General features: G+C 43.1%; 35 protein-coding genes (1 of these 35 cut by a window edge). 24 read left to right on the forward strand and 11 right to left on the reverse strand.

The window, feature by feature from the left end:
* The 4 genes in view from BLU80_RS03545 to moaCB are tightly spaced (at most 56 nt apart) and all read left to right on the forward strand, a layout consistent with a single transcriptional unit that may run on beyond the window.
* Positions 1-546, forward strand: the 3' end of a protein-coding gene (locus BLU80_RS03545; protein WP_244518714.1) for a molybdopterin molybdotransferase MoeA. It extends 642 nt beyond the left edge of the window; 546 of the gene's 1,188 nt are visible here — the last part of the coding sequence; its start codon lies beyond the left edge, outside the window; it ends in the stop codon at positions 544-546.
* Positions 547-576: 30 nt separating this feature from the next.
* A complete protein-coding gene (locus BLU80_RS03550; RefSeq protein WP_091393489.1) occupies positions 577-816 on the forward strand; it encodes a MoaD/ThiS family protein in 240 nt (79 codons plus the stop codon).
* Positions 817-872: 56 nt separating this feature from the next.
* Positions 873-1,322 carry a molybdenum cofactor biosynthesis protein MoaE gene (locus tag BLU80_RS03555; protein ID WP_091393492.1) on the forward strand — a complete coding sequence of 150 codons (450 nt, stop codon included), beginning with the start codon at positions 873-875 and terminating at the stop codon, positions 1,320-1,322.
* The gene (gene moaCB, locus BLU80_RS03560) at positions 1,319-2,239 is read left to right on the forward strand and encodes a bifunctional molybdenum cofactor biosynthesis protein MoaC/MoaB (protein WP_091393495.1); all 921 of its coding nucleotides are present in this window, start codon (positions 1,319-1,321) and stop codon (positions 2,237-2,239) included. The genes BLU80_RS03555 and moaCB overlap by 4 nt, the downstream gene beginning before the upstream one ends.
* A 222-nt stretch (positions 2,240-2,461) precedes the next feature.
* Here moaCB and rpsA read toward each other — a convergent pair whose 3' ends face one another.
* From rpsA to rpmI, 5 genes are all read right to left on the reverse strand, one after another.
* Positions 2,462-4,363 (reverse strand): 30S ribosomal protein S1, encoded by a 1,902-nt coding sequence (gene rpsA / locus BLU80_RS03565; protein WP_091393497.1) that lies wholly within the window; start codon positions 4,361-4,363, stop codon positions 2,462-2,464.
* Positions 4,364-4,652: 289 nt separating this feature from the next.
* Positions 4,653-6,317: a glutamine--tRNA ligase/YqeY domain fusion protein gene (locus BLU80_RS03570; RefSeq protein WP_091393500.1), complete on the reverse strand. Its 1,665-nt coding sequence runs from the start codon at positions 6,315-6,317 to the stop codon at positions 4,653-4,655.
* Between the two features lie 125 nt (positions 6,318-6,442).
* Complete coding sequence (locus tag BLU80_RS03575; protein ID WP_091393502.1) at positions 6,443-7,876, reverse strand: type III PLP-dependent enzyme domain-containing protein; 1,434 nt, start codon at positions 7,874-7,876, stop codon at positions 6,443-6,445.
* 243 nt (positions 7,877-8,119) lie between these two features.
* Positions 8,120-8,464 (reverse strand): 50S ribosomal protein L20, encoded by a 345-nt coding sequence (gene rplT / locus BLU80_RS03580; RefSeq protein ID WP_091393504.1) that lies wholly within the window; start codon positions 8,462-8,464, stop codon positions 8,120-8,122.
* Between the two features lie 73 nt (positions 8,465-8,537).
* Positions 8,538-8,735: a 50S ribosomal protein L35 gene (gene rpmI, locus BLU80_RS03585; RefSeq protein ID WP_091393507.1), complete on the reverse strand. Its 198-nt coding sequence runs from the start codon at positions 8,733-8,735 to the stop codon at positions 8,538-8,540.
* Positions 8,736-8,951: 216 nt separating this feature from the next.
* On the opposite strand from rpmI, the gene BLU80_RS03590 reads away from it, so the two are divergent.
* Together BLU80_RS03590 and trhO are read left to right on the forward strand one after the other, a co-directional pair.
* Positions 8,952-10,778 (forward strand): chloride channel protein, encoded by a 1,827-nt coding sequence (locus BLU80_RS03590; protein WP_091393509.1) that lies wholly within the window; start codon positions 8,952-8,954, stop codon positions 10,776-10,778.
* A 163-nt stretch (positions 10,779-10,941) separates the two neighbouring features.
* Entirely contained in the window at positions 10,942-12,045 is a 1,104-nt protein-coding gene (gene trhO, locus BLU80_RS03595) for an oxygen-dependent tRNA uridine(34) hydroxylase TrhO (protein ID WP_091393512.1), read from the forward strand.
* 116 nt (positions 12,046-12,161) lie between these two features.
* Here trhO and BLU80_RS03600 read toward each other — a convergent pair whose 3' ends face one another.
* Positions 12,162-12,941 (reverse strand): AMP nucleosidase, encoded by a 780-nt coding sequence (locus BLU80_RS03600; RefSeq protein WP_091393515.1) that lies wholly within the window; start codon positions 12,939-12,941, stop codon positions 12,162-12,164.
* A 258-nt stretch (positions 12,942-13,199) separates the two neighbouring features.
* Here BLU80_RS03600 and BLU80_RS03605 point away from each other — a divergent pair, with 258 nt between their 5' ends.
* The 10 genes from BLU80_RS03605 to BLU80_RS03650 all read left to right on the forward strand — a co-directional run bounded on the left by BLU80_RS03605 (position 13,200) and on the right by BLU80_RS03650 (position 23,809).
* Positions 13,200-13,643, forward strand: coding sequence for a type I restriction enzyme HsdR N-terminal domain-containing protein (locus BLU80_RS03605; RefSeq protein WP_091393644.1), 444 nt, complete (start codon positions 13,200-13,202; stop codon positions 13,641-13,643).
* Positions 13,604-14,434: a cytochrome c biogenesis protein gene (locus tag BLU80_RS03610; RefSeq protein ID WP_262482915.1), complete on the forward strand. Its 831-nt coding sequence runs from the start codon at positions 13,604-13,606 to the stop codon at positions 14,432-14,434. Before BLU80_RS03605 ends, BLU80_RS03610 begins: the two co-directional genes overlap by 40 nt.
* A 91-nt stretch (positions 14,435-14,525) precedes the next feature.
* A complete protein-coding gene (locus BLU80_RS03615) occupies positions 14,526-14,759 on the forward strand; it encodes a CcmD family protein (RefSeq protein WP_211481734.1) in 234 nt (77 codons plus the stop codon).
* Positions 14,760-14,784: 25 nt separating this feature from the next.
* Positions 14,785-16,200, forward strand: a complete 1,416-nt coding sequence (locus BLU80_RS03620) for a Glu/Leu/Phe/Val family dehydrogenase (RefSeq protein ID WP_091393518.1) — start codon at positions 14,785-14,787, stop codon at positions 16,198-16,200.
* A gap of 169 nt (positions 16,201-16,369) precedes the next feature.
* Positions 16,370-17,465, forward strand: a protein-coding gene (prfB, locus tag BLU80_RS03625; RefSeq protein WP_139188075.1) for a peptide chain release factor 2 whose coding sequence is annotated in 2 segments (ribosomal slippage) — positions 16,370-16,429 and positions 16,431-17,465 — 1,095 coding nt in all. Because the reading frame shifts where the segments join, the coding sequence is not laid out codon by codon here.
* 167 nt (positions 17,466-17,632) lie between these two features.
* Positions 17,633-19,150: a tRNA lysidine(34) synthetase TilS gene (gene tilS, locus BLU80_RS03630; protein ID WP_091393521.1), complete on the forward strand. Its 1,518-nt coding sequence runs from the start codon at positions 17,633-17,635 to the stop codon at positions 19,148-19,150.
* Positions 19,151-19,265: 115 nt separating this feature from the next.
* Entirely contained in the window at positions 19,266-19,589 is a 324-nt protein-coding gene (locus BLU80_RS03635; RefSeq protein ID WP_091393524.1) for a DUF3467 domain-containing protein, read from the forward strand.
* A 64-nt stretch (positions 19,590-19,653) separates the two neighbouring features.
* On the forward strand, positions 19,654-21,285 hold the full coding sequence (gene pruA / locus BLU80_RS03640) for an L-glutamate gamma-semialdehyde dehydrogenase (RefSeq protein ID WP_091393526.1): 1,632 nt from the start codon (positions 19,654-19,656) through the stop codon (positions 21,283-21,285).
* Between the two features lie 272 nt (positions 21,286-21,557).
* Positions 21,558-22,544, forward strand: coding sequence for a pyruvate dehydrogenase complex E1 component subunit beta (locus BLU80_RS03645; protein WP_091393528.1), 987 nt, complete (start codon positions 21,558-21,560; stop codon positions 22,542-22,544).
* A 248-nt stretch (positions 22,545-22,792) separates the two neighbouring features.
* Entirely contained in the window at positions 22,793-23,809 is a 1,017-nt protein-coding gene (locus tag BLU80_RS03650; RefSeq protein WP_139188076.1) for a hypothetical protein, read from the forward strand.
* Positions 23,810-23,830: 21 nt separating this feature from the next.
* On the opposite strand, the gene BLU80_RS03655 is transcribed toward BLU80_RS03650, so the two are convergent.
* On the reverse strand, positions 23,831-25,282 hold the full coding sequence (locus BLU80_RS03655) for an FxLYD domain-containing protein (RefSeq protein ID WP_091393533.1): 1,452 nt from the start codon (positions 25,280-25,282) through the stop codon (positions 23,831-23,833).
* 271 nt (positions 25,283-25,553) lie between these two features.
* On the opposite strand from BLU80_RS03655, the gene gyrA reads away from it, so the two are divergent.
* The 3 genes from gyrA to BLU80_RS03670 all read left to right on the forward strand — a co-directional run bounded on the left by gyrA (position 25,554) and on the right by BLU80_RS03670 (position 30,860).
* Positions 25,554-28,283 (forward strand): DNA gyrase subunit A, encoded by a 2,730-nt coding sequence (gene gyrA / locus BLU80_RS03660; protein WP_091393536.1) that lies wholly within the window; start codon positions 25,554-25,556, stop codon positions 28,281-28,283.
* Between the two features lie 70 nt (positions 28,284-28,353).
* Entirely contained in the window at positions 28,354-29,715 is a 1,362-nt protein-coding gene (locus BLU80_RS03665; protein ID WP_091393537.1) for a hypothetical protein, read from the forward strand.
* 545 nt (positions 29,716-30,260) lie between these two features.
* Positions 30,261-30,860, forward strand: coding sequence for a hypothetical protein (locus BLU80_RS03670; protein ID WP_091393540.1), 600 nt, complete (start codon positions 30,261-30,263; stop codon positions 30,858-30,860).
* Positions 30,861-31,049: 189 nt separating this feature from the next.
* Here the strand turns inward: BLU80_RS03670 and rdgB are convergent, their stop codons facing one another.
* Complete coding sequence (gene rdgB / locus BLU80_RS03675; protein ID WP_091393543.1) at positions 31,050-31,643, reverse strand: RdgB/HAM1 family non-canonical purine NTP pyrophosphatase; 594 nt, start codon at positions 31,641-31,643, stop codon at positions 31,050-31,052.
* 16 nt (positions 31,644-31,659) lie between these two features.
* Positions 31,660-32,223 (reverse strand): hypothetical protein, encoded by a 564-nt coding sequence (locus BLU80_RS03680; protein ID WP_091393546.1) that lies wholly within the window; start codon positions 32,221-32,223, stop codon positions 31,660-31,662.
* A 52-nt stretch (positions 32,224-32,275) separates the two neighbouring features.
* Between BLU80_RS03680 and BLU80_RS03685 the strand changes: the two genes are divergently transcribed.
* The 4 genes from BLU80_RS03685 (at position 32,276) to BLU80_RS03705 (ending at position 37,325) form a co-directional block, all read left to right on the forward strand.
* Entirely contained in the window at positions 32,276-33,340 is a 1,065-nt protein-coding gene (locus BLU80_RS03685; protein WP_091393548.1) for a branched-chain amino acid aminotransferase, read from the forward strand.
* A 440-nt stretch (positions 33,341-33,780) separates the two neighbouring features.
* The gene (locus BLU80_RS03695; RefSeq protein ID WP_244518712.1) at positions 33,781-35,400 is read left to right on the forward strand and encodes a Na+/H+ antiporter; all 1,620 of its coding nucleotides are present in this window, start codon (positions 33,781-33,783) and stop codon (positions 35,398-35,400) included.
* Positions 35,401-35,531: 131 nt separating this feature from the next.
* Positions 35,532-36,464, forward strand: coding sequence for a helix-turn-helix domain-containing protein (locus BLU80_RS03700; protein WP_091393555.1), 933 nt, complete (start codon positions 35,532-35,534; stop codon positions 36,462-36,464).
* 297 nt (positions 36,465-36,761) lie between these two features.
* On the forward strand, positions 36,762-37,325 hold the full coding sequence (locus BLU80_RS03705) for a transporter (protein ID WP_091393658.1): 564 nt from the start codon (positions 36,762-36,764) through the stop codon (positions 37,323-37,325).
* A gap of 335 nt (positions 37,326-37,660) precedes the next feature.
* On the opposite strand, the gene BLU80_RS03715 is transcribed toward BLU80_RS03705, so the two are convergent.
* Positions 37,661-39,550, reverse strand: coding sequence for a DUF3472 domain-containing protein (locus tag BLU80_RS03715; protein WP_091393563.1), 1,890 nt, complete (start codon positions 39,548-39,550; stop codon positions 37,661-37,663).
* A gap of 469 nt (positions 39,551-40,019) precedes the next feature.
* Between BLU80_RS03715 and BLU80_RS03720 the strand changes: the two genes are divergently transcribed.
* On the forward strand, positions 40,020-40,418 hold the full coding sequence (locus tag BLU80_RS03720; protein ID WP_091393567.1) for a VOC family protein: 399 nt from the start codon (positions 40,020-40,022) through the stop codon (positions 40,416-40,418).
* Between the two features lie 12 nt (positions 40,419-40,430).
* Here BLU80_RS03720 and BLU80_RS03725 read toward each other — a convergent pair.
* Positions 40,431-40,756 (reverse strand): IS30 family transposase (locus BLU80_RS03725; RefSeq protein WP_139188077.1); only part of this gene is annotated, 326 nt, incomplete at its 5' end.

The raw sequence follows: 40,756 nt of genomic DNA on the forward strand, positions 1-40,756 counted from the left end.
AAAAGGGTTAAAGATGATCGGGAAGCTATATTAGAGGCGTTGAAGCAGGCGCTCATAGATGCTGATCTGATTATCCTGACAGGTGGGGTAAGTGTAGGGGAATATGATTATGTAGTACAGGTATTAGAACAGTTGGGGGTAGAGCGCTGCTTTTATAAAATCTGCCAAAAGCCCGGTAAACCGTTATTATTTGGCAAGACCGCCTCAAAATTCCTTTTCGGGTTACCCGGTAATCCGGCCGCTGCCTTTGGCTGTTATCAATTGTATGTCAGGCAGGCTATAAGAGGTCTTTGCGGTGCTTCAGATATTTTTGAACAACCGCCTTTAGCTCATTTGCAGGAAGCATTTGAAAAGCCTGCCGGTAACACTTATTTTCTGAAAGGATATTTCAACAATGATTGGGTAGAAATTTTAAAAGAACAACAGTCTTATAAACTGAGTTCACTGGCCAGGGCCAATTGTTTAATTGAACTGCCTTCAGAGGCTTCAGTGATTAAGAAAGGAGAGCTGGTAGGGATTCATTTTTTAAGTCAGGAATACGTATAAAATAGTTTAGTTGAATTAAAAAGTATTACTATGAATGCAGAAGCAGAGGTTTTATTTTTTGGAAATCTTACAGAGGTGACAGGAGAGAGCTCGATCAGGCTCTGGGATGTGGAGGATACGGATAGTGTGGAACAGATTGTCTTAAACAGATATCCGGAACTCAGAAAGCAAATGTATTTAATTGCCCTGGACCGGCAGTTGATTCATACCAACAGGTTACTTAAAAATAACCATACGATTGCTTTCATGCCTCCGTTTTCAGGCGGCTGATCAGTGAGGATATAACAAGCGGTCATTTAAAATTTATGGAAAGTAAAATATAAGATATGAGAAGAAGCTTATTTATTCAGGGGCCTATATCTGTAGCTTTTATTTCTGCACAAATAAGGAAGCATCAGTTTAAAACTAATATAGGAGCGCATCAGATATTTTTAGGCCAGGTCAGAGCGGACCAGACAGATCACGGTAAAATAAGTGGTATTGAATATACGGCCTATGAATCCATGGCACTGGAATGCATTAAAAAAATCAAAGAAGATTTATTTGAAAAATACCCAATCAGATGTATGCATGTCTATCATAGTCTGGGTATGGTTAAAACAGGAGGCTGCTCTTTGTTTATATTTGTTTCAGCTGCTCATAGCGAAGCGGCCTATCTGGCCTGTCAGGAACTGCTGGCGAGGGTTAAAAAAGAACTGCCCATTTGGGGAAAGGAAATTGTTGATAAAGTAGGGTATCAGTGGAAACTGAATCCCGCAAATGCAAATGTATTATGATGAATATAACCCATAAGATAAGCACTTTAAGAAAAGCCAGAGCCGAGGCGATCGTAAAATTATCGTTACCGGAAACCGCCACCGCTGTTAAGGAAGGGCGCGTACCCAAGGGAAATGTTTTTGAATTTGCCAGGGCGGCAGGATTGCTGGCCATTAAAAAGACCAGTGATTTAATTCCGGATTGTCATCCTTTGCCGGTTGAGTATGCTGCCATCAGATGCAGGCTGGAAGGGCTGAAGATTATTATTACGGTGGATGTACATACCATTTATAAAACGGGTGTTGAAGTGGAGGCCATGCATGGCGCCTCTGTTACAGCTTTGACCATCTATGATATGTTAAAGCCGCTGGATAAGGAAATAGAGATTGACGGCATTCGGTTGATAGATAAAAAAGGCGGAAAATCGGATTATATGCAGTATGCAGGATCTGATTTTAGCTGTGCGGTCGTCGTCTGTTCTGACAGTATCGTAAAAGGAGTTAAACAGGACCGTGCAGGCAGGGCCATTATGGATCAGTTGTCGCAGTATGATATCTATCCTTCCGTCTATGATATTATTCCGGATGATTTTAATCTGATTCAACAAAGAGTCGGATACTTTGCTGATCAGGGATATAAATTAGTGATTTTTACCGGCGGTACCGGCCTTTCCAAAAGAGATGTCACGCCGGAGGCCGTTAGTCCGCTTTTAACGCGTAGCATTCCCGGCATTATGGAAGCAGCCAGAGTGTATGGAGGTATGCGAACCGCCTATGCGATGCTGTCAAGAGGCGTGGCGGGCTTTGTTAAGGACTCCTTGGTATTAACCTTGCCAGGATCAACAAATGGAGCAATAGAAACCATGGAAGCGCTTTTTCCCCAGTTACTGCATGTGTTTCCGATCGCCAAAGGAGCCAGTCATGAATTGGTGGATTAAGTCCCGTTGAACCGGGATCTTTATGTCAGGATTCATTTTTTAAGAATAGGAAAAGGGGGAGCAGTGATACTGTTTTCCCTTTTTCGTTTTAAGACCATTGATTTTATGACCTGTAATTTATTTAGCCGGGTAGTGGAGGTCTTTAAATAAAAAATCCCTCCGCAAAAAAGGCGGAGGGATTTATGTATAAAACCTTTTGAAACTTAATAAAGTTCAGACGGATTAAGCCTGATCTTTCGCTTCGTTTTCTTCAGATTTCAATTTAGCCTTGATATCTGCTAAAGCGCCCAAGTCACCCAGGGTAGTTTTTTCAACTTTGCTCTGGATAGCTTTTACAGCTTTCTTAGTGCTTTCAGATTCTGCTCTTGCTTCTTTCTTAGCTGCTTCTTTTGTTTCTACTGCAGCTTGTTCCCAGATACGAGCGTGGCTTAAAACGATACGTTTTTCGTTTCTGTCAAATTCGATTACGACAAATTCTGCAGTATCGTCCTGTCCTACGCTGGTGCCATCTTCTTTGGCCAGATGACGGTTAGGAACAAAACCTTCAAGACCGTAAGGCAGCTGAACTAAAGCACCTTTATCATCTTTACGAGTGACAGTGGCTTCATGTCTTGTACCAACAGCGAAGGTATCTTCCAGGGCATTCCAGGGATCTTCTTCCAGTTGTTTGTGACCTAACTGTAATTTACGGTTTTCTTTATCGATAGACAGGATAACAGTTTCGATGTTGTCACCAACTTTTACATACTCGGATGGGTGATTGAAGCGTTTCAGCCAGCTCAGATCGCTGATGTGGATCATGCCGCCGATACCTGGTTCCAGTTCAACAAAAACACCATAAGGAGTGATGTTTTTCACCAGACCATTGTGTTTGCTGTTTTCAGGGAATTTATCTTCAATGGTATTCCAAGGATCTTCTGTCAGTTGTTTGATAGACAGGCTCATTTTACGAGAATCTTTGTCCAGGGTAACAACCTTAGCTTCGTATTCATCATTTAAGGTGAAGAATTCTTTAGCGTTGATGGGTGTGTTAGCCCAAGTGATTTCGCTGACGTGAACCAGACCTTCAACACCTGGCTGGATTTCAAGGAATGCACCATAGTCTTCAATATTCACTACTTTACCTTTTACGGTAGCACCTTCAGTAATGTTTTCTGGTAAAACATCCCAAGGATGCGGAGTCAGTTGTTTCAGACCCAGGCTGATACGACGTTTGTCATCATCGAAGTCCAGAACAACCACCTGGATTTTCTGATCCAGTTTCAGTACCTCAGATGGGTGAGAGATTCTGCCCCATGAGATATCTGTAATATAAAGTAAACCATCTAAGCCACCCAGGTCCATAAAGGCGCCAAAGTCTGTGATGTTTTTCACAGTACCTTCTAATACCTGACCTTTTTCCAGTTGGCTGATGATCTGAGCACGTTGTGCTTCGATATCGCTTTCAATCAGTGCTTTGTGGGATACTACGGCATTTTTGATGGTCTCGTTCACCTTAACCACTTTGAATTCCATAGTTTTACCTACAAACTGATCGTAATCAGTTACAGGTTTAACATCGATCTGAGAACCTGGCAGGAAGGTTTCCATACCAAATACATCAACGATCAGACCACCTTTAGTTTTGCTGGTAACGGTACCTGTAACAATTTCACCGGTTTTGTGAACTTCCACGATACGTTCCCAAGCACGGAAGGTGCGGGCAGATTTGCGGCTCAGGTGCAGATTACCCTGACGGTCTTCTTTTTCAAGCACCATCACTTCCACTTCATCACCGATCTTCAGATCTTGTAAATCACGGAATTCATTCAGGGAAATAAGTCCATCGCTTTTAAATCCGATGTTGACAACAGCGTCAGTTTTAGTAAGTCCTACGATCGTACCGCTTACCAATTCGCCGTCTTCGATCTGTACGAAAGTATCTTCATAGACTTTACCGTACTTTTCTTGATCTTCTTTTGAATAATGAGCCACATTACGTTTGTCGATTGACCAATCGAAATCATCATGTGCAGATTCAATTACTTCAGGAGCATTTGTTGTCGCTGTTGAAGCTTCAGGCTGCGTTGCAGCTGCTGCTTGTTCCTGTTCAGCGTTTGGATTAACAATATTGTTTTCGCTCATAAAAAAATCCCGAGGGTTTTGATTCGGGACGGCAAAATTAAACAATAATTACCAGAAATAACCCGAAAACCCTATATTTTATGCCATTTTCAGCAGATTTTCGCTTATTTTTTAAACCCAAAAACAGCCAGGCAAGGCTCCCTGAATTTTAATCGCCTGATTCGTTCTTGTATGCTATTGTTTATCAGTTCGTTGTATTTAAAAATAAAAGAACCCGCACAGGGCTCTTTGAGCGTTATGCGGATTCTTTTATTAAGACCTATAGGCCATCCGAAAGGCGGAAGTCCCGTTATTTTTTACTTTCCTTCGCCCAGCTGTCTTTTAAGCCGACCGTACGGTTAAATAGGGGTTGACCGTTTGCACCTGAGTGCTTATCCTGGATAAAATATCCTTTGCGTAAAAACTGATACGCCTGGCCAGGCTGATCCTGAAGAATCGCTGGTTCTGCCAGTGCGTGGCTATTGATAATCAGTGAATCCGGGTTTAAATGGTCCTTATACTCGCCTTCGGCACTATTCATATCCTCCACGGTAAAAAGCCGGTCGTAAAGTTGTAATGTGACTGGGACATGATGGGTCGCGCTTACCCAATGCAGGGTTCCCTTTGCCTTCAGGGTATTGTCGCCGCTACCGCTTTTGCTCTCGGGAAAATAAGTACAATTAATCTGGGTAATATTACCCAGGTCATCCTGCTCAAAACTATCGCATTGGATGATATACCCATATTTGAGCCGTACCATTTTCTCAGGAGCCAACCGGAAGAATTTTTTGGGTGGATCAACCATGAAGTCTTCCCTTTCAATGTAAAGCTCTCTGGTAAATGGAATCTTCCGGTAGGTTTTTTCAGTAGCCTCCGGATTGTCTTCCCCTTCCAGATACTCCACTTCACCTGCTTCAAAATTAGTGATGACTAATTTTACCGGGTCAAAAACGACCATTCTTCTGGTGGCCGTCTCATTGAGATCTTCCCGAACAAAGAATTCCAAAAGGCTTAGATCAATCAGATTTTCTCTTTTGGCCACCCCGATTTGTCTGGAAAATTCCCGGATAGCTTTTGGCGTATATCCTCTTCTGCGCATCCCGGAAATAGTAGGCATTCTGGGGTCATCCCAGCCTTCCACTATTTTGTCATTGACCAGTTGCAGTAATTTACGTTTACTCATGACCGTGTAGGTCATGTTTAAACGGGCAAATTCATACTGGTGGGAAGGGAAAATCTCCAGTTGTTCAATGAGCCAGTCATATAAAGGTCTGTGCGGCACAAATTCCAGCGTACAGATAGAATGGGTGATTTTTTCAATACTGTCACTTTGTCCGTGTGCAAAATCATACATGGGATAAATACACCACTGGTCACCTGTTCTATGATGTGTCGCATGTTTAATACGGTATATTAAAGGATCGCGTAGCAGCATATTGGGAGCAGCCATGTCTATTTTAGCTCTCAGCACTTTCTCACCGTCCTTGAATTTACCTGCCCGCATTTGCTCAAATAATTCTACATTCTCCTCAACGGTGCGGTTGCGGTATGGGCTGTTCACGCCAGGGGTGGTCGGTGTACCTTTTTCGTGCGCGATTTGTTCACTCGTACTGTCATCCACATAGGCCAGTCCTTTTTTAATCAAAACAACCGCAAACTGGTATAACTGTTCAAAGTAGTCGGAAGTATATAATTCCTTCGCCCAGTCAAAGCCCAGCCATTTTATATCAGCTTTAATGCTTTCTACGTATTCAGTTTCTTCTTTCTCCGGATTGGTATCGTCAAAACGCAGATTGGTTTTACCGTTATAGCGCGCCGCCAGCCCGAAATTTAAGCAAATGCTTTTCGCATGGCCGATATGAAGATAGCCATTAGGTTCAGGAGGAAAACGGGTCAGAATCTGATTATATTTTCCGCTCTTCAGGTCATTTTCTATAATCTCTTCGATAAAATTCAATGATTTCTCTTCTGACATATATTGTATAGTTCTTTTTGTTAATGTGTTTTTGGGTTTAAACCGTTCTTTGCGTTCAAAATTACAATAAAGGCAGCAATTTCTTGCTGCCTTATAAGTTATACCATGGGAAATAAATCCCGGTCTTATTGGTAGCCCAGTATTTTCAACATGCTTTGCGCACTTTGTTCTTTCGCGTATACCCAGGTATCCAGATTGCCATTCTTATCGTATTCCACGATAACATGTTTGGGAGAGGGAATCAGACAGTGTTTGATGCCGCCATAGCCGCTAATCTGATCCTGATACGCTCCGGTATGGAAAAAGCCTACATATAAAGGCTTTTTGTTTTCTTCATCCTCGGGTTCCTGACTCCTGGTCTTGGGCAGGAAAACCTCATTGATATGTTCCTCGGAATCATAATAATCATGACCGTCGCAGGTTATACCCCCTAATACCACACGCTGGTACTCATTGTCCCATTTATTGATGGGCAGCATCAGGAATTTCTCCCCGATACCCCAGGTGTCGGGAAGGGTGGTGATAAAGGATGAGTCAATCATATACCAGGTTTCTCTGTCATTTTGAATTTTTTCGCCGATGACAGAATAGATATGCGCCATGGATTCCCCTACGGTAAAGCTGCCAAATTCGGTGAAGATATTGGGCATAGGTACTTTGGCTTTTTTGCAGGCTGTCTTGATATTGCCTACGATCTCATTGATCATGAACTGGTAATCATATTCAAAGGCCAGGGAGTGCTTAATGGGGAAGCCGCCGCCAATATTGATACTGTCCAGTTCCGGACATATTTTTTTCAATTGACAATACAGGTTGATGCTCTTATTGAGTTCAGACCAATAATAAATGTCGTCCTTGATACCCTTATTTAAAAAGATATGCAGCATTTTCAGCTGAAACTTGTCCTCGTTTCCTTCGATCTCATCCACGTAAAATTCCAGAATATCTCTGGCTTTAATGCCGAGTCTGGAGGTATAGAACGGGAAGCTGGGTTCTTCTTCAGCGGCAATACGGATGCCTAACTTGAAAGGTTCACCGGTGCGGATGCGTCCCTTATACATCTGCAGTTCCTCTTTATTATCCAGAACAGGGATGACATTTTTGAATCCGGAGTTAATCAGCTTGGCAATCCGGCTGGTATAGGATTTCTGTTTAAATCCATTACAGATAATATGGACGTCTTTGGTGATCTTTCTTCTCTTATATAATGAATTGATAATCTCAATGTCATAGGCATAAGAAGTCTCCAGATGGATATTATGCTTTAAAGCTTCCTCCACCACAAATGAAAAGTGGGAGCTTTTGGTGCAATAGCAATAATAATAATCCCCCTCGTATTTGTGCTTTTTGAAGGCTTTTTCAAAGTAATCCTTGGCACGGTTGATATTAATGCCGATTTTGGGTAAATAGGTCAACTTTAATGGTGTACCGTATTTTTCAATAATCGGTTTGAGGTCAAGACCGTTGAATTCTAAGTAGCCGCTATTTTTATTGAGGTCGACACCTTCCTGTGGAAAATGGAAGGTTTGTTTCACCAGATCGGTGTACGTATTATTCATCTGCAAAATGGATAAAAATCTGAGTTTAAATTTTTAACGCCACAAAAGTAACTTAAATATTTGGATGCTGTTTTGGATATTTTCCAAATATTTTAAGGAAGCCCTAAACTTTTGCCCGGTCGTGAGCACGGGTATCCGGTAGGAAGGCCCTTAAAACTAAAAAGGACAGTACTTTTAATCTTAAGAGATCTTGAGTAACTGTCCTTTTTGTATTCCACCTTACATTTAACAGGCGGAAGTGGATTATTTTACTGAATCAACCAGGGCTTTGAAAGCCTCGGGCTCATTCATCGCCATATCAGCTAAAACTTTACGGTTCAGCTCGATACCTTTCTGGTTTAATTTGTGAATAAATTCACTATAAGTTAAACCTTCCTGACGTACACCGGCGTTGATACGGGCAATCCATAACTGGCGGTATTCGCGTTTTTTCAGTTTACGGCCTACATAGCTGTAGGTCATCCCTTTTTCAACGACGTTTTTGGCGACGGTATATACGTTTTTACGTTTACCGTAAAAACCTTTGGCTTGTTTTAAGATTCTTTTTCTTCTTGCCCTTGATGCTACTGCATTTACTGAACGTGGCATATTCTATTAATTTTAAACCGGGAGACCGGTGATTTTTAAATTGATTTTCCTTTTAACTGTATTCTTTACCTGCTTATTTTAAACGCAGTAAACGCTGCACAAATGGTTTGTGAGAAGGAGCGACGGTACCTTTGATACGCAGGGCTCTTTTACGTTTAGTGGATTTTTTGGTAAGAATGTGGCGTTTGAAAGGTTTTTGGTGCATCAATTCGCCGGTACCTGTTACTTTAAAGCGTTTTTTTGCGCTTGAGTTTGTTTTAACTTTAGGCATGTTTAATAATCTAAAAGATTACACTCTGCTGGCGGTTTCACCCCGTGTGAAACACTTGTTGGGCCTTACGAGTAATAGTTTCCCGATTTTGGGATGGCAAAGGTAGGATAAATAATTTAATTTCAGTACAAAAAAATATTGGCGACTAAATTCTGCCGTAACCAGGGGGCAAAACTAATAATATTTAGTTGGATTTCAATTAACTTCGCTGCTCTGATGACAATAGATACTTTTAGAAAATTCACCCACAAATCGGTGCACGTATTCTTTACGCAACTGAAATACAGCCTTTTATTGTTAAAAAGAAGGATGCATGAAAGGCAGTTTCTGATCTTTTGTTGTCTGGTGGTGGGGTGTCTGGCCAGTTTAGGGGCTATTGCACTTAAGTTATTTGTGGTCAAGCTGGAACATTTTTTCTTTGAGAGCTCTGAGCTCGGTGACATCGTCTGGTATCAGGCACTGACGCCTATATTAGGTATCGGCTTAAGTAGTCTGCTGATTGAAAAAGTATATAAATCGGAGTTTAAAAAAGGGAACGATAAAATCGTCTATGCCATTGCCAAAAAATCCTCTGACCTTCCTTTCAGCCAGTGTTATTCCCATATAACGACAGCCGGCTTGACAGTCGGGCTGGGCGGCTCCTGCGGGCTGGAATCTCCGATGGTGGCTACAGGAGCAGCCATCGGATCAAATCTCGGTCGGGCCACTTTCTTACCTTATAAGGAGAGAACCTTACTGTTGGCCTGCGGTATTGCCTCGGGTATTTCCTCTGCATTTGGAGCGCCGATTGCCGGAATCCTATTTGCCTTAGAGGTACTGATGATTGAAGTCTCCATCGCCTCTTTTATCCCGCTGCTGATGTCTTCGGCTACGGGAGCTTTACTGGCAAAAGTCTTACTGGGTGATAATGTTTTATTGACATTCAATACGATACGTAGTTTTGACTATGGCAATATATTCTTATATCTGGGACTGGGCTTATTAGCCGGTTGCCTATGCTTGTTTTATTCCAGGACTTATCACTGGATCGATCATAAGTTTGCGGCGTTGGGCAGTCCGGTAAAACGCTGGCTGGTGGGTTCCTTACTATTAGGCGTACTCATATTTTTGTTTCCTCAGATATTCGGGGAAGGTTATATTTTTATTAAAACCCTGGCCGAAACCGGTCAGATTCCTCATAATTCTATTCTGATAGCCCATACACACAATGAATGGCTGATCTGGATTTTCATTTTCGGCATCATGATCTTTAAGATTTTCGGCACGGCCTTTACCATCCTGGGAGGCGGAAACGGAGGGAGCTTCGCGCCTTCCCTGGTCATTGGCGCCTTGTTAGGCTTTGTGGTGGGACGCTTTTTTCAACTTTTAGGGTATACGGATGTGCCGGTCACCAATCTGATCGTAGTAGGGATGGCGGGGATGTTGAGCGGCCTGTTTTTCGCACCCTTAACCGCCATATTTCTGGCGGCCGAGGTGACCAACGGATATTCTTTGTTTATCCCGCTGATGATGGTGGCCGCCATCAGTTTTTTCGTGGTAAAATCCTTTGAACCGCTTTCCTTAGAAATGAAAAAACTTTACCAGCAATCAGAACTGGATCCTACAGATAAGGACAGATTTGCGCTCAGCAGGCTGGAACTCAGATTTTTAATCAGCAAAGACTATCCGGTCTTCAGGCTACATACCGGTCTTGTAGAGATGCTGGAACAAATCAGGGCATCCGATAAGGATGTTTACGCCGTGATAGGAGACGACCAGTCTCAAAAGCTGCAGGGGGTCATCTATTTAAATGATATCAAGACGATCTTGTTTGATGATAACAAGAAGGAAGAAAACCAGAAAATTACGGCCGGGGATTTAATGATGAAGCAAAGTACCCTGACGATTAAAGATGATATGCACTCTGCTATTCATAAATTTGAAAAACTGCATTCAGCCAAAAATGTGCTCCCGGTGGTGGATGAAAAAGGAGACTGGCTGGGTTTTATCTCCAAAGCCTCCATTTTGGATAAATACCGCAGTGAGATTATCCGGATGGTATAATGCGCTTCGCATTTTAAAAGGCATTTTTTAACGAATCAAAGCCTAATTCTTTTTACCTTTGCCCCGCATTCGCCCGTCTGATATACGGGTCCATATTATTTAATGGAACATTGGGACGCATGGACAGCTATCCATTGCCCTGATGTCAGAAACTAAACATTACATGGCAGTATTACACAACCGAATCTCCCAGCAGGAGCTGAAACAGCGTTTAATGGAAGAACCGTTTAAACGCGTTACCATTAGTTATTATCAGTATTTTCCCATTGTCAACCCCCAGGAGTTCAGAGATGAGCTGTACAAAGCACTGTATCCATTAGGAGTATTTGGACGTATTTATGTGGCTAAAGAGGGGATGAATGCACAGATCAGCGTGCCTGAACATCACTTTGATGCCTTTAAAACCTATATCCATGGCTTAGCGCATTTGCAGGGTCTGCGCTTAAATATTGCGGTAGATGATGACGGCAAATCTTTCTGGGTGCTTAAAATCAAGGTCCGGGAGAAGATCGTTGCAGACGGGATTGAGGATCCCGCCTTTAATATGGAAAATAAGGGGAAATATGTAAATGCCCTGGAAATGAATACGTTGCTAGCGGACCCAGAGACGACAGTCATTGACATGCGTAATCATTATGAGTATGAAGTGGGGCATTTTGAAAATGCCATAGAAATCCCGTCAGATACTTTTAGAGATCAGCTGCCCATGGCACTTGAGGCCTTAAAAGGCAAAGAAGATAAAAACGTGGTCATGTATTGCACCGGCGGTATACGTTGTGAGAAAGCCAGCGCGTTTATGAAACACAATGGCTTTAAAAACGTCTATCACCTGGAGGGCGGTGTGATTCAGTATGCCCATCAGGTGAAGGAAAATGGGCTGGAGTCAAAATTTATCGGTAAAAACTTTGTTTTTGATAATCGTCTTGGAGAAAGAATTACTGGGGATGTCATTGCCCATTGTCATCAGTGCGGAAAGCCTTGCGATACCCATACGAACTGTAAAAACGACGGCTGCCATCTGCTGTTTATTCAATGTGAAGATTGCCGTGAAAAATACCAGGGCTGCTGTTCCAAGGAGTGTCTGGACACGGTAGATATGCCACTGGAAAGACAAAAAGAACTGAGAAAGGGTATAGATAAAGGGCGCAATGTCTTTAATAAATCTAAATCCAGACTACGACCCAGACTAAATGAAATACTGGGGACTAAACCGGTGTTTGGTTCCAAAGATCTAGCCCCTGAAAACACAGATAAGAAAATTGAATAGTTGCGAGGAACCGGGTGAGACGATGCACCCCCTGGCCACAAATATGTTGAACTAAAAAGGCTTCACCTATAAGGAAGAAGCCTTTTTTAGTTCAGAAAAAACCGTTCATACGCCGCTTACAGGTACCTGAGATGCCTTACCGTAAGACCGTTATTAATTAATTGTTTCAAAGAGTCGATACCGATTTTTATATGGTTGTCCACATAGGAAGTCGTCACTTTTTTATCACTTTCTGCAGTTTTGATGCCTTCTGCCACCATGGGCTGGTCACTGACCAGTAACAGTGCTCCCGTTGGGATATGATTATAAAATCCAACGGTAAAGATCGTGGCTGTTTCCATATCTACGGCGTAAGCCCTAATGCGGGTCAGATATTTTTTAAAGGCATCATCATGTTCCCAAACCCGGCGGTTGGTCGTATATACCGTTCCGGTCCAGTAATCGACTTTATAATCTCTGGCGGTGGTGGAGATGGCCTTTTGTAAGGCAAAGGCCGGCAGGGCCGGTACTTCTGGCGGGAAATAATCATTGGACGTACCTTCTCCTCGTATCGCCGCAATGGGTAGTATCAGGTCTCCGATTTTATTTCTTTTTTTCAGCCCGCCGCATTTACCTAAAAATAATGCGGCCTTGGGTTTAATGGCCGATAAAAGATCCATAATGGTGGCGGCTCCCGGGCTGCCCATGCCAAAATTTATAATGGTGATGTTGTCCGCCGTTGCGCACTGGAAGGGCTTGTCCTTGCCAATCACCGGCACATTATTCCACTCGGCAAACTTTTCAACATAATTGGCAAAATTGGTCAGTAGTATATATTCTCCGAAATTTTTGAGTTTTTCTCCGGTATAACGTGGTAACCAGTTGGTTACAATATCGTTTCTGTCTTTTAACGGCATATGATAATAGGGTAGTTTTCAATAATTAAAAATAAGGTCTTACCTGTGTCGCCCTTAATTGCAGTATTACATTTTATTTAGTTTTAAGGCATTCATAATCTTTGATTGAGGCACCTAACAGGTAAACGAATATACAGAATTTATGGTTGTGCCAAAATTAGGATTTAAGGACGATCTTTCCCCCCGCCATTCATCCAGCCAACAAAAAAATAATGGATTGGCAGCCGCTTTAAAGTTCAGATGCTTACTTTTGAGCTCATGTTAGCAGTCGAGTTCCCGGAACCTGATTTTAGGTTCCAGGGAGAAAAAGGCCAGGAAATGATCTGGGATTCCATTCGCAGAAAATGGGTCCGCCTCACGCCGGAGGAGTGGGTGCGGCAGAATTTTGTGCGCTTTTTAACGGGCGTAAAAGGGTATCCGCCCTCACTGATTGCCATAGAAAAGCAAATCAGGCTGGGGGAACTGAGTAAAAGATATGATATTGCGGTATATTATAATACGCAGCCCTGGCTGGTGATTGAATGTAAAGAACCCGAAGTGGCTATTGACCAAAAGGTACTGGAACAAATACTCAGATATAATGCAAAGCTGACCGCACAATTTCTGATTCTCACCAACGGACATCAGCATTTTGGCTGGCAGATCGAAAATGCCGGTTTCAGGTGGCTGGAGGCATTGCCGGATTGGCCAGGAATTGCCTAGATGAGGAGGGGAGAAGAAAATTTTTACAAAATATTCAAACTAACAAATGTTTGGATGAGCATTTTTATATAATTTTGCAAAGCAAAGGACAAAAACTAAATACAGATATGCGCAAGAACTGGTGGAAGATACTGACATTTATATTATTAATGTATGTATGTACGGAGGGTTTTTTTGTCAAAATTCCGGTTTTGGATGACCGTCTGCAGCAGTCCATCAGAAATTTGTTTTTCCATGTACCCATGTGGATTGCCATGATGATTTTACTGTCCGTATCCGTGGTATATGCCATCAAATTTTTGCGTACCGGTAACAAAAAAGATGATATTATCTCATTGGAATTTGCGAGAGCCGGTTTGTTATTTAGTCTTATCGGGCTGTTTACCGGTATGATCTGGGCTAAATATCAATGGGGGGCAGCCTGGAGTAATGATCCTAAACAGACCGGAACGGCCATGGCCATTTTAATATATTGCGCCTATTTTGTTTTAAGAGGCTCCATGAATGATATGGACAAGAAAGCGAAGATCGGTGCCGTATACAATATTTTTGCCTTCTGTATGTTATTCCCCACCCTTTGGATCATGCCACGCCTGACCGAAAGCCTGCATCCGGGCGGCATGGGCAGTCAGGGAAATCCCGGACTGAATCCAAATGATACCTCCGAAGGATTAAAGACCGTTATGTATCCTGCATTTATTGGTTGGACCTTACTTGGAGTTTGGGTCGCCAGTATTTTTGTCCGCTACAGAACGCTGCTGGAAAAGAAACTCGACCGGGCCGCCGGTTAAAGTATACATGTAATAATCAATCATCATCCGTTGTAACCAAACACCTGATCGTCTCACAATCATCTTAAATCAAAAAGAAACTTTAATCACCATGCAAATTCTTAAAAAATCTTTTCTGCTAGCCCTTATTCTTGCTACCGGCGTCTGCAGCCGTTTATTCGCACAGGGTGCCGCTTCGAAAGGCGCAGAAGATTTTATGAATAGTAATGGAAAAATCTATGTTGTTGTTGCGGTAGTGGTATTAATCGTTATCGCCCTATTTGCCTATCTGTTTTACTTGGACAGAAAGATAGCCAGAATGGAAAAGGAGCATGATCAACAATGATATATAATCCATAAACATTCAAACAATGGCAGAACAAAACAGTTTTTTTGAAAATGTCAACAAGAACTTTGACAAAGCCAGTAAATTCACCAAATGGCCCGAAGGGCTGCTCGAGCAGATTAAAGCTGCGAACTCAGTATTAAGATTAAGGTTCCCGCTTAAAAGAGATGACGGATCCCTGGAAGTGATTGAAGCCTACCGCGTGCAACATTCCCACCATAAGACACCATGTAAAGGGGGCATCCGCTTTAGTGAAAACGTAGACCAGGATGAAGTAATGGCGCTTGCCGCCCTGATGACCTACAAATGCGCCATCGTCAACGTGCCATTTGCGGGCGGCAAGGGCGGCATTAAAATAAATCCCAAAAAATACAGTGAGTTTGAACTCCAGAAAATTACCAGACGATATACATCGGAGCTCATCAAAAAGAACTTTATAGGACCGGGCATCGACGTTCCGGCGCCGGATTATGGTACCGGTGCCAGGGAAATGGCCTGGATACTGGATACTTATATGTCCATGAACCCGGGCCAGATTGACGGTGCCGCCTGTGTGACGGGTAAACCTGTTTCCCAGGGCGGCGTCAGAGGCAGGACGGAAGCTACGGGTCTTGGTGTGTTCTACGGTGTCAGGGAGGTCTGTAATACCCATAGGGTAATGGATAAGGTAGGACTGCCTATGGGTGTGGAAGGAAAACGGGTGATTATTCAGGGACTGGGTAATGTGGGCTTCCACAGCGCAAAATTCTTCCGTGCCTTTGGCGCAAAAGTCATAGCCATCGCCGAATACGAAGGGGCTATTTACTGTGAAGACGGTTTAAATGAAGAAGAAGTATTAAAACATAGAAAGAAAACAGGCTCCATTTTGAATTTTCCGGGAGCGACCAATCTGGCTTCCAGTGGCGATGCCCTGGAAACGCCCTGCGATATTTTAATACCCGCCGCCTTAGAAAGCGTCATACATATTGGGAATGCAGATAAAATCAAGGCTAAGATAATAGGAGAGGCCGCCAACGGCCCACTGACGCCTGAAGCTGACGCCATTTTAAATGCAAAAGGGATCGTCATTATTCCGGATATGTATCTGAATGCCGGCGGGGTAACCGTCTCTTATTTTGAGTGGTTGAAAAACTTAAGTCATGTGCGGTATGGTAGAATGGAAAAGCGTTTTACTGAAAACATGAATAAGCAGATTTTAGCGCAGCTGGAGGATCTGACCGGCAAAAAGGTAAGCAGCGCCGAAAGAGCTTTCATTGAACATGGGGCAGATGAAGTAGATCTGGTCTATAGCGGTCTGGAAGAAACCATGGTGTCCGCCACCCGGGAGATCCTGGAAGTATGGGACAGCAATGACGAGATTCCGGATATGCGTACGGCAGCCTATATTGTCGCCATCAATAAAGTAGGGACTTCCTATGATGAATTAGGTATTTTCCCATAAGGGTTGGTTTTAAAATGTAAGCTGAACTCTCCTTAAAGCCCCCTGGCTTTTAGGGAGAGTTCCCGTTTTCAGACCCGGCATAATTTAGTCAGAGGCAAGGATTTGCCAGCTAATTGCTGTATTTTTGCCCTGAACATATTTATTTATATTTTTATATTAAACTTCAGAAATGACGATTGAGCATTTAAAGGATATAAGAGACAGGGTTTTGGTCTTGAGGAGGTTTCTTTGACGTCGAGAACCGACAGTCTAAATTAGAAGAAGACAGAAGACTTAGTGTTTCTGCCGGGTTCTGGGATAACAATGAACGGGCCACGCAGATCATGAAAGAAATACAGACGCTGGAATATTGGATTCAGTTGTATGAAGGTGCCGCCACTGCGGTGGAGGACTTCGCGGTCCTTTTTGAATTCTGGAAATCTTCAGATGCTACAGAAGAAGAAACGAAAATTGCATATGACCTGGCTTTAAGCAAGTTAGATGAAGCGGAATTTAAAAGCACGCTTAATAAACCCGAAGATGAACTGCCGGCTGTGGTGCAGATCAATCCTGGTGCAGGAGGTACGGAAAGCCAGGACTGGGCAGAAATGTTGCTGCGTATGTACCGGATGTATGGCGATAAACAAGGCTGGAAAGTAACAGAGCTGGACTATCAGCAGGGGGAGACTGCCGGCATAAAAAGTGCCGCCCTGGAATTTGAGGGCCCCTTTGCTTATGGGTTCTTAAAAGGAGAGAGCGGTGTGCACCGTCTGGTCAGAATATCGCCCTTTGACAGCAATGCCCGCAGACATACTTCATTTGCCTCTGTTTATGTGTATCCGCTAATTGATGACTCTATTGAGATTGAGGTGAACCCTGCCGATCTTGAGTGGGAATTCTATCGCAGTGGAGGTAAAGGGGGGCAGAACGTTAATAAGGTGGAAACTGCCGTGCGCTTAAAACACGGACCCTCGGGTATTATTGTAGAGTGTCAGCAGGCCAGGACACAGGGTGAAAACCGGGAAATTGCATTAACGATGCTCAAGAGCCGGTTATATGAAGAAGAGCTCAGACGCAGACAGGAGGAGCAAAATAAAAACAATGCCAATAAGAAGAAGATCGAGTGGGGTTCACAGATAAGAAGCTATGTTTTTCATCCCTATAAAATGATTAAAGACCACAGAACCGATTATGAAACCGGGAATATTCAGCCTGTGATGGATGGTGAGCTGGATGGCTTTATAAAAGCCACCCTGATGAGCCAGGGCGATCAAGAGCAGGAGTAAGTTGTAGGGTATTACCCGGCAGGTTACCATAGAAATTTTAGGTGTGCTAAATGCAGGCTGACGGTTGTAGAACAATACCATCCATTTAAATTATAAAAATGTAGCGGAAGTTAAATAAACAGGGGAAGTATCCCTAAGCCTTTGTTTTACTTAACCGTACCCACCTTATGTCCCTGAATAATCAACATATAGATGCTAAAGACAACAAGGACCTTTTATTGCGGAGGTTTAAGGAAATATTGAAAAGCAAATTTCCTTATCTCTTACCCTTTGCGAAAAAAGGCAGCGACAGAACTTTGGAGCGGCGCAAAATGCGTCCGCTACTGCTGGCCGTCAGCGGAGGAATGGACAGTATGGTGCTGGGGCATCTGCTTTATGAAGCGGGCCTTCCTGCTATTTGGGTGCATTGCAATTTTAAGTTAAGGGGAGAAGAAAGCACCCGGGATGAGGATTTTGTCCGTCAGCAGGCTGACTTCTTACAGGTACCTTTAATCGTTCAGTCTTTTGATGCCAAACAAAAGGCAAAGGAATGGAAAATGTCCATCGAGGAAACAGCCCGGAAGCTGCGCTATGATTTTTTTAAAAGCCTGCTGCAGCAGGACTTCCGTAGCTTGAATGGCTCGCATAAATTGGAAAGCTATCGGCTCAATAGTGCGGGTATAGAACAGCTTCCAGGACTGCAGGCACCGGAATTTTTAATGACAGCGCATCACTGCGGCGACCAGATTGAAACCTTATTGCTTAATTTTTTCAGAGGAACAGGGATCGCCGGACTGGGCGCCATGCGGTTTAAAAATGATTATATTCTAAGGCCTTTATTAGAAGTGAAAAGAGCTGATTTATTGCGTTATGCCCGGGCCATGCAGATACCCTGGGTGGAAGATTCCAGCAATCAGTCCACAGACTATACCAGAAATTTTCTGCGTCATGAAATCCTGCCGGCGCTTAAAAAGCAGTATCCTTATATTGAGGATACCCTGTTGGATAATACCCGCAGGTTTCAGCAGGGAGGCGTCTTGTATCAAAAGGGGCTGGATGCCTATAAAAAAAGACTGTACCTGTGGAAAAACGACCAGCTGCATCTAAGTGTATTGCTCTTACAGAAATCAAGACTGGCCACCACGCTTTTATGGGAGGCTTTAAAGGATTTTGATTTCAGTGCGGGACAGATTTCAGAAGTAGAGAAACTACTGGAGGCCGGGAGCGGCGCCTATATGGATAACCCCGAAAAGACCTACCGTATACTCAGAAACAGGGCGCATTTGGTGCTGACGCCGCTGAGCCCGGAAAAGGCATTGACGGTTCTAATCGCAAGCACGGATCACAGCGTAGAATTTGGGGAAGGCTTACTGGAACTCCAGTCTATTGAGCCAGTCTCAGGCTCCGTAAAAATCATCCAGGATCCGGCGGTGGCTCAGCTGGACAGCCGGGATATTCAATTTCCTTTGGTGTTAAGAAAGTGGAAGGAGGGCGACTATTTTTATCCTTTGGGCATGCGCAAAAAGAAAAAGGTCGCCCGCTTTCTGACGGACAATAAACTGGGCATTCATGAAAAAAGCAGGATTTGGGTGCTGGAGAGCGCCGGCAGGATTATCTGGGTCGTCGGACAGCGGCCGGATGACCGGTTTAAAATCAGCGCCGGCAGTGAAAAGGTGCTGAAAATACGCTTTACAGAAAAAAAATAACAGGAATTCTTAAGGATAACGTAAAACTGCCCGCCGCAAGACACAAACGATTGCCTGGATAGGCCCCCGGCTCAGTGGAATGTGCTATATTCGCAGTTCAAATCCAGTTAAAATTATGGCAAATCAGAAGGATCAAAAATCGACGCCCGAACAGCTCAATATCGAAATCAGTGAGGAAGTAGCCGAAGGTACTTATTCCAATCTGGCGATCATTACCCACAGCAATGCAGAATTTATTACAGATTTTGTCAATGTCATGCCTGGAAACCCGAAAAGTAAAGTCAAGGCAAGGATTATCATGACGCCCATGCATGCTAAAAGGCTCCTGAACGCCTTAGCCGATAATATCCACCGCTTTGAAAGTGAACACGGAGAAATCAGAGATCTGGACTCCATCGAAATTCCCTTGAATTTCGGGGGGCCTGCCGCTGAGGCTTAAACCCGCTGTCATCTGTGGAGATTCAATCATTTAAAGTTTTTAATCAAGTACAAATTATAATTTTATGAGTCTAGGTTATTTTAATTATCCGATGCCGGCAAATGAGCCTGTTTTGGGATATGCACCCGGATCTGCCGAAAGAGCAGCCCTTAAAAAGGCCATCGCCGATGCAAAGAAAAAGCAGATGGAAATACCCATGTATATCGGCGGCCGTGCCGTTAAAACGGGCAAAAAAGTAGAAATTCGTCCTCCGCATGAACTCAGTCATACCCTGGGCTTTTTCCATCGGGGAGAAGATAAACATATTAACCAGGCCATCGATGCTGCCTTAAAAGCCAAATCCGGCTGGGAAGCAATGCCCTGGGAAGACCGTGCCGCTATTTTCCTGAAAGCAGCCGATCTGATTGCTCAGAAATACCGCGCGGAGCTCAATGCAGCCACCATGCTTTGTCAAAGTAAAAACCCATATCAGGCAGAAATTGACAGTGCCTGTGAGTTGATTGACTTTTTGCGCTTTAATGTCCATTTCTTAAGTGAGATCTACCGCCAGCAGCCTAATGATGCACCTGGTGTTAAAAACAGAACGGAATGGCGTCCATTAGAGGGTTTTGTATTGGCGCTGACGCCCTTTAACTTTACGGCCATTGCCGGTAATCTGCCGACCAGTGCAGCCCTTTGCGGCAATGTGGTTGTATGGAAACCAGCTGATTCACAGGTTTATAGTGCGCAGGTCGTCATGAAAATCCTAAAAGAAGCGGGTCTGCCGGATGGGGTTATCAACCTGATTTATGTCAGTGGTCAGAAACTGGGGAAAATTGTCTTTGCGCATCCGGATTTTGCTGGAATTCATTTTACAGGCTCTTCTGCTGTATTCAATACCATCTGGAAGACGATCGGTGAAAATATTTCCCGTTATAAATCCTATCCACGCATTGTGGGTGAAACCGGAGGTAAGGATTTTGTCATGATCCATAAATCTGCCAATGTAGATGAAGCGGTAACAGCTTTAGCCAGAGGCGCCTTTGAATACCAGGGGCAGAAATGCTCGGCAGCTTCCAGGGCTTATATTCCCTCCAACCTGGCTGAAAAAATTAAAGCCAAGCTGGTCGCCACGGTTAAAACCTTTAAAATGGGACCAGTGGATGATTTCAGTAACTTTGTCAATGCCGTTATTGATGAAAAGAGCTTTGATAAAATCTCTACTTATCTGAAAAACGCAGCGAAAGACCGTAAAGCCAGCATTCTGGTAGGGGGGAACTGCGATAAATCTGCAGGTTATTTTGTGGAGCCCACCGTAATTGAAGCGAAGGATCCTAAATATGTGACCATGTGTGAGGAGATCTTCGGCCCTGTTCTAACCATCTACGTTTATGATGCCGATAAGTTTGAACAGACGCTGGATCTGGTGAACGCCACTTCTCCTTATGCGCTGACAGGTTCCATCCTGGGGCAAGACAGAGCAGCTATTGCCCTGGCAACGGAAAAGCTGCGTTTTGCTGCTGGTAACTTCTACATCAATGATAAGCCAACCGGTGCCGTCGTAGGACAGCAACCATTCGGGGGAGCCAGAGCTTCCGGTACGAATGACAAGGCTGGCAGCGCCCTGAATTTATATCGCTGGTTAAGTGCACGTAGCATAAAGGAGACCTTAAATCCGCCAGTAGATTATACGTATCCTTTCTTGTCTGAAGAATAAATATCAGGAGCCGGGAAAAAGTAATATATTGTTTTTATTACTATATATGAAAATTCCTTGATTTTATATCCTAAAAAATATAAAACCTGTGCTGAAATTCTTAAAAAGATCAGGGTAAAACAAAAAAATCCGCTTTCTCAAAAGAAAGCGGATTTTTTGTTAAGAAGCACTGCTTTGTTATTTTGCAAATAAATTCGGAATTCTACAGAAAAAACATATATTTTTGCGCCGTAATTTACGAGTAATCTTATATTAAATTAGATAAATATATTATGCGACAAATAGCCTTTCGTGAAGCATTGCGTGAAGCGATGAATGAAGAAATGAGAAGAGATGAGCGAGTTTTCTTAATGGGAGAAGAAGTAGCTGAGTATAATGGTGCCTATAAGGTGAGCCAGGGCATGCTGGCTGAGTTCGGCCCTAAACGCATAATCGACACGCCTATCTCTGAGTTAGGCTTTACAGGTGTAGCCGTGGGTGCTGCCCAGAACGGACTATTGCCGATCGTCGAATATATGACCTGGAACTTTGCGGTTCTGGCTCTGGATCAGATCTTAAATACGGCTTCAAAAATGCTGGCTATGAGCGGTGGACAAATTGGCTGTCCTATTGTACTTCGCGGTCCTAACGGAAGTGCCGGCCAGCTGGGTGCGCAGCACTCTACTGCCTTTGAAGCATTATATGCAAATATTCCTGGTCTGAAAGTCGTATCCGTATCTAATGGTTATGATGCAAAAGGCTTACTGAAACAAGCCATTCGTTATGAACAGGATCCGGTCATCTTCATGGAAAGCGAAGTCATGTATGGTGATAAATGCGAAGTGCCTGAAGAAGAATACTATATTGAGTTAGGGAAAGCTGATATCAAGAAAACAGGTAAAGACGTGACCATCGTCTCTTTCAATAAAATGATGAAAGTGGCACTGGCTGCGGCAGAGGAACTGGAAAAAGAAGGGATCAGTGCAGAAGTTATTGATTTAAGAACTATCCGCCCGCTGGATTGGAGAACCATTCTGGAAAGTGTGAAGAAAACGAATCGTCTGGTAATTGTTGAAGAACAATGGCCATTTGCCTCCGTTAGCTCTGAAATTACCTACAGAATCCAAAAAGAAGGATTCGATTATCTGGATGCACCTATCCGTAGAATTACTGCAGCAGATGCCCCTATGCACTATGCTCCTACTTTAGTAGAAGCTTATCTGCCCAGTGTTGCAGGCGTTGTTAAACTGGTTAAGGAAGTGATGTATCTTAAAAAATAAGCTACCGCTTTTTCCACATAAAGCTAAGGCCGCCATTAGAGAAATGAAAGCATTTTTCTAATGGCGGTTTTCTATTATCGTCAAGTCAATAGCTGCATAGGGTGTCGTTGATCATTTTGGTTTTTAATATTAGCAGCCTAAAAATTAGGTTTATTTTACAAGGGTGTTTGCTGAAGTTAGGGTAATTTTAAAAGGAGCATTACAATTACTTTATAAACAGTGGATAATCTAAACGTAGCGGCCTGCTTTTGAAACTTGTTGATAATATAAAAGTAGGGACGGGGATGACTGTGGCCCCGTCCGTTAACCGGCGACCGGACAGTTGCCTTATCTTATATTTCTTATTATTGTTTCAGCTTGGCACGAGTGCCTTGCATGCCCAGATAAGCCTTTCAACCGGGCAAAAGCAAAATAAACGGGTAGAGGTTATTATTTCCGGGTATATCTATGATACACATGCTGGTAAAAATCCGGTGACGGGCGCTATGATCAGGACCCTGGGTGGCCGAATGGTTAGATCGGACAAGGCCGGTTATTACCAGATTCAGGTACTTATAACAGACTCGGTTCAGTTTTATAATCCAAAGGACAGCCTTATCGCTGTTTATCCTGCCACTTATCTTCAGTTCTATCACCTTTTTAATGTCTATCTGGAAGAAAGAGAATTCTTTACGGGGCATGAGAATCAGGGTCATGAACTTCAGACGGTTAAAGTGACTGGCCGGGATTACAAAAAAGACTCTGCCATGCTCCGGTATCTGTACAGTGATATCTTTAATTATAAAAAGCCTACCCTGGGGGACGCAATCAAGGTGCCTAAGATTGGTAAAGTGCCGATTCCGCTGGCCATTGGCGTCAGTGTCTCAGGGCTTGTCCTCGCTTTACAAAACAAAAAGAAAAACAAGGAGGAGCGGATGAAGCGCTTTGCCCTTTACGCGGAGGATGAAGGTTATATACAAAACAGGTTGTCTTCCCACGCTATAGAATTATATACCGGCATTCAAAACGAGGACTCCATTAACTACCTCAGACTTTATTACCGGCCCACCGCCGCCAGGCTCAGAGAGATGAATGAACTCGAACTGGGGCAGTATCTGATAGAGCAGGCTCATGCTTTCAGAATAGGGAAGCTACCGGTGGGGGCACCTGCTTTTACCCGGTTTTTAAATAGTTGGGAAGCTGCTGATGGAAAGGATAAGGATTCAACGGTTCACGTACTGATGGATGAACCCGGCCCCGTGAAAAATCCGGACAACGAACCCTGATTTATCGTAAATGAGTACAGATCATTTTCCCATCAGGTAGACATTGTCTCCACTGATCAGCGATACTTTATAGGAAATTTTCTCCGCATTTTTACTGCTGGGCACTTTCAGGGTGGCGGATTTACCGGCTCCGATTTTACCGGTCTGCAGGGTCTCGCCCTGGACAAACTTGCCGTCTTTATCAAAATATTTAATTTCAACCACTGCGATATTTAAATCATCACTGGAAGTATTGTGTACTTTGATTTTCACATTTTTTATACCTGCTTCCGGTGTTTTGTTCAAGGAGAGGTCTACATAATCACCTATAGCTGCCGCTTTTTTTACGGGCGCCTTCTTCTCCACCTTTTTTTCAGGTTCTTTTTTGGCTGTATTGGTATTAGCGGTGGCAGGTGAGTCTTCCTGTTTAGGAGGGGCTACCGGTGTCGCGGTTTTGGTGGCCGCCAGATCAGTGGCCGCCTGTGGGCTGTCGGTTGCCGGCCGGGTTGTCTTAGCCGGTGGTGGCGTGGCTGCCATAGGGGCTGCCGTCTTGACGCTGGTGGCCACAGCCTTACTGCTATCATTTAGAACAGGCGTTGATTTTGCGCCTGCCAGGGAGTCTTTATGAACCGGTGCTTCGGCACTACCCGTTTTTACGGGAATCGCAGCCGGCCCTTCTGCCAGGTTGGACTTTTGGCTGGCGCTATCTGACGGAGTACCGGATTTTTGCTGGATGAGTGTCAATGAGTCTGCTCCGGAAAGATTACCCAGATTTGCGGAGGGACTGGTAAACTGCTTATACCCCCACCAGGCTAAAAAGCCAATGCCGCCGATAATGATTATCGGCAAAAAGAATTCTTTGAAAAAATGAGAATTTCTTGGGGGCGCCACAGCACGTACAGGCTTTGGAGTAGGGTGGTGGCGCACCTCTCTTAAAGGGGCGTCATCCAGACTTTGAACTCTTGCCTGAATTTTCTGTCCATGGTCCGAAGCGCTGGCGCTGTGGTGGTGACTGCTACTGTTTGCGTTGCCGGCAGCAGTGCTGCCTTCGGCAGGACTGCCTTTTAAGGGCGTGGTGATCTTAGCCCGTTCTTTCGCTTTTTCCGTGGATTGAACCTGGGTATGATCTGCCGGCGGTGTATATGTTGTTTTTTTCTTGGGTAGGGCAGAGGGCATCCGTTTAAAAGGAGAATTCGGCTGACTTTGAGCAGCAGCCCCTTTTTGGGGCGCTGCGGCCGGGTCCGTTTTCTGGGCCGTATCTGCGTTTTTGGCCGCTTCTTTTATTTCAATAAGCTGTTTGTCAGCTGTAAACTTATATTTAGGTTTTGGCTGACTTTGACTGGCTGTCATCAATTCAGGAAAATCCGTCAGTGATTTCCACTCGGAACTGCCATCGATTTTGATTAAATCGGTGGTCTGTAGCCCCTGGCTGAGTAATGCCTCTTTCGTAAGTGGGCCCTTGTCGATGTTATTTCTGCGTAGCCAGTACTGCACTTCTGTTTTAAAGGATTGACCTAAAAATAAGGAATTAAAGGAACTTAAAAAAACTCGTTATAAAATTAGTTATTTTTTATTCCCCTGTTAACTAAAAATATACTCCAAATAACTCATTAGCAATTATGTTGCCATTTTCCACAAGGCAAAAAAAAGAAGTGGATAATTTGGATAAGAAGGCCCTGATTTCGTGTCTTTTTAGGCATAATTTTCGTAGCTTTACGCCTTACATGCAAGGCGTAAATTTGCCTTAGATATTTTTAATTAATATATGGAAGAAAATAAAGATTTGTTACCCGAAGAAACGGGTGATCACGACCGGATAATTCCTGTCAACATCGAAACTGAAATGAAAACCGCTTACATCGATTACTCGATGAGCGTTATTGTCGGAAGAGCTTTGCCGGACGTTCGCGATGGGTTTAAACCCGTTCACCGCAGGGTTCTTTACTCCATGAATGAGTTAAGCAATCATAGCAACAAGCCTTATAAAAAATCCGCCCGTATTGTCGGGGAGGTGATGGGGAAATACCATCCGCACGGTGACTCTTCTATTTACTTTACGGTGGTGCGTATGGCGCAGGATTTTACCATGCGCTACACACTGGTAGACGGACAGGGTAACTTTGGTACGCAGGATGGAGACAGCCCCGCTGCCATGCGTTATACGGAAATCCGGCTGTCAAAGCTGGCGGAAACCATGCTGGAAGATATAGAAAAGGAAACCGTTGATTTTCATCCGAACTTCGATGATTCCCTTCAGGAACCCAGTGTGCTGCCTACCCGTATTCCTCAGTTGTTGCTCAATGGTTCCAGCGGTATCGCCGTTGGTATGGCCACCAATATGATGCCGCATAACCTGACAGAGGTGATTGATGGTTGTCTGGCCTATGTTGCTGACCGTAGTATAGCCATTGAAGAGCTGATGAAAATCGTCAAGGCCCCTGATTTTCCGACCGGAGGAATAATTTTTGGCATGGATGGCGTACGCCAGGCCATGATGACCGGTCGTGGAAGGGTCATGGTTCGCGGTAAATGTCATGTAGAAACCAAAGAATCGGGCCGTGAAAAAATCGTTATTACCGAAGTGCCTTATCAGGTCAGCCTGGACGGGTTAACGGATAAAATCGGTAAACTGGCGACCGATAAGACCATTGAGGGGATTGCCTATGTAAACAATGAAACCAGTAAACGCGGAGGTATCCGTATCGTGGTGGAATTGAAAAGAGACGCTGTAGCGAATGTAGTAATCAATCAATTATACAAGTATTCTGAACTCCAGACCAGTTTTGGTATCAATAACGTGGCTATCTGCAAAGGCAGACCGCGTACTTTAAACCTGAGACAGCTGATCACTGAATTCATCGATTTCAGGATGGAAGTGGTGATCAGACGCTCTAAATTCGAATTAAGAAAAGCAGAAGAAAAAGAGCATCTGTTAAGAGGCTATCTGATTGCCCTGGATAACCTCGATGAGGTGATTCGTATTATCCGGGAATCTTCTAATCCAGCCATTGCCAAGGAAAACCTGGTTGCCGCTCAGATTAAACTGAAGAACGCTCAGGTAATTCAATTATTGGGTGAGGCTACAGCCAATGAGTTTTTGGATGAAGTACAGGCGCAGGCCATTCTTGAAATGCGCTTGCAACGTCTGACCGGCATGGAAAGAGATAAGATTCAGGCAGATTATAATGAATTGATGGCCTTTATTGCCAAATTAAAACATTTACTGGCGGATGAGGATGCCCGTTATGATGTCATTAAAGAAGAACTGACGGAGGTTAAGACTAAATTTGGCGACGAGCGAAAGAGCCAGATTGAATATAACGCCAGTGATATCAGCATTGAAGATCTGATTGAAGAAGAAGACGTCGTGATTACGATTTCTCATCTGGGATACATTAAAAGAACCTCCGCCTCTGAATACCGCCAGCAAAAACGCGGCGGCCGTGGCGGAAAAGGCGCTGCTACCAGAAATGAGGACTATGTAGAGCATCTGTTTGTGGCCTCTACGCATGATACCATGATGTATTTCACAGAAAAGGGTCGATTATTCTGGTTGAAAGTCTATGAAATACCGGAAGGGGAGAAAAATGCAAAAGGTCGTGCCATTCAAAATCTGATACAGATCCCGGGTGATGACAAGGTCAGAACCATCATCAACGTTAAGAAACTAACGGATGAGACCTATGTTGAGAATCATTTCGTAGTGCTGTGTACCAAAAAAGGTATTATTAAAAAGACCGCCTTAAAGGAATTCAGCAGACCAAGGGCTACAGGCGTAAATGCCATAACGGTTAATGAAGGTGATGAGTTACTGGATGCGATGCTTACAGACGGTGAAAGTGAAATCATGCTCGCTGTGAAAAGCGGCCGTGCCATTCGTTTCCCCGAAAGTAAAGTAAGGGCGACCGGCAGGGGAGCGATAGGTGTCACAGGAATTGAAGTGGATGCCACCGATGACGAAGTCATCGGTATGATTAATGTCGACAAAGAAGATAAAGATCATACTGTATTGGTTGTCAGTGAGAAAGGATATGGAAAAAGAACCAGAATCGTGGACGAAACCGGAGAGGATGTCTACCGCGTTACCAACCGGGGCGGAAAAGGTGTTAAAACCATTAATGTAACGGAAAAAACTGGCAAGCTTGTTGGTATATTAAACGTTACAGAACAGCATGATCTGATTATAACCTGTAAATCAGGGATTACCTTACGTACGGATGTGGCTGCCATTAAAGAAGCAGGCAGAAATACACAAGGCGTCATTTTGATTCGTTTAGATGAGGGGGATGAAATTGCGGCGATCTCTAAAATAGACGAACAGCAAATGGAGGAAGAAGACTCTGCTGAAGATCAGGAGCAGATGATAACGGACGCTGCAGCAGATCTCAGCACTCAAAGTGAGGACGCTTCCCCTGCACAAAGCAGTGGTGACGCTTCCCTGGATGATCAAAATGAGCAGAATGCAGCAGATACAGAGGATGACGAAACAGCATAAGATGTAAGTCTAGCGGAATAATCAAATCAATATTTAATTAAAAGACATTCAGTTAACTAAAAAAAACAAAATGAAAAGGATTGTATTCTCATTTTTGCTTCTAGGTATAACAGCCGGAGCATGGGCACAAAAACCGGTCAAGTTTAAAAAGGATGATGTCCTTAAACTTTTGGCGGAGAAGAAATACGGTGACGCAAAAGATCTGATCGACAAGGTTTTGGCCAATCCCAAAGAGCAGGATAATAAAGAGGCGATTACTTATAAAGCAGTAATTTATGCAAATCTGGCAACAGACTCTGCACTGGCAGGAAGTAATCCGGATGCCTTACAGACAACTGCTACCACTTTAGATCAGTTAAAACAAAATACGGACACGGCTGCTTTTAATAAACTGATGCGCGAAGATCAGGGTATTAATGCGGTTTCTGTTGTTTATTCCAAAGCCTTCAACAACGGGCTTTCTGATTTTAAAGACAGCAAATGGGATGATGCCTATAAAAATTTTCATACAGCTTATTCCTGGGCAGATTATATCACCAAAAACGGATTTAGTCAGAACCCCGACAGAAATGCGATAGATACTTTTACGGTTCTTTACACCGGCTTTGCTGCACAGAATGCTTCCGGTTATGATCAGGAAAACGGTGGCACTTTTAAGAACCCGGCCATGGCTGATTCTGCAATGGCTATGTATACGCTATTGGCTGACCGCAACATCGCTACTAAAGATATGCCGGCCATGTATCAGTATATGGTTCAATATTATCAGGCTAAAAAAGACAAGGAAAATGCTGCAAAGTATTTAGACATTGCCAAAAAAGCTTATCCTGATAAAAATGATCTCTGGAGCCAGATTGAAACGCAGGCTATGCTGTCCGGAGGTAATGTCAATGACATTATCGCTAACTATAAGGAAAAAGACGCAGCCGGTCAGATGACGGAAGCCCAGTATGTAGAAATTGCACAGACCCTGGCTAATGCAGAAAAGTCCACAAAAGATACTGCTGAAATCGCGGCCGCAAAAGCAGCTTCCATTGATGCCTATCAGAAAGCGTTTAATCTGGGACATAACGGTATTTATGCTTTCAATGTGGGGATTTTAAATTATCAGAGATTCAGTGAACTGGATGATGAGTTCTTTGCAAATAAAGGGGAAGAAGCAGCCAAGAAAGCAAAAAGAGATGCTATTGAAAAAGAACAGGCTCCTTTAGCAGATACCTCCATTGCCTGGTTGACCAAGAGCTATGATGTTTTATCCGCTAAGCAGGACAGAGATAAAAATGAATCTGTTTCTTTGAACCGTGCAGTGGACATCATTGCCAATTTATACAACTGGAAAATGAATAAAGCCAGAGGTCATGATCCGAAAGCATATGACCAATATGAAGCTTTATTTAAAAAGTTCGATTCATTACATGAGACCTTTAAATAGGCGTTGAAATCATAAGTCGCAGGATGTATCATCTTGAGCCGAAAACAAAAACGCAGGTTCAGAAAATAGGTTTTCGGCCAAAAGCAAGATAGATAAAAAACTGCCTGACCTAAAAGAGTCAACAATTAAATTCCCTGGGGCATTTAATTGTTGACTCTTTTTTTATTGGATAGACCGGAAAGCGGGAAAAGTAATGACTGGTTGAAAATCAGTCGTTTTATTTTGGGGGCAACGGTTTGAAAAAAGGTATTTCTGATAGGTCACTTAATCGGTATATTAATTGCTAAAGCAGCTGTGTATAAGGCGATTTGGAATTAAAAATGTGGCAGGTGCTGAAAATTATTCGGTGAAATCGAATTTTTTTAGGGTAGCGCTATTAAACTTTTAATACTAAAATACAATCTATATAAACAGAAAAAGATAACGCAAAGGCGCGTGGCCACCGCTTCTTATGTTTTCTTTTCCCATGCGTCTCTTTGGTTTTTTGGCGTTTTTAAAATCAGAAATCCTGATGCATGATTCCATCATCTGTAAAAGGTAATAACATGAAAAAAGCAATTTATATTTGGATTCTTTGTTTGGGTGGCCTGTTTTTAAGTCAGCAAACAATGGCACAAAGAGGTCACGGGACCAGAGAGCACAATAATAATAAATCTTATAAGCAATCTCAGCGTAACCGTCGTCAACAGGTAAAAGCCTATAAACAAAATAACAGAGCGCATTACAATAATAGAAATAATTATAGCCGTAATGACCGCCGGGTGTTTGCGCCTAACAGAGGACATTATAATAACCGTCCACAGCCCGTTTATCGGGGCAGAAGGATCGCACGTGCTCCGGTAGGACATGGCGTTTTCCGTCCTGCACCATGGGCTGCCAGACATCATTATGGTTATGACAGACATGTCTATTTTCCCGATTATCATGCCTTTTATGATGCACGCAGACACGGGTATGTCTACAGACATGGTGGTCGTTGGATTTTTTCGCAGGCGCTCCCAAGCTTTATGGTTGGATTAAACTGGAATAATGTAAGGCTGCAGTATTTGCAGGGAGTTCCTATGACGGCTTATCCGCAGGATTATTACGATACCTATGTTAACAGATATCCTGCTTTATCCTTTAATCTGAATGTAAATCTTTAAGGGAGAATACCCAAAGCAACAAAGTCCAAAAGGTAAGCACTGCGGCTTTGAAAAAAACTTAGTTCTGGGATCTTTGAATCTTCAACTACGTTAGTCAGTGGCTACCATAAGTATAGAGAAGGGCGAACCGTCACCATTAATTTGTTGGCGGTTCGCTTATTTAAGAAAAGAGAACACAGGTGTATGCTCTTAGTTAAGCTCGCCAATTTTACTTTTTAGAAATTCAATGAGTTGCGCCGTGGCTTTTTTACGGTGACTGAATTTGTTTTTTTCATCCAGGGTCATCTGGGCAAAACTACGTCCGTCGCCGCCTTCCGGAATAAAAACAGGATCATAGCCAAAACCGTCACTACCTTTTTGGGTTTCACTGATGGAGCCGGGACAAATACCCTCAAAATAATAGGTCTGATGATCCCATATCAGGGTAATGACGGTTCTGAAGCGGGCCCCGCGATTTTCCTTGCCACTTAGATTGTGCAGTAATAAGTCTATATTTTGCTGATCGCTGGCTTTTTCCCCTGCATAGCGCGCACTTTTAACGCCAGGCGCACCATTAAGAGCGGGGACCTCAAGGCCGGTATCCTCACTAAAGCAATTTTTTCCGGTTAAATGATGGATGGTCTGGGCCTTTTCCAGCGCATTATCTTCTAAAGAGTCATGAGGCTCCGGTATCTCAATAATAATCCCGGCCTCTTTCAGGGGCAATATTTGGAGTTTATCCCCGACGACATTTCTGATTTCTTTAACCTTATTCGGGTTATTGGTGGCAAAAATTAGTTCCATGATAGGGCAAAAAAGGTTAGGCTTTTAATTGAAAAAAGAGTTGCAGCGCATTCCAGAGTTTCGTTTTCTCCGCTTTTGCCTCCGCGGTGGGGCTCATCATCTGCGCGAGCGGTGCGGCCAGCATTATTTGACTGGCTCCCACAGTCTGAGGCTGATAATTGGGGAAATTAAATTGTAATTGCAACTGGGCCGGACTCAGGCCGAACAAAATAAACTGATGACAGCCCGGATCGGCGATGAGTTCCTCCAGGCTGCGGGGTGTCCGGATGTAATTGATCAGGGCAATATCATCTATGCTCAATTTGCAGGCCTTTAATATATTGGTCAAAAATTCAAGCTCTTTGTCTTTTATTAGTTGACCGGATTTGTCGGCTATTAAAACCGCTATCTGACGGTTATTTGAACCCAGGTACCATTTTGGAATATCCACCTGTTTTTCCGCAATATTTGGCTTTTCTGGTGAATTTATTTCATTACCTTTGACTACCAATTTTGCTGAAGGCGGGGTTGATGGTTCTGTAATAACGAGCGCGTCTTTATATAATCCGGCTAACACGAATTCAGGCAATTGCGTATCCATAATTATTGAATTATAAACATTTGGTCAAATATACATTTAAATTTCAGATTTTATGAGTGAGTCTTTAGCAATTAAAGTTTCCAAAACTGATTCCAGCCGGTTGCCACAGGTGGAACTTAAAAATATTCATTTCGGGCATGTTTTCACAGATCATATGCTGGTGGCCGATTACGCAGATGGCAAATGGCAGTCTGTAGAGATTAAACCTTATCAATCATTAAGTTTTGCCCCTTCACTGGCGGCCATCCATTATGGGCAGTCCATATTTGAGGGTATTAAGGCATATAAAAACGCCAATGGGGAAGCGGTTATCTTTCGTCCTGAAGAAAATTTCAACCGATTCAATGAGTCCGCTGTCCGCATGGAAATGCCGGAAGTTCCGTCTGAGATTTTCATGGAGGGATTAAAACAACTCATTAATCTGGATAAAGAATGGATTCCGGCCATGGAAAATCATTCTTTATATATCCGCCCTTTCATGTTTGCAACGGATGAATTCATTGGGGTGCGTCCTTCTGCTACTTATAAATTTATTATCATCCTGAGTCCTACAGGTCCTTATTATGATAAACCGATGCGCATTGCGGTGGAGGAAAAATATACCCGTGCAGCACCAGGTGGCGTAGGAGAGGCGAAAAATGCAGGAAACTATGGTGGCAGCCTGAAACCTGCGCAGGACGCTGTCAGAAACGGTTATGATCAGGTGCTTTGGACAGATGCATTTGAGCATAAATGGCTCCAGGAGGTAGGAACCATGAATGTCTTTTTTGTACTGAAAAATGCGGTCCTTACCCCTTCTTTGGAAGAGGGAACCATTTTAAATGGGGTAACGCGTAAAAGTGCGATTGTCGTATTGAAAGAAATGGGCTTAAATGTGGAGGAAAGAAGAGTCAACGTGGAAGAGTTAATTGAAGCGTACGATAAAGGCGAGTTTATCGAAGCCTTTGGAACAGGTACGGCTGCTACGATCTCCAGAATTAAGGAATTGAGTTATAAGGGGCATCATATGGTTTTTGATTTAGAAAAAACCCAGGTGTCTCAGCAATTAGCCAAAAGATTAAATGATATCCGTCTGGGCGTATCTGAGGATAAACATGGCTGGATTACCAAATTATAAAAGGCCATAAGTTCGCTCTAACTGTCTGATAGAGCCGATATGATTCTGGTACTGAAAACCACCGGTTTACAGTTATTATAAGCGCAGCGTCCTTTCACTATAAATTAGTAGAAGGCGCTGCGCTTTTTTAATTTTATGGGAAATCGCTTGACCTCCGCTGTTTTCAGCGGAATTTTCCCTGATTTTTCTTATTTTTGTTGGGTGTACTAATAGTCAGTAATGACTGATTGTGAATAGAATAGCAACTTTCTTACTGAAATTGGTTATTAGAACCAAAGGATTAACTCCACAGTTAGAAGAAGTTAAATATTTAATGCTTAGGATGCATCTTTTTCATGATGGAGTAGTAAAGCTTGCATCTGTAAATCAGTTTACTGCTGGATATCTAAAAAGAGAAAACAGACAACCATTTTTAAACCAACTTATTAAGATCTATATATATGGGCCATGAAAACCTGATACATCAGAATCTACTGTTGATTTTGGCTTTATTTTTCGCAATGGCGATCCTCTATGTACTGAGCCAGCGGCTCAGGATTTCCTATCCTATATTTTTAGTGATAGGCGGTTTGGGGATAAGTCTGATTCCCGGGGTGCGACCTATTAATATTGATCCGGATCTCATTTTCTTAATCTTTTTGCCTCCACTACTTTTTGAAGCAGCGTGGTATACTTCCTGGAATGATTTCTGGAAGTGGAAGCGTTCTATCTTTTCTCTTGGATTTGGCCTGGTCATCATGACTTCTTTGGCTGTGGCATTCTTCTCGGTTAATATTATTCCGGGGTTTACTTTTGCGCTTGGCTGTTTATTGGGAGGCATTGTGTCGCCCCCGGATGCAGTTGCGGCCACCTCTGTTTTAAAAGGCCTTAAAATGCCCAGAAGAGGCCTGGTTATACTGGAAGGGGAGAGCCTGGTCAATGATGCAGCCTCTCTGACGGTTTTAAGATTTGCTATTGCCGCTATTTTAACCAGTCAGTTTGTTTTCAGGGTGGCTGCCACCAATTTTATGATCCTGTCCGTGATGGGTATTTTTGTAGGTCTGGTCATTGCGCATCTGCTGTATTTTATATTAAGATACTGGGCAAAGTCATCCAGTATTACTACGCCCATTACTTTAATTGCTCCTTATATCATGTATGTGGTGGCGGAATATTTTAACTGGTCGGGTGTGCTTGCCGTGGTCAGCGGCGGGTTATTCCTTTCTTTTAGGTCCAGTGATTTTTTAAACTACCACACGCGTCTGCAAACGGAGGAAGTCTGGGCCACCATCGGCTTTTTATTAAACGGTTTCGTATTTATTCTGATAGGCCTTGAACTAAAACAAATCATTCATAGCCTGGAAGGATATTCCATTGAAGAGGCGATACGCTATGCACTGGTCATTAGTGTGATTGTCATTGTCATAAGGATCATCCTGGTTTACTTGGCACTTTTTCTGCCCAGAATACTGTCTTCAAAAGTACGTAAGGAAGAGCGCAGCCCTGGATTTAAATTACCCTTTGTGATCGGGTGGGCAGGGATGCGTGGCGTGGTTTCCCTGGCATCGGCCCTGGCCATTCCCATAACTTTATCAGACGGTACTGACTTCCCGCATAGAAACCTGATTTTATTTATCACCTTTGTGGTGATTTTGGTGACGCTGGTTTTTCAGGGGCTTACCCTGCCTCTATTTATTAAACTGTTGAAACTAAAAGAAATCGATGATTATCGGCCTGAGGTTGAACAGCTGGAAGAAATACGTTTAAGACTGGCCAAAAGCTCTCTGAATTATATCGATAGTCATTATAGTGAGGAATTGCAGGAATATGAAAGTCTGGCTAAAACCAAGGAGCAGATTATGCGCAATATTACCATGAGTGAGCTGAATTTATCAGAACAAAATGATGAGGCCACCGCAAGGTCTGAACGAAAATTAAACCGTAGGGTATTGCAGGAACTGGTCAAATTACGGCGCTCAAACCTGCATACCATTAAAAATGAAAAGAAATACGATGACAGTGTTATAAGAGATATGGAACACACTTTGGATCTGGAAGAAGCCCGCCTGGCTAAGTTTTAAACTTTTGCTAAAGCGTGTCACTTACCGATAAGGGGAGGGGGTTTACCGTTTTATAGCTGGAATTCAGCATTCTATGGTTCAATGGGAAAATAAAGGGCGTATCTTTGCCAGTGAAAAACAAAAATTATCCTATGAACATCCTTCCTAAACCGACGGAGTTAAAGGAACTGGTAAAGACAGTTGCAATAAGGGATGCCATTCAAAGAAAATGTGGTGCGGAAAATGAAACAGCCTTACCGGATAGCGAGGCAACACATAATTTAGCCATTCTTAAAACTACCTGTAAAATAGTAAAGACTGCCCCCTACAGACTTGATCATTTTGCGATTGTGCTTTGTCTGAGTGGAACGGCCAAAATGTCTTCAGGACATTTTAATTTTAGTGTTCGTCCCCATAGCCTGCATTTTATTTTTCCAGGTATGATTAATGTTATTGAACAGAGTACGGATGATTTTGAATTGTACATGGTATTATTCACCCGCGACTTTTTTGCAGATATGTATCTGAAGGAAGCTGTGTTGGAAAATATTTTGGATCAGACTCCGGACTTTCCGCCCATCAGCATGCTTGATGATGACTTATTTATAAAGGTAAAAGGCCTTTTTGGGGATATGTATGAAGAATACAAAAACCAGGAAAAATTTCATGTTAAGCTGATCCAGTCCATGCTGATGCAACTCTTTTATCTTTCCGGCAGAATATTCCAGGATGAAATTCAAAGCCAGCCTGCGCTGGCCTCCAGAGGACATCAGCTCTTTCAGCAATATAAAAAAGCCGTAGATGAAAATTTTATGGATCAGCGCACGGTTCAGTGGTATGCAGAGAAACTGTTTGTAAGTGCGGGGTATTTGGGTGAAGTTGTAAAAAAGGAAACAGGAGAAACGGCCATTAAAATTATCCATCGCAGAATTTATCTGGAGGGGTTGTATTTATTGAACTATTCTCAATTAAGTGTGAAAGAGATTTCTGATCAATTGAATTTTGATACCCCTTCTCATTTTTCCAGATTCTTTAAACAATTTGCCGGATATACGCCGACAGCACTGAAAAAAAATATTGCTTAATACCTGCCCTTTATTATTCGGGTATATACTTAAAAGATTGGAAAAGGTGATGGATGAAATGAGCAATATCCATCACCTTTTCTATGCAAAAAAGCGCCATCAGATAGCAACTTCCTTTATGTAGGTAGTAATCACAACAAGATAAAGTACAGCCTGAAAATTGGTCTTTTTTACCCAAATATTGGGATTGATTAAGGGCTTGCCCCGCTATACCTTTGCCTTGTCAATGAGATAATCAAACTGCAGTTTTAAATGGATTAACGACATTGATTTTAATTGATCTAAAAAATGAAAAAGATGAAAATTTTAAACAAAATAGCCGTTTTATCACTTGCATTGGTACTTGGACTTACCATTCATGCAAATGCACAGAAAACTTATGATCGTTCTGGTATCCAGCTGAGCGTGGGCCCGCAGGCTTCACTGCCACTTGGAGACTTTAAAGATGCTTACGACTGGTCAATCGGCGGAAGCGTACAGGCTGATTTTCCTGTGTTGAAAAACGATTTATATGTAGTCGTAAATGCAGGGTACAATAACTTCTTTGCAAAAGAAGGCGTAGGAACAGGTAAAGACCTGGGTTTAATTCCGGTAAGTGCCGGTCTTAAATATTATTTCCCTTCTACAAACCTGTATGTACAGGGTACAGCCGGTGTGAGCTTTTTAACCAGCAAAGATGATGTTGCAGCCGATAAATCTGCCGCTTTTGTCTATAGCCCTCAGGTCGGTTATTTGATTAATCTGGGTGGTCGCAATGCGCTGGATGTTGCCGTCAAATTTGAAGGTGACAGCAAGATTTATGATGCAGGCAAATCAAATAACTTCCTGGGTCTGCGTGTAGCTTACAATTTTGGACTTTAATCATTACTGATATAAATGTTATAAAGAAGTCTGATAAACATCCCATATTTTGGATTTTGTTTTTCGGCCACCTGTATTCCTGCAGGTGGCTTTTTTATGAAGGAGCAGAAAGGCAGGATACCTTTCTTTTTTGATTGAAAAAAAAGAAAATTGCCAGGACCTTTCGCAAATAATTTTAAGTACGCATCCATTAACTAATAAAAACAGACCGGACGCCAGGCGCCAGGTCTGCATGCTGTTTGCTGCTGCCTTTACTTGGCCATCTGATTAAGGTATTAATGACTTAGATGGCAGATACTCATTTGTAAACAAGTATCATAAGGTCCTGTTGAAAATTATTTTTTAATAAAGGACTGTCGGTCTTTGTTATGAATTAAATGATATATGCCTGCGGGCAGATCTCCTATATTGATCTGGTAGACACTTGCCCCGTCTATTGTGCTTTGTTTTTTTACCAAAACGCCTTTATTATCATAGATGAGAATAGCACTCTTGTTTGTTTTATCCGGGGTATTTATCCGTACTTTCAGTTTGTTTTGGGCAGGACTGGGCCAGAGCGAAAAACCGGAGGAGTTCCTGGTCTTCAGCAATAGGGCTGAATGGGAAGTGGCGGCTGTATTTTGCTGGGGCTGGTCTGCAGGCTCGAGTATCCATCTTTGATTGGCAGACCCCTGAGTGCCGTTGGTTGCATATATGATCATTTTAGTCCCATCTGCGGAACTGCTTCCCGGATTATCTAAAACAAAATGGTTACTCATATTGCTTTGTATAAGATAAGTGTCAGTGGCAACCGGAATTAAGTTCCATTGCTGATTGGTACCGCCTGTAAGGCTATATTGAATGGGTTGCGTACCGGAAGTCTGTGTGCTGGCTGGTAAATCTATGGCTTTACTGCTTTTTTTATTAACCAGGTTATAGGATGATCCTGCATTTTGTATCTTCCACTCAAAGGCGGAACTATTGTTGCCGGTATATTGAACGATGTTTTTAAGATTATCTGTGGCAGAATCTTCCACGGCTAAATATTTGCCACTGGCTGCGTTTTTTATTCTGTAATAGCCTGTGTCAATAGCGTCTGCAACAATAAAACTGTTGGTGACGGCTGTGGACGGCTGATTGAAAATATCCCTGATCGTTACTTTAGCGGTATAAGTACCTGCAGGTAGCTGGGTATTTAAGGTGTCTTGTCTTCGCTCGGGCAACGTATCGGTATAAGAGGCAAGTATTTGTTGGTTGTTATCCAAAATTTCCACAGTGGCACTTAACTGCGGACTTTTCTTGGAATTATCTGTCCAGGAAACGATAACCTGCTGACTTTGGTAGACAGCGCTAACGCTGCTTACTTCACCGGTGGTGAGCGTGGGAGCGTCCCCCTGACCTGTTTGCGCCGGCAAATTTAAGGTACGACCGGTCCCAAAGGCGGCGTCCGGTGTCGTGCTGCCGCCATGGACCATAAAGTAAGCGTCCTCGCTGCTATCATAGCCGCTGTTAAATGCCCGGTCATAAATGCCATTCCGGGCAGAGTCGCCCGCATTGGCGCTAAAATAACGACTCGTGTGTTTTTGCCATACTCCGGCAGTATTCAAACTCCAGCAATCTTTAAAAAATGCTTTACGGACATAACGACCGTCTCTGTCGCTGCCCGACCCGGTCCAGTTTTCCAAAAATGCATCATTATTTTGCCCCAGGTAACCTGACTGATCCGGTACGGATAAAGTGGCCGTATGGAACCATTCACCGGAACTTAAGTTCTGTATAAACGTGGCTACATGTAAACGGCCACCGGATTTCCAGGCACGGATAACCTGGTTGTACCAGGTATTGAGTACCCAGTTATATGGATTTATAGACTGATATCCATCGCCTTCTCCACCAAATCTGCCCGTATAGGTGTTGGTGGCAGCGTAATCCACCTGCGAATATATGCCGCCTGCCGTATTGGGATCCCATAATGAAGAAATAAGCGTATGTGAGCTGCCCTTTGAACTGTCTGGGGTATGTTGCAGACCGCCGTATCCTCCGTTAAAGCTATTCATCTCAAAATAAGAGGCGAAAGCGGTCTGTGTAATTTTAATTTTGTGCATCTTGACAATGGCATCAGAAGGAAAATAGAACACCAGGTGCTCAGAAGGGGCAGCCCCCTGAGCTTTTGCCGGCGCAACCGGCACAAGGCTCAGGTATAAAAGCCCGAGCATCATTAAAACAACGTAGAATTTTTTTTGCATTTGTGATATTTTTGAAGGTTAAAGAAAGCATTATTTTATTCCGGTAAGGGAAAGTGCAGGCCATAAAAATCCGGGTAGTGACAGCCATCACTATCCACTATTGACGATCTACCTTAAAAAGTAACGACTTCACGATTTTCTCTGCACTACGGACAGCAATGATCTGTCTATGTTGGTAAAAACGGATTTACCTCACTAAACAGGACTCCTTATCCTTTACGCTAAATACCGTTGGCATTCATAACAGACGGGCTTTTGCTGCAAGGAATTATTTGTTTCAAAAGACGCAGCGATTATCCGTGACCGGTTAAAAGTAATCGCCTTTTATTTTAACACATTAAAACTAAAGGATTAAAACTGGAAAACATACAATCAATCGTTTGCGCAATTTACAAATCTAATTATCTTTAAGCTTACATACATCCCGGCGGTGGCAGTGTGTGCCGCTGGTATTAAAAAGTCAAATCTTATGTTTCAAGCAGTCCAGATAAGAATAGCCAGACCAACCCTAAGATTGGAGGCCCTAGCAAAGTTTTACCAAATGGGGTTGGGTATGGTGCTTACCGGCCAGTTTTCAGATCATGATGGCTATGATGGCATCATGCTGGGGATGCCGGATAATAAGATCCATTTGGAATTTACCAGCCATACCAACCTAAAGCAAAAGGATTTGCCTCGGCCGACCAAGGAACATCTCTTGGTTTTATATTTTGATAACCCCGCCAACTATCAAAAGGCCACTAACCGGCTTCGGGGCTTGAATTGCCATCCGGTATCACCGGAAAATCCATATTGGGAGGGAAAAAGTGAAACCTATGAAGATCCCGATGGCTGGCGCGTGGTATTATTTAACGGGGTATTTGGCTAACAATACCTGTGTTCAAGGAATAAGTGCAACGCTACCTTCGAATCGTAAAAATACTTCATTTGCGGTGGCATAGCCAAATTTTCTTATTGGTCTGTTATTGATCGCCTTTTCGACCCTTTTTATTTCCTTGTTATCAATTTCATTAAAGTCAGTTTTTTTGGGGAAGAATAGTCTGATTATTCCGTTCCTGTTTTCAATTGTCCCTTTGTCTTGTGACGTATATGGCCTTGTGAAGTAAGTCTTGACATCTAATGCTTTTGCAATCTCTTCATGTTGTGCGAATGCCAAATCGTTGTCAAAAGTCATTGTTTTTATCGGTGGGTATTTTTTCATTCTTT

The sequence above is a fragment of the Arachidicoccus rhizosphaerae genome (assembly GCF_900107765.1).
GTDB lineage: Bacteria > Bacteroidota > Bacteroidia > Chitinophagales > Chitinophagaceae > Arachidicoccus > Arachidicoccus rhizosphaerae.

Excerpts from the sequence above, each read along its gene's own strand:
- BLU80_RS03550 (WP_091393489.1), top strand. The coding sequence starts at position 577 with ATGAATGCAGAAGCAGAGGTTTTATTTTTTGGAAATCTTACAGAGGTG.
- BLU80_RS03555 (WP_091393492.1), top strand. The coding sequence starts at position 873 with ATGAGAAGAAGCTTATTTATTCAGGGGCCTATATCTGTAGCTTTTATT.
- moaCB (WP_091393495.1), top strand. The coding sequence starts at position 1,319 with ATGATGAATATAACCCATAAGATAAGCACTTTAAGAAAAGCCAGAGCC.
- rpsA (WP_091393497.1), bottom strand. The coding sequence starts at position 4,363 with ATGAGCGAAAACAATATTGTTAATCCAAACGCTGAACAGGAACAAGCA.
- BLU80_RS03570 (WP_091393500.1), bottom strand. The coding sequence starts at position 6,317 with ATGTCAGAAGAGAAATCATTGAATTTTATCGAAGAGATTATAGAAAAT.
- BLU80_RS03575 (WP_091393502.1), bottom strand. The coding sequence starts at position 7,876 with ATGAATAATACGTACACCGATCTGGTGAAACAAACCTTCCATTTTCCA.
- rplT (WP_091393504.1), bottom strand. The coding sequence starts at position 8,464 with ATGCCACGTTCAGTAAATGCAGTAGCATCAAGGGCAAGAAGAAAAAGA.
- rpmI (WP_091393507.1), bottom strand. The coding sequence starts at position 8,735 with ATGCCTAAAGTTAAAACAAACTCAAGCGCAAAAAAACGCTTTAAAGTA.
- BLU80_RS03590 (WP_091393509.1), top strand. The coding sequence starts at position 8,952 with ATGACAATAGATACTTTTAGAAAATTCACCCACAAATCGGTGCACGTA.
- trhO (WP_091393512.1), top strand. The coding sequence starts at position 10,942 with ATGGCAGTATTACACAACCGAATCTCCCAGCAGGAGCTGAAACAGCGT.
- BLU80_RS03600 (WP_091393515.1), bottom strand. The coding sequence starts at position 12,941 with ATGCCGTTAAAAGACAGAAACGATATTGTAACCAACTGGTTACCACGT.
- BLU80_RS03605 (WP_091393644.1), top strand. The coding sequence starts at position 13,200 with ATGTTAGCAGTCGAGTTCCCGGAACCTGATTTTAGGTTCCAGGGAGAA.
- BLU80_RS03615 (WP_211481734.1), top strand. The coding sequence starts at position 14,526 with ATGCAAATTCTTAAAAAATCTTTTCTGCTAGCCCTTATTCTTGCTACC.
- BLU80_RS03620 (WP_091393518.1), top strand. The coding sequence starts at position 14,785 with ATGGCAGAACAAAACAGTTTTTTTGAAAATGTCAACAAGAACTTTGAC.
- tilS (WP_091393521.1), top strand. The coding sequence starts at position 17,633 with ATGTCCCTGAATAATCAACATATAGATGCTAAAGACAACAAGGACCTT.
- BLU80_RS03635 (WP_091393524.1), top strand. The coding sequence starts at position 19,266 with ATGGCAAATCAGAAGGATCAAAAATCGACGCCCGAACAGCTCAATATC.
- pruA (WP_091393526.1), top strand. The coding sequence starts at position 19,654 with ATGAGTCTAGGTTATTTTAATTATCCGATGCCGGCAAATGAGCCTGTT.
- BLU80_RS03645 (WP_091393528.1), top strand. The coding sequence starts at position 21,558 with ATGCGACAAATAGCCTTTCGTGAAGCATTGCGTGAAGCGATGAATGAA.
- gyrA (WP_091393536.1), top strand. The coding sequence starts at position 25,554 with ATGGAAGAAAATAAAGATTTGTTACCCGAAGAAACGGGTGATCACGAC.
- BLU80_RS03665 (WP_091393537.1), top strand. The coding sequence starts at position 28,354 with ATGAAAAGGATTGTATTCTCATTTTTGCTTCTAGGTATAACAGCCGGA.
- BLU80_RS03670 (WP_091393540.1), top strand. The coding sequence starts at position 30,261 with ATGAAAAAAGCAATTTATATTTGGATTCTTTGTTTGGGTGGCCTGTTT.
- rdgB (WP_091393543.1), bottom strand. The coding sequence starts at position 31,643 with ATGGAACTAATTTTTGCCACCAATAACCCGAATAAGGTTAAAGAAATC.
- BLU80_RS03680 (WP_091393546.1), bottom strand. The coding sequence starts at position 32,223 with ATGGATACGCAATTGCCTGAATTCGTGTTAGCCGGATTATATAAAGAC.
- BLU80_RS03685 (WP_091393548.1), top strand. The coding sequence starts at position 32,276 with ATGAGTGAGTCTTTAGCAATTAAAGTTTCCAAAACTGATTCCAGCCGG.
- BLU80_RS03695 (WP_244518712.1), top strand. The coding sequence starts at position 33,781 with ATGGGCCATGAAAACCTGATACATCAGAATCTACTGTTGATTTTGGCT.
- BLU80_RS03700 (WP_091393555.1), top strand. The coding sequence starts at position 35,532 with ATGAACATCCTTCCTAAACCGACGGAGTTAAAGGAACTGGTAAAGACA.
- BLU80_RS03705 (WP_091393658.1), top strand. The coding sequence starts at position 36,762 with ATGAAAATTTTAAACAAAATAGCCGTTTTATCACTTGCATTGGTACTT.
- BLU80_RS03715 (WP_091393563.1), bottom strand. The coding sequence starts at position 39,550 with ATGCAAAAAAAATTCTACGTTGTTTTAATGATGCTCGGGCTTTTATAC.
- BLU80_RS03720 (WP_091393567.1), top strand. The coding sequence starts at position 40,020 with ATGTTTCAAGCAGTCCAGATAAGAATAGCCAGACCAACCCTAAGATTG.